The 55,716-nt window shown below is 73.1% G+C and carries 52 protein-coding genes and 3 pseudogenes (1 of these 55 only partly in view); 26 read left to right on the forward strand and 29 right to left on the reverse strand.

Annotated elements, in window-relative coordinates; genetic code table 11:
* Window positions 1-21: 21 nt before the first annotated feature.
* Window positions 22-342 (reverse strand): hypothetical protein, encoded by a 321-nt coding sequence (locus tag V9U70_RS20390; RefSeq protein ID WP_336677228.1) that lies wholly within the window; start codon window positions 340-342, stop codon window positions 22-24.
* 108 nt (window positions 343-450) lie between these two features.
* On the opposite strand from V9U70_RS20390, the gene V9U70_RS20395 reads away from it, so the two are divergent.
* Window positions 451-903 (forward strand): hypothetical protein, encoded by a 453-nt coding sequence (locus V9U70_RS20395; protein WP_336677230.1) that lies wholly within the window; start codon window positions 451-453, stop codon window positions 901-903.
* A gap of 236 nt (window positions 904-1,139) precedes the next feature.
* Window positions 1,140-2,411, forward strand: a complete 1,272-nt coding sequence (locus V9U70_RS20400) for a L,D-transpeptidase (protein WP_336677232.1) — start codon at window positions 1,140-1,142, stop codon at window positions 2,409-2,411.
* 165 nt (window positions 2,412-2,576) lie between these two features.
* Here the strand turns inward: V9U70_RS20400 and V9U70_RS20405 are convergent, their stop codons facing one another.
* The gene (locus V9U70_RS20405; protein WP_336677531.1) at window positions 2,577-3,029 is read right to left on the reverse strand and encodes an RDD family protein; all 453 of its coding nucleotides are present in this window, start codon (window positions 3,027-3,029) and stop codon (window positions 2,577-2,579) included.
* 982 nt (window positions 3,030-4,011) lie between these two features.
* On the opposite strand from V9U70_RS20405, the gene gdhA reads away from it, so the two are divergent.
* Both gdhA and V9U70_RS20415 read left to right on the forward strand, forming a co-directional pair.
* The gene (gene gdhA / locus V9U70_RS20410) at window positions 4,012-5,388 is read left to right on the forward strand and encodes an NADP-specific glutamate dehydrogenase (RefSeq protein WP_336677234.1); all 1,377 of its coding nucleotides are present in this window, start codon (window positions 4,012-4,014) and stop codon (window positions 5,386-5,388) included.
* A gap of 206 nt (window positions 5,389-5,594) precedes the next feature.
* A complete protein-coding gene (locus V9U70_RS20415) occupies window positions 5,595-5,993 on the forward strand; it encodes a helix-turn-helix domain-containing protein (RefSeq protein ID WP_336677235.1) in 399 nt (132 codons plus the stop codon).
* Window positions 5,994-6,166: 173 nt separating this feature from the next.
* On the opposite strand, the pseudogene V9U70_RS20420 reads toward V9U70_RS20415, so the two are convergent.
* The 3 genes and pseudogenes from V9U70_RS20420 to V9U70_RS20430 all read right to left on the reverse strand — a co-directional run bounded on the left by V9U70_RS20420 (window position 6,167) and on the right by V9U70_RS20430 (window position 8,772).
* Window positions 6,167-7,076: pseudogene (locus tag V9U70_RS20420) on the reverse strand (alpha/beta fold hydrolase).
* 32 nt (window positions 7,077-7,108) lie between these two features.
* Window positions 7,109-7,774, reverse strand: a complete 666-nt coding sequence (gene msrA, locus V9U70_RS20425; RefSeq protein WP_336677237.1) for a peptide-methionine (S)-S-oxide reductase MsrA — start codon at window positions 7,772-7,774, stop codon at window positions 7,109-7,111.
* Between the two features lie 98 nt (window positions 7,775-7,872).
* Window positions 7,873-8,772, reverse strand: a complete 900-nt coding sequence (locus tag V9U70_RS20430; RefSeq protein ID WP_336677239.1) for a LysR family transcriptional regulator — start codon at window positions 8,770-8,772, stop codon at window positions 7,873-7,875.
* A 124-nt stretch (window positions 8,773-8,896) separates the two neighbouring features.
* Between V9U70_RS20430 and V9U70_RS20435 the strand changes: the two genes are divergently transcribed.
* Window positions 8,897-10,102: an MFS transporter gene (locus V9U70_RS20435; protein ID WP_336677241.1), complete on the forward strand. Its 1,206-nt coding sequence runs from the start codon at window positions 8,897-8,899 to the stop codon at window positions 10,100-10,102.
* Between the two features lie 199 nt (window positions 10,103-10,301).
* Here the strand turns inward: V9U70_RS20435 and V9U70_RS20440 are convergent, their stop codons facing one another.
* Window positions 10,302-11,405 (reverse strand): hypothetical protein, encoded by a 1,104-nt coding sequence (locus tag V9U70_RS20440; RefSeq protein ID WP_336677242.1) that lies wholly within the window; start codon window positions 11,403-11,405, stop codon window positions 10,302-10,304.
* A gap of 67 nt (window positions 11,406-11,472) precedes the next feature.
* On the opposite strand from V9U70_RS20440, the gene V9U70_RS20445 reads away from it, so the two are divergent.
* On the forward strand, window positions 11,473-12,618 hold the full coding sequence (locus V9U70_RS20445) for a cystathionine gamma-synthase (protein WP_336677244.1): 1,146 nt from the start codon (window positions 11,473-11,475) through the stop codon (window positions 12,616-12,618).
* A gap of 51 nt (window positions 12,619-12,669) precedes the next feature.
* On the opposite strand, the gene V9U70_RS20450 is transcribed toward V9U70_RS20445, so the two are convergent.
* The 3 genes from V9U70_RS20450 to V9U70_RS20460 all read right to left on the reverse strand — a co-directional run bounded on the left by V9U70_RS20450 (window position 12,670) and on the right by V9U70_RS20460 (window position 14,001).
* Window positions 12,670-12,924, reverse strand: coding sequence for a hypothetical protein (locus V9U70_RS20450; protein ID WP_336677246.1), 255 nt, complete (start codon window positions 12,922-12,924; stop codon window positions 12,670-12,672).
* Entirely contained in the window at window positions 12,921-13,394 is a 474-nt protein-coding gene (locus V9U70_RS20455; protein WP_336677247.1) for a SigE family RNA polymerase sigma factor, read from the reverse strand. The genes V9U70_RS20450 and V9U70_RS20455 overlap by 4 nt, the downstream gene beginning before the upstream one ends.
* A 76-nt stretch (window positions 13,395-13,470) precedes the next feature.
* Window positions 13,471-14,001: a MarR family winged helix-turn-helix transcriptional regulator gene (locus V9U70_RS20460; protein ID WP_336677249.1), complete on the reverse strand. Its 531-nt coding sequence runs from the start codon at window positions 13,999-14,001 to the stop codon at window positions 13,471-13,473.
* Between the two features lie 157 nt (window positions 14,002-14,158).
* Between V9U70_RS20460 and ilvA the strand changes: the two genes are divergently transcribed.
* From ilvA to V9U70_RS20475, 3 genes are all read left to right on the forward strand, one after another.
* On the forward strand, window positions 14,159-15,388 hold the full coding sequence (gene ilvA, locus V9U70_RS20465) for a threonine ammonia-lyase (protein ID WP_336677251.1): 1,230 nt from the start codon (window positions 14,159-14,161) through the stop codon (window positions 15,386-15,388).
* 141 nt (window positions 15,389-15,529) lie between these two features.
* Window positions 15,530-16,552: an ATP-binding cassette domain-containing protein gene (locus tag V9U70_RS20470; RefSeq protein WP_336677252.1), complete on the forward strand. Its 1,023-nt coding sequence runs from the start codon at window positions 15,530-15,532 to the stop codon at window positions 16,550-16,552.
* A complete protein-coding gene (locus V9U70_RS20475) occupies window positions 16,549-17,406 on the forward strand; it encodes an ABC transporter permease (RefSeq protein WP_336677253.1) in 858 nt (285 codons plus the stop codon). The genes V9U70_RS20470 and V9U70_RS20475 overlap by 4 nt, the downstream gene beginning before the upstream one ends.
* Before the next feature lie 64 nt (window positions 17,407-17,470).
* Here V9U70_RS20475 and greA read toward each other — a convergent pair whose 3' ends face one another.
* Window positions 17,471-17,968, reverse strand: a complete 498-nt coding sequence (gene greA, locus V9U70_RS20480) for a transcription elongation factor GreA (protein ID WP_336677254.1) — start codon at window positions 17,966-17,968, stop codon at window positions 17,471-17,473.
* A gap of 183 nt (window positions 17,969-18,151) precedes the next feature.
* Window positions 18,152-18,592, reverse strand: a complete 441-nt coding sequence (locus V9U70_RS20485; RefSeq protein WP_336677255.1) for a DUF4307 domain-containing protein — start codon at window positions 18,590-18,592, stop codon at window positions 18,152-18,154.
* 147 nt (window positions 18,593-18,739) lie between these two features.
* Here V9U70_RS20485 and mca point away from each other — a divergent pair, with 147 nt between their 5' ends.
* The 3 genes and pseudogenes from mca to V9U70_RS20500 all read left to right on the forward strand — a co-directional run.
* A complete protein-coding gene (mca, locus tag V9U70_RS20490) occupies window positions 18,740-19,621 on the forward strand; it encodes a mycothiol conjugate amidase Mca (RefSeq protein WP_336677256.1) in 882 nt (293 codons plus the stop codon).
* Window position 19,622: 1 nt separating this feature from the next.
* Window positions 19,623-19,859 carry a hypothetical protein gene (locus V9U70_RS20495; RefSeq protein ID WP_336677257.1) on the forward strand — a complete coding sequence of 79 codons (237 nt, stop codon included), beginning with the start codon at window positions 19,623-19,625 and terminating at the stop codon, window positions 19,857-19,859.
* Window positions 19,860-20,077: 218 nt separating this feature from the next.
* Window positions 20,078-20,369: pseudogene (locus V9U70_RS20500) on the forward strand (VOC family protein); the annotation flags it as partial.
* Between the two features lie 235 nt (window positions 20,370-20,604).
* Here V9U70_RS20500 and V9U70_RS20505 read toward each other — a convergent pair.
* The 5 genes from V9U70_RS20505 to V9U70_RS20525 all read right to left on the reverse strand — a co-directional run bounded on the left by V9U70_RS20505 (window position 20,605) and on the right by V9U70_RS20525 (window position 23,906).
* Window positions 20,605-21,303, reverse strand: a complete 699-nt coding sequence (locus V9U70_RS20505; protein ID WP_336677258.1) for a hypothetical protein — start codon at window positions 21,301-21,303, stop codon at window positions 20,605-20,607.
* Window positions 21,304-21,505: 202 nt separating this feature from the next.
* A complete protein-coding gene (locus V9U70_RS20510) occupies window positions 21,506-22,075 on the reverse strand; it encodes a hypothetical protein (RefSeq protein ID WP_336677259.1) in 570 nt (189 codons plus the stop codon).
* 45 nt (window positions 22,076-22,120) lie between these two features.
* On the reverse strand, window positions 22,121-22,705 hold the full coding sequence (locus tag V9U70_RS20515) for a hypothetical protein (RefSeq protein WP_336677260.1): 585 nt from the start codon (window positions 22,703-22,705) through the stop codon (window positions 22,121-22,123).
* Between the two features lie 96 nt (window positions 22,706-22,801).
* Complete coding sequence (locus V9U70_RS20520; protein WP_336677262.1) at window positions 22,802-23,395, reverse strand: hypothetical protein; 594 nt, start codon at window positions 23,393-23,395, stop codon at window positions 22,802-22,804.
* A complete protein-coding gene (locus V9U70_RS20525; RefSeq protein ID WP_336677264.1) occupies window positions 23,388-23,906 on the reverse strand; it encodes a SigE family RNA polymerase sigma factor in 519 nt (172 codons plus the stop codon). Before V9U70_RS20525 ends, V9U70_RS20520 begins: the two co-directional genes overlap by 8 nt.
* A gap of 324 nt (window positions 23,907-24,230) precedes the next feature.
* On the opposite strand from V9U70_RS20525, the gene V9U70_RS20530 reads away from it, so the two are divergent.
* Complete coding sequence (locus V9U70_RS20530; RefSeq protein ID WP_336677266.1) at window positions 24,231-26,249, forward strand: thioredoxin domain-containing protein; 2,019 nt, start codon at window positions 24,231-24,233, stop codon at window positions 26,247-26,249.
* Between the two features lie 76 nt (window positions 26,250-26,325).
* On the opposite strand, the gene trhA is transcribed toward V9U70_RS20530, so the two are convergent.
* Complete coding sequence (gene trhA, locus V9U70_RS20535) at window positions 26,326-27,018, reverse strand: PAQR family membrane homeostasis protein TrhA (protein WP_336677268.1); 693 nt, start codon at window positions 27,016-27,018, stop codon at window positions 26,326-26,328.
* Between the two features lie 215 nt (window positions 27,019-27,233).
* Here trhA and V9U70_RS20540 point away from each other — a divergent pair, with 215 nt between their 5' ends.
* A complete protein-coding gene (locus tag V9U70_RS20540) occupies window positions 27,234-29,066 on the forward strand; it encodes a phosphoenolpyruvate carboxykinase (GTP) (RefSeq protein ID WP_336677270.1) in 1,833 nt (610 codons plus the stop codon).
* Between the two features lie 196 nt (window positions 29,067-29,262).
* Here V9U70_RS20540 and V9U70_RS20545 read toward each other — a convergent pair whose 3' ends face one another.
* From V9U70_RS20545 to V9U70_RS20580, 8 genes and pseudogenes are all read right to left on the reverse strand, one after another.
* Window positions 29,263-29,889 carry a hypothetical protein gene (locus V9U70_RS20545; protein WP_336677272.1) on the reverse strand — a complete coding sequence of 209 codons (627 nt, stop codon included), beginning with the start codon at window positions 29,887-29,889 and terminating at the stop codon, window positions 29,263-29,265.
* The gene (locus tag V9U70_RS20550) at window positions 29,876-31,618 is read right to left on the reverse strand and encodes a vWA domain-containing protein (RefSeq protein WP_336677274.1); all 1,743 of its coding nucleotides are present in this window, start codon (window positions 31,616-31,618) and stop codon (window positions 29,876-29,878) included. The genes V9U70_RS20545 and V9U70_RS20550 overlap by 14 nt, the downstream gene beginning before the upstream one ends.
* Window positions 31,615-32,820 (reverse strand): toxic anion resistance protein, encoded by a 1,206-nt coding sequence (locus V9U70_RS20555; protein ID WP_336677275.1) that lies wholly within the window; start codon window positions 32,818-32,820, stop codon window positions 31,615-31,617. The genes V9U70_RS20550 and V9U70_RS20555 overlap by 4 nt, the downstream gene beginning before the upstream one ends.
* A 114-nt stretch (window positions 32,821-32,934) precedes the next feature.
* Window positions 32,935-34,062 (reverse strand): hypothetical protein, encoded by a 1,128-nt coding sequence (locus V9U70_RS20560; protein WP_336677277.1) that lies wholly within the window; start codon window positions 34,060-34,062, stop codon window positions 32,935-32,937.
* Between the two features lie 132 nt (window positions 34,063-34,194).
* Window positions 34,195-34,602, reverse strand: a complete 408-nt coding sequence (locus V9U70_RS20565; RefSeq protein ID WP_336677278.1) for an SCO4983 family protein — start codon at window positions 34,600-34,602, stop codon at window positions 34,195-34,197.
* A gap of 81 nt (window positions 34,603-34,683) precedes the next feature.
* Window positions 34,684-35,895 (reverse strand): pyridoxal phosphate-dependent aminotransferase, encoded by a 1,212-nt coding sequence (locus V9U70_RS20570; protein ID WP_336677280.1) that lies wholly within the window; start codon window positions 35,893-35,895, stop codon window positions 34,684-34,686.
* Window positions 35,896-36,250: 355 nt separating this feature from the next.
* A complete protein-coding gene (locus V9U70_RS20575; RefSeq protein WP_336677282.1) occupies window positions 36,251-37,063 on the reverse strand; it encodes an arylamine N-acetyltransferase family protein in 813 nt (270 codons plus the stop codon).
* A 142-nt stretch (window positions 37,064-37,205) separates the two neighbouring features.
* Window positions 37,206-38,018 (reverse strand): annotated as a pseudogene (locus tag V9U70_RS20580) (NAD(P)-binding domain-containing protein).
* A 97-nt stretch (window positions 38,019-38,115) separates the two neighbouring features.
* Here V9U70_RS20580 and V9U70_RS20585 point away from each other — a divergent pair.
* Both V9U70_RS20585 and V9U70_RS20590 read left to right on the forward strand, forming a co-directional pair.
* Window positions 38,116-38,490, forward strand: a complete 375-nt coding sequence (locus V9U70_RS20585; protein ID WP_336677284.1) for a winged helix-turn-helix transcriptional regulator — start codon at window positions 38,116-38,118, stop codon at window positions 38,488-38,490.
* A gap of 80 nt (window positions 38,491-38,570) precedes the next feature.
* Window positions 38,571-39,452, forward strand: a complete 882-nt coding sequence (locus V9U70_RS20590) for a S1 family peptidase (RefSeq protein ID WP_336677285.1) — start codon at window positions 38,571-38,573, stop codon at window positions 39,450-39,452.
* A gap of 58 nt (window positions 39,453-39,510) precedes the next feature.
* On the opposite strand, the gene V9U70_RS20595 is transcribed toward V9U70_RS20590, so the two are convergent.
* Window positions 39,511-40,329, reverse strand: coding sequence for a TetR/AcrR family transcriptional regulator (locus V9U70_RS20595; RefSeq protein WP_336677287.1), 819 nt, complete (start codon window positions 40,327-40,329; stop codon window positions 39,511-39,513).
* A gap of 84 nt (window positions 40,330-40,413) precedes the next feature.
* Between V9U70_RS20595 and V9U70_RS20600 the strand changes: the two genes are divergently transcribed.
* Window positions 40,414-41,259: a siderophore-interacting protein gene (locus tag V9U70_RS20600; protein ID WP_336677289.1), complete on the forward strand. Its 846-nt coding sequence runs from the start codon at window positions 40,414-40,416 to the stop codon at window positions 41,257-41,259.
* A 31-nt stretch (window positions 41,260-41,290) separates the two neighbouring features.
* Here the strand turns inward: V9U70_RS20600 and V9U70_RS20605 are convergent, their stop codons facing one another.
* Window positions 41,291-42,916, reverse strand: coding sequence for an N-acyl-D-amino-acid deacylase family protein (locus tag V9U70_RS20605; RefSeq protein WP_336677290.1), 1,626 nt, complete (start codon window positions 42,914-42,916; stop codon window positions 41,291-41,293).
* Window positions 42,917-42,962: 46 nt separating this feature from the next.
* Window positions 42,963-44,300 (reverse strand): alanine racemase, encoded by a 1,338-nt coding sequence (locus V9U70_RS20610; RefSeq protein ID WP_336677292.1) that lies wholly within the window; start codon window positions 44,298-44,300, stop codon window positions 42,963-42,965.
* A 165-nt stretch (window positions 44,301-44,465) separates the two neighbouring features.
* Between V9U70_RS20610 and V9U70_RS20615 the strand changes: the two genes are divergently transcribed.
* From V9U70_RS20615 to V9U70_RS20635, 5 genes are all read left to right on the forward strand, one after another.
* Complete coding sequence (locus tag V9U70_RS20615; RefSeq protein ID WP_336677294.1) at window positions 44,466-45,587, forward strand: sugar kinase; 1,122 nt, start codon at window positions 44,466-44,468, stop codon at window positions 45,585-45,587.
* Complete coding sequence (locus V9U70_RS20620; RefSeq protein WP_336677296.1) at window positions 45,584-46,342, forward strand: IclR family transcriptional regulator; 759 nt, start codon at window positions 45,584-45,586, stop codon at window positions 46,340-46,342. Before V9U70_RS20615 ends, V9U70_RS20620 begins: the two co-directional genes overlap by 4 nt.
* 6 nt (window positions 46,343-46,348) lie before the next feature.
* Window positions 46,349-46,759 (forward strand): RidA family protein, encoded by a 411-nt coding sequence (locus tag V9U70_RS20625; RefSeq protein WP_336677297.1) that lies wholly within the window; start codon window positions 46,349-46,351, stop codon window positions 46,757-46,759.
* Window positions 46,760-47,036: 277 nt separating this feature from the next.
* Entirely contained in the window at window positions 47,037-48,512 is a 1,476-nt protein-coding gene (locus tag V9U70_RS20630; protein ID WP_336677298.1) for a GntP family permease, read from the forward strand.
* A 112-nt stretch (window positions 48,513-48,624) separates the two neighbouring features.
* The gene (locus V9U70_RS20635; protein ID WP_336677299.1) at window positions 48,625-49,920 is read left to right on the forward strand and encodes an Nramp family divalent metal transporter; all 1,296 of its coding nucleotides are present in this window, start codon (window positions 48,625-48,627) and stop codon (window positions 49,918-49,920) included.
* Window positions 49,921-49,998: 78 nt separating this feature from the next.
* On the opposite strand, the gene V9U70_RS20640 is transcribed toward V9U70_RS20635, so the two are convergent.
* Window positions 49,999-51,732: a chitinase gene (locus V9U70_RS20640; protein ID WP_336677300.1), complete on the reverse strand. Its 1,734-nt coding sequence runs from the start codon at window positions 51,730-51,732 to the stop codon at window positions 49,999-50,001.
* Between the two features lie 697 nt (window positions 51,733-52,429).
* Here V9U70_RS20640 and V9U70_RS20645 point away from each other — a divergent pair.
* The 4 genes from V9U70_RS20645 to V9U70_RS20660 form a co-directional block, all read left to right on the forward strand.
* Window positions 52,430-53,296, forward strand: a complete 867-nt coding sequence (locus V9U70_RS20645; protein ID WP_336677302.1) for a hypothetical protein — start codon at window positions 52,430-52,432, stop codon at window positions 53,294-53,296.
* 163 nt (window positions 53,297-53,459) lie between these two features.
* Window positions 53,460-54,167 carry a Flp pilus assembly protein CpaB gene (gene cpaB, locus V9U70_RS20650; protein WP_336677304.1) on the forward strand — a complete coding sequence of 236 codons (708 nt, stop codon included), beginning with the start codon at window positions 53,460-53,462 and terminating at the stop codon, window positions 54,165-54,167.
* Window positions 54,168-54,174: 7 nt separating this feature from the next.
* Window positions 54,175-55,485, forward strand: coding sequence for a CpaE/TadZ family protein (locus V9U70_RS20655; RefSeq protein WP_336677305.1), 1,311 nt, complete (start codon window positions 54,175-54,177; stop codon window positions 55,483-55,485).
* A 3-nt stretch (window positions 55,486-55,488) separates the two neighbouring features.
* Window positions 55,489-55,716 carry the 5' portion of a TadE family protein gene (locus V9U70_RS20660; protein WP_336677307.1) on the forward strand. It continues 192 nt past the right edge of the window, so only the first 228 of its 420 coding nucleotides appear in the window; the start codon lies at window positions 55,489-55,491; the stop codon falls past the right edge of the window.

Here is a 55,716-nt window from a genome sequence, read left to right on the forward strand (position 1 = left end):
CAGCCCTCCCGCAAGCCCGGGTCAGAACGCCAGGTGGGCTGCGGAGCGACGCGCGGAGTAGGCGACGAAGCCCGCGCCGAGGCCCAGCAGCGCCGTGCCGCCGATGAGATACGGGGTGGTCTCGGGGCCCGGCCCGGTGTCGGCGAGGCGGGCGCCGGAGGCGTCGTCCGCCGCCCCGGCTTCCTCCGGGGCGGCCCGGCCGGCCACGACGGCCGACGCGTCCTGCCCCGCGCCCTCGACGGTCGCGTTGGCCGACGGGACGAACCAGAGCGCGGCCAGCAGGGCGCCCGCGGCGGTGGCGGTCAGCAGTGTGCGACGAGGTGTTCGACAAGCGACGGACACAGATTCGATCCCCTTGCGACAAGCATGAGTTAGCCCCGTGGGCCGATGCTAAGCAAAGCAGCGGGTCGGAGGAAAGTCGTGGCGCCGACGGGCCTTACGCTCCGGCCTATGAGCACAGAAGAGACATCCAGGTTTGTTCGACTTCGCGTGGAGATGGTGCTGGAGATCACCGACCCCGCCGTCCTGACCGGCACCGCCCTGGAGAGCATCGCCGCCGAGTACGGAGAGCCCGTCGGCGAGACCGCCGGGGGCGACGCCGCGGAGGAGCGCCTGCTCGCAGAGGACACCGTCCGGGCGGACGCCGCGGAGGCGCTCGCCTCGCTGGTCGACCCCTTCGACCTGGTCAGTGAGGTGCCCGGGGTGGAGCTGGCCCAGGCCTCCTGGAGCAGCGAGAGCATCGAGTACGACCCCGACGCGGAGGGCTGGGACGGCGACGCGGACGACGAGGAGGATGGCTTGTTCCTGCCGCTGGACGAGGGCGACGAGGAGGGGTACGCCGACGCGGTCGCGCACAATGGGAAGGACGACAGCGAGGGCGATGGTCCCGCACAGCGGGTCTGACGTGTGAGAACACCGGCCCCGGCCCCGCTCGTCTGCGGCCCGGGGCCGCTGCCTGCGATGGCGGGGCACGGTGCCCGGCGGAGGGAACCACCGCCGCCGCGGCCGCGTCAGTGAGTGGTGTTCCCCACATCTTCCGTGGATGTGGAACGGAGCACCAGTTCCGGGTGTTCTTGGAACATTGGCGGGGAAAAGGCCGCCTGGCGGTCTCGCCCGGGGTTTTTGGGGAATCGGCGACGATGGAGAAGCGTGTGATGACGGACAGCAAGCGGCGCAGGGGCCTCACGGCCGTGTCCGCACTGCTCGGCGGCGTGCTGGTGCTTTCGGCCTGTACCGACGACGGCGACAAGGGCGAGAAGACGGGCGCCGGGAGTTCGGAGTCCTCACGGGCGCAGGAAGTGGACAAGGCGGCAGCCGAGGACGCGTCCGAGGCCCAGATAACGATCCAGCCGAAGAACGGTTCGACCAACGCGAGCATCAACAACGCGGCTCAGGTCTCCGTGGACAAGGGCAAGCTGACCGAGGTCCTGATGACCACGGCGGCGGGAGACCCGGTCGAGGGCACGCTCGCGGCCGACGGGTCCAGCTGGAAGCCCGCGGGCCAGCTGGAGCGTTCCACCACGTACAAGATCAACGCCACGGCGACCGACGCGAAGGGCCGCGAGGCCCACGAGAACGGTTCCTTCACCACCGTCTCGCCCGACAACAGCTTCATCGGGAACTTCACCCCGGAGGACGGCTCCACGGTCGGCGTCGGGATGCCCGTCTCGATCAACTTCAACAAGCCGATCACGGACCGGAAGGCCGTGCAGGACGGCATCACCGTGACGTCCAGCAGCGGCCAGGAGGTCGTCGGCCACTGGTTCGACAACCAGCGTCTGGACCTGCGCCCCGAGAACTACTGGCAGGGCGGCTCCACCGTCACGCTGAAGCTCGCACTGGACGGCGTGGAGGGCGCGGACGGCGTCTACGGCGTCCAGCAGAAGACCGTGTCGTTCAAGGTCGGCCGCAGCCAGGTCTCGACCGTGGACGTGAAGACGAAGACGATGACCGTCACCCGGGACGGCAAGACGCTCAAGACCATCCCGATCTCCGCCGGCTCGCCGGAGAACCCCACGTACAACGGTCAGATGGTGATCTCCGAGAAGCACAAGGAGACCCGGATGAACGGCGCCACCGTCGGATTCACCGACGACGACGGCAAGGGCGAGTACGACATCAAGGACGTGCCGCACGCCATGCGCCTGTCCACCTCCGGCACCTTCATCCACGGCAACTACTGGGGCAAGGGCATCTTCGGCAAGGCCAACACCAGCCACGGCTGCGTGGGCCTCGCCGACGTGAAGGGCGCGAACGACGCCGACCAGCCGGGCGCCTGGTTCTACGACAACTCGATGATCGGCGACGTGGTGATCGTCAAGAACTCCCCGGACAAGACCATCACCCCGGACAACGGCCTCAACGGCTGGAACATGGACTGGGCGCAGTGGAAGGCCGGCTCCGCCGCCTGACCCCGCCCCGGCGCGCCTTGTCTCCGCGCCACCCCGTCCCCGCCCGAAGGCGGCGGACCCGGAAGTCCCCGGGGCCGCCGCCTTCGGCGCGTCACGTGCCGCGCCCGCGTGCGCCAGGCGCGTCGGCGGGGGCGCGGAGCTACGGAGGACGCGGGGGGCCGGACCTCAGCCGGTGCGGCCCGCCGCGGCGGCGGCGCGGTGGCACCGCATGTCGCTGCGGCGGACCTGGCGCACCCCCGCGAGGTCCTCGTGCGGCTTCGCGGGACAGCTCGCGGACCGCTCCGGGGGTCGAGCGGCCCCCGGCCGCCCGAGCAGGCGCCAGGGCTGGAGGGGCAGCCAGAGCAGCCCGTACAGCCATCGCACCACCAGGCGGCGGAATCCCGGCCGGCCCGCGTCGGGGAGCCGGACCACCCGCACGCCCATGATCAGCTTTCCGGCGCTCGCCCGGAAGGCCATCGTCAGGAGCACCTGGTTGGCGAAGGACAGCACGAGCACCTGACCGGCCAGCAGCGCCACCGCCCGCCCCGCCCCGGCGGAGCCCAGTCCGGGCGGCGTCAGCAGTCCCACGGCCAGCAGGCAGAGGTAGCAGTCGAGGCCCACGGCCAGATACCGCCGCAGATCCCCCGGCGCGCGGGGGAGCCCCGGGGCGCCGGGGGGCGGGCGCCCCCAGCGCCCCGGGCGCGCGGCAGGCGCCAGCGCACGGGCGTACGCGGAAGAGGGAGGCGGTGCGGGGCCGTACGGGCGGGGCCGCACGGCCCCGCCCGCCGCACGTCGCGCCGCGTGCGACGCCCGTGATGCATCAGGGGGCTGCCCGGTGCGACGCCCCCGCGGCTTCGTCATGGGGAGCATCATGACCGAACGTCAGGTGAGCTGTCCTTGTTCCTGGCGGGTAACTCCGTTTCCCGGACGTTGTTCTCCGGGCCCCCTACAGTTGCGCGGACGTACAGGTGCGCGGACGTCCGCACGCGAGCGGAAGGACGGCTGAGGCAGCGCCGGTCACGGGGCGGCCCCGTCAGGGAGCGCCCGCCCCCACCCGTCCCGCCCGCTCCCGCTCGTCCCGCGTGGCGCGCCCGCCGCCGGCCTCTTTCCCGGCGCGCGATCGGCGCGGTGCCCGCCGCCGTCCTGAGCCTCGTCGCGGGCGTCGCCCGCGCCGGCTTCCGGGCCCGGGCCCGGGCCGCTGCGGCACCCGAACGGGGAGGCCGCTGCGGCGCCCGGGCGGGGCGGCAGGGACGCGCTGCTGGTGCGACACGCAGGGGCGAGGGCTGTGACCTTCGCCACGTCACGGTGAGGAGAGTGCGGCGGGGGCAGTGCTCCGCGGCCGGTGGGGGCGGCGGTCCGGGGCCCGTCGACCGCCCCCGCAGGTCCTCCGGGCGCTGATCAAATCGACTGATCATGGTCAATATATGGATGGTCCTCGAAGATCATCGGATCGCGCTGGACAATCGGTCCGTACCAAGGTCCCGCGCATCGCCCGTCCGGCGGCGGCCGCGGTCTCGCCCGAGGGGGAGTCCACGGGCCCCGACGGGGGAGGCGGGCCCGTGGCGCTCCCCGGGACGGGGACGCCGACGCGCACGAGCCGACCACGGAAGGTCCTGATCAGATGCCGGTCACCCCCGACCCCGCCCGCACGCACGACTCCCATCGGGTCATCGAACCGCTCTACGCCGAGATCCTGCGACGCAACCAGGGCGAGCAGGAGTTCCACCAGGCGGTCCGCGAGGTCCTGGAGACGCTCGGCCCGGTGCTGACGCAGCGCCCCGAGTTCGTCGACGCCCGCATCATCGAGCGGATCTGCGAGCCCGAGCGGCAGCTGATCTTCCGGGTGCCGTGGGCGGACGACTCCGGCGACATCCACGTCAACCGAGGCTTCCGGGTGGAGTTCTCCAGCTCGCTCGGCCCCTACAAGGGCGGGCTGCGCTTCCACCCCTCGGTCAACCTCGGCATCGTGAAGTTCCTCGGTTTCGAGCAGATCTTCAAGAACGCCCTCACCGGCATGCCCATCGGCGGCGGCAAGGGCGGCGCGGACTTCGACCCCAAGGGCCGGTCCGACGCCGAGATCATGCGGTTCTGCCAGTCATTCATGACCGAACTCCACCGTCACCTGGGGGAGTACACCGACGTCCCCGCCGGGGACATCGGCGTGGGCGGCCGGGAGATCGGCTACCTCTTCGGCCAGTACAAGCGGATCACCAACCGGTACGAGTCCGGAGTCCTCACCGGCAAGGGCCTCGGCTGGGGCGGCGCCCAGGCCCGTACGGAGGCGACCGGATACGGCTGCGTCCTGTTCACCGCCGAGATGCTGCGCAGCCGGGGCGAGTCGCTGGACGGCCAGCGGGTCGCGGTGTCCGGCTCCGGAAACGTGGCCATCTACGCGACCGAGAAGGCCCAGCAGCTCGGGGCGACCGTGGTGACCTGCTCGGACTCCAGCGGTTACGTGATCGACGAGAAGGGCATCGACCTCGCCCTCCTCAAGGAGATCAAGGAGGAGGACCGCGGCCGGGTCTCGGAGTACGCCGAACGCCGCGGCGCGCACGCCCGGTTCGTCCCCGGCACCGGAGTGTGGTCCGTCCCCGTGGACGTGGCCCTGCCCTGCGCCACGCAGAACGAACTCCACGCGGACGACGCGCTGGAGCTCGTGCGCAACGGAGTGAAGGCCGTCGCGGAGGGCGCCAACATGCCCACCACCCCGGAGGCGGTCCGGGTGCTCCAGGAGGCCGGCGTCGCCTTCGCCCCCGGCAAGGCGGCCAACGCGGGCGGGGTGGCGACGAGCGCGCTGGAGATGCAGCAGAACGCGTCCCGGGACTCCTGGACCTTCGCGCACACCGAGGAGCGGCTGGCCGAGATCATGCGTCACATCCACGACTCCTGCTACACGACCGCCGAGCGCTACGGCAGCCCCGGCAACTACGTGGTGGGCGCGAACATCGCGGGCTTCGAGCTGGTGGCGGACGCGATGCTGGCGCAGGGCCTGATCTGACGGGGAGGGAAGGGGGCCGGAGGGGCACGCCCCTCCGGCCCGTCGGCCGAGGCTCGCCCTCTTTCCCCTCTTCCCCCTCCGGCCCCCGTCCGCGCTGCTCGTTGTGCCGGGCAGCGCTTGTCACGGAACTTCGCCGACAGCAGATCAGCCCGGAGCGCAACGGATGGCCCGTGCGGAGGCGGAGCGGCGCTCCTAGGCTGGGGTGCGTGACCATCCGAGCGGGGACCCAGACCGACGTGCTTGTACTGCGCCCGCTCCGGGCGGCGCCACCACCACCCCCGGAGCCGCTCTGGCGCGACCTCGTCGGGGATGTGCTGCGCCGCGAACGCCGGGCGCAGGGAAGGACCTTGAAGGACGTCGCGGAGGCAGCCCGGATCTCCATGGCCTACCTCTCCGAGGTGGAGCGCGGCCGAAAGGAAGCCTCCTCCGAAGTGCTGGCGGCCGCCGCCCGCGCGCTCGGCCTGAGCCTCGCCGACGTTCTCGCTCTGGCGGGGGAGCGGCTGGTCCGACTCGCCGGGGCGCGGTCCCGCTCGCTCGGCGCCGCCGCCGGCCGTCGCGCAGAGGTCTCGGCGGGCCCCCTGGGAAGCGTGCGACTGGCCGCTTGACCTGGGGCGCCTGGCCCGTGGCCCCGCTGCGGGTGCCCCGCAGGCCGGGCCCGGCCTGTTCGTACGGGGTGGGGCAGGGAACGCCGCGCAGGGGGTCCGGCGGCTGTCGCGGGCCGACCGTCAGGGCGTGGCCGGCCCCTCGGCCGTCGCTGACCGGCCGGCCCCTCGGCCCGTCACGGGGCGGCCGGTCCCCGCCGTCCGGCTCGGGCGCGGTCCGCGAGTGCCCGTACCTCGGCGGCGACCGCGGTGTGCCGCTCGCGCGCCGATGTCGTGGCCGACGCCCGGCTGGAGGGCCAGGCGGGCGCCGCTGACCGCCGCCGCGGTCGCCCGGCCGGCGGAGGGCTTGAGCAGCGGGTCGTCCGTGCCGTGCAGGACGAGGGCGGGGACGCGCAGGTCGGCCAGGGGCGGACCGTGCCAGCCCGCGCCGATCTGGCGGGGCTGGGCGTCCGGGTCGGCGATGCCGGTGTCCACGTCGGCGGTGACCCGCTCCAGGGCCCCGCCTCGTCGAACGGGTAGCCCGGGGACGCGCACAGCCGCGCCACCGCGATCCCCGCCGCGATCCGCGCCTCCCGGTCCCGGGCGGGCTTGATCCGGGCGAACCTCGAGCGTGCCGAGGCGCAGACGGCGCAACGCGCCCAGCCCCGCGACATCGCTGGACAACGCGGCGGAGGAGGTCAGGGTGCGCACCCGGTCCGGGTGGCGCAGCGCCACTCGCTGGGCGACGACGCCGCCCAGCGAGTGCCCGAAGAGGCGCGCCGACTGCCAGCCGAGCGCGTCGAGGACGGCGACGGCGTCGTCGGCCGTGTCCTCGACGGTGTAGGCCGCGCCACGGCGGGCGGCCAGGGCGGTGAACGGGTTGCCGCCCGCTGTGGTCCTCGGCAACCGGGTGGACTCGCCCGCGTCCCGCTGGTCGTAGCGAGCGACGGCGAACCCGGCGTCGGCCCAGGCCGCCCACCTCCCCCGGATCGCCGCCGAGGGCGGCCACCCCCATCTGGTGGCCGCCCTCGCGACGGCGGGCGAGCCCCCGTCGGCGGACCCGGCCGAGCGGGACGCCCTGTTCGAACGACTGCTGCGCCGGCTGATTCCGGCGATGCTCGGGTGAGGGGCCGCCGACGTCAGCTTCCGGCCGGAGCCACCCCGATGGGGCAGGACACGCCCGTGCCGCCGATCCCGCAGTAGCCGCCCGGGTTCTTGTCCAGATACTGCTGGTGGTACGCCTCCGCGGGCCAGAACGGGCGTCCCTCGACGGGAAGGATCTCCGTGGTGATCGTGGAGTGGCCCGAGGCCGTCAGCACCTTCTGGTAGGCCTCGCGGGAGGCCTCGGCGGCCGCGGCCTGCGCCGGGGAGTGGGTGTAGACGGCGGAGCGGTACTGAGTGCCCACGTCGTTGCCCTGGCGGAAGCCCTGCGTCGGGTTGTGCGACTCCCAGAAGAGCTTCAGCAGGTCCTCGTAGGAGACGACGGCCGGGTCGAAGACGACGCGAACGGCCTCCGTGTGGCCGGTCATGCCCGAGCAGGCCTCGTCGTACGTGGGGTTGGGCGTGTAGCCGCCCTGATAGCCGACCAGTGTCGTCCAGACGCCCTCGGTCTGCCAGAACTTCCGCTCCGCGCCCCAGAAGCAGCCCAGGGCGAAGTCCGCCACTTCCAGGCCCTCCGGATACGGTCCGGCCAGCGGGTTGCCCAGGACCGTGTGGCGGGAGGGCACGGTGAATGCGGGGTCGGGGCGGCCGCGCAGGGCCTGCTCCGGGGCGGGGAGCTCGGGGGTGCGGCGGTTCAGGAACATGCGGGGGCTCCTCCGGGGTGTCGGTCTTCGGCACGTACAACAACGGAGCGGCCACCGGGATTCCGGGTGGGGCCGGAGCGGGCTCCCGCCCCGGCCGTTCACTCGGCGGCGTCGGCGACGGCCGCCAGGGCCTGGGAGAAGGCGCGGGTCCGGGCGGTTTCGTGGTGGCGGTGCCACACGAGAGCGAGAAAGGAGTCCTGGAGACCGGTCAGGGGGACGAAGACGACGGCTCTGCGGCCGTAGTAGTCCGCGGTGGGGTGGCACAGGACCATCGCACCGCGGTCCGCCTGGACCAGGGCGAGGCCCTCCTGGAGGGTGCTCACGGCGGGGCCGGCCGGGATGGGGCGTCCCTGGGGGGTGACGACCGGGGCCTGTGCGTGGCGCCAGTACGCCGGGGCCGCGCCGTGGACGCCGATGAGCGAGCAGGCGGCCAGGTCCTCGGCGTCGAGTACGTCGCGCTTCGCGAAGGGGTGCCGGGCGGCCACGGCGAGGGACTGCGGCTGCTTGGAGAAGACCTGCCCCAGCACCAGGTCGCTCTCCCGGACCGGCATCAGCACCACCGCCGTGTCCACCTCCCGCCGGTGCACCGGGCCGAAGGGATCGGAGAAAGGTATCTCCACGATCTCCGTCGCGCACTCCGGGTACCGGTTCTGGAACAGCGCGATGGCGTTCATGACCTGGTCGTTGGCCGCGCCCTGGAAACCGATGCGGAGCAGCCCGCCGACGCCCCGCGCCACGTCCCGGACCTCGTCGATCGTCTCCACGATCGCGTCGAAGGCAGGGCGCAGCCCCGCGAGGAGCTGCTCGCCGAGCGGGGTCAGCCGGACCCGTCGGCTGGTGCGCTCGACGAGCCGGGCCCCGATCTTGCTTTCCAGGGACCGCAGCAGCTGGCTGATGCGGCTCTGCGAGACGTACAGGCGTTCCCCCGCTCGTCCGAAGTGGCGTTCCTCGGCCAACGCGAGAAAGGCCTCCAGCTCGCGGGTGTCCGGACTGCTCACAGCTCTTCCTCCCCCACCGCGGCGTCGGTCGCTCGCGGACGGCCAATCTATCGATGAGCCCAGCTCATAGAAGGATGAGAAGTTCGCTGTTGTTCCCCCGGCCCGCTATCTGTTGGCTGGAGGCATGACGCAGGTTGAGGAATCCACAGGCACACCGCCCCCCGGGCAGAGATCGCCGCTCAGCGGCTGGCTGGGCGTGGTGGCTCTGGCGCTGGGCACGTTCACGGTGGTCACGTCCGAAATGCTGCCCGTCGGACTGCTGACCCCGATGGGCGAGTCGCTCAGGGTCTCCGAAGGGGTGGCGGGGCTCACGCTGACGATCACCGGTCTGGTCGCGGCGGTGTCGTCCCCGGTGCTCGTCTCGATGCTGGGCGAGGTCGACCGACGGATGGCGCTCTGCGCGCTGGTCGCTGTGCTGGTGGTCGGCAACCTGGGCGCGGCCTGGGCGCCGAACTTCGGGGTCATGGTCGTGGCCCGCATCCTGGTCGGCATCGGCATGGGTGGCGTCTGGGCCATCGCGGCCGGTCTCGCGGTGCGACTGGTGCCGGCGAAGTCGGTAGGCCCCGCCACCTCGCTCGTCTTCAGCGGCATCGCCGTCGCCTCCGTCCTCGGTGTCCCGGCCGGAACGTACATCGGCGCGGCAGCCGGCTGGCGCGCCGCGTTCTTCGCGGCCGCAGGTCTCGGGCTGGTGGTCCTGGTCGCGGCGGCGGTCCTGCTGCCGCGACTGCCTGCGGAGCGCACGATTCCGCTGGGGGGCGTGATGTCCTTGTTCGGCAACGCCCAAGTCCGTACGGGCCTCATCGTCGTCGGCTTCGTGGTCACGGGTCACTTCGCCGCGTACACCTACGTCAGGCCGGTGCTGGAGGACGTCTCCGGCGTCGGCGCCGCGATGATCGGCACCCTGCTCCTGGTGTACGGGGTGGCCGGGGTGGCCGGGAACTTCCTGGCCGGAGCCGGGGCGGCCCGCTCGCCGCGCAAGACGCTGCTGGTGATCAGCTCGGTGCTGGCGGCCACCATGATCGCCCTGCCCTGGCTGGGCGGGTCCCTCGCCCTCGCAGGCGTACTGATGGCGGTCTGGGGCGTCAGCTACGGCGGCGTCTCGGTCAGCACGCAGACCTGGATTCTGCTCGCCTCCCCGGACGCCCGCGAGGCGGCCTCCTCGCTGTTCGTCGGGGTGTTCAACGGAGCCATCGCGCTGGGCGCGCTGATCGGCGGACTCGCGGCGGACGGCATCGGCATCACGGCGGTGATGTGGGTGGGCGGAGCGCTCGCCGTGAGCGCGCTGGTGACCACGACGGTCGGCCGGGCCCCCGCCGCAGTCCGAGCCTGACACCGTGCCGACGCGGGGGCGTCGCGCCCCCGCGTGCGCAGGCGCCCGGGAGCCCCCGGACGCCTGCACACGGGCGTGCGGTCGGAGTGACGAGCCTCCCGCCCTGCTGAAGCGGCTCGTCTCGACGGACCCCTCCGCCTTCCGCACGGGCCGCGGCGCGCGCCCCTCCTGAGCCGGCTCAGGCCCGGTGGGCCCACCCTCAGTGCGGCAGCGTCGCCGGGCTGCCGCCGTTCGCCTCGTAGCCCGCGACCGCCAGGGCCCGGTAGACCGTGTACTGGGCGGCCGGGTCCGGGTCCTGGGTCCACGGCAGCGCGCCCACGTGGCCGTCCACGAGGACGAGTTGGTGCATCGCCTCCGACCAGCGCTCCATGTGGACCAGGAACAGCACCAGCAGGTGCCGTACATGGGCGAGCATCGGGTCGTCCGGGCGGGCCGCGTGCACCGCGAACATCGCGCCCTCGACCGCCCGGGTCACCACCTGGCCCCGGTAGAAGCCCTGCACCAGGTTGACCTCCGGCAGGTGCTCGTACACCGCGAACAGCGGGAGTGCCGCGAGCAGCGAACCCCGCGGGGCGCGGGCCGCGGCCGCCGTGGCGAAACGGTCGGCCTCCGCCCGGGAGCCGTGCCACTTCTCGCAGTGGAAGTGCAGCGCCGCGATGTGCGCGCCCATGTGCGCCGGAGCCCGGTCGATGATCTTCGCCCACACCTGGTCGAACTGCTCGGGGGTGTAGCCGAGCCCCCGTGCCACCGCCAGCTCCACGATGTAGGGCACCGGGTCGCCGGGCGCGAGGAGGGCCGCCTCGCCGCACACCGTGCGGGCCTCCTCCAGAATGATCCGGAAGTCGTCGCTGCCGGCCGACGAGGACCGCCACGCCTGCTGCACCAGGAACTCCGCGTGCACCGCCGCTCCGCCCGCGTCCTTCGGGGCCTCCGCGCGCCACTTCCGCAGCCACGCCCCGCCGACCCCGGGCCGCTGCGCCAGCTCCAGGGAGGCCGCGCCCGCGAACGCCTGGACCCGCTGCCAGCGCGCCTCGCCCTCCTTCGGCGTGCCGGCCAGCAGCTGCGCCGCCGCCCGCCACTCCTGGGTCGCCTGCACGACGTCCAGCACGTCCAGAAGGTCCTGGTCCGGCCCCGGCATCCGGACGTCGAGCTCCTCCTGGCGGACGAAGCCGTAGGTGTCCGGGTCGGCGGCGTCCGGCGAACCGGGGGCCACCTGGCGGATGCCGCCGCGGCGGCGCATGACCCAGGGACCGATCACCGCGGCGAGCAGGCACATCGCGAGCAGGAACCACAGAATCTCCATGGGTCCATTGTCACCGGAGCGGCCAGTGGCCGGTGAGCGCCCTCGTGACGAACTACCCTCGGGTCCCATGAGCGACCAGCACAGCTTCGAGACCCTCGCGATCCACGCGGGAAACACCGCCGACCCCCTCACCGGCGCGGTGGTCCCGCCCATCTACCAGGTGTCCACGTACAAGCAGGACGGCGTGGGCGGGCTGCGCGGCGGCTACGAGTACAGCCGCAGCGCCAACCCGACGCGCACCGCCCTGGAGGAGAACCTGGCGGCCCTGGAAGGCGGCCGCCGCGGTCTCGCCTTCGCCTCCGGCCTCGCCGCAGAGGACTGCCTCCTGCGTACGCTGCTGACCCCCGGCGACCACGTGGTCATCCCGAACGACGCCTACGGCGGCACGTTCCGGCTGTTCGCGAAGGTCGCCACGCGCTGGGGCGTGGAGTTCTCGGTCGCCGACACCTCGGACGTGGCGGCGGTACGGGCCGCGCTCACCCCGCGCACCAAGGTGGTCTGGGTGGAGACCCCGTCCAACCCGCTGCTCGGCATCACCGACATCGCCGCCGTCGCCCAGGTCGCCCGGGAGGCCGGTGCGCGCCTCGTCGTCGACAACACCTTCGCCTCCCCCTACCTCCAGCAGCCCCTCGCCCTGGGCGCCGACGTCGTCGTGCACTCGACCACCAAGTACATGGGCGGCCACTCCGACGTCGTCGGCGGCGCGCTCGTCGTGGGCGACCCCGAGCTCGGCGAGGAACTGGCCTTCCACCAGAACGCCATGGGCGCGGTCGCCGGCCCCTTCGACGCCTGGCTCGTGCTGCGCGGCATCAAGACGCTGGCCGTCCGCATGGACCGGCACACCGAGAACGCCACCAAGGTCGCCGACCTGCTGACCCGGCACCCCAAGGTCTCCCAGGTCCTCTACCCGGGCCTGCCGGAGCACCCCGGGCACGAGGTCGCCGCCAAGCAGATGACGGCGTTCGGCGGGATGGTGTCCTTCCGGGTCGCGGACGGCGAGGAAGCGGCGGTCGAGGTCTGCAACCGGGCGAAGCTCTTCACGCTCGGCGAGTCCCTCGGCGGCGTCGAGTCCCTCCTGGAGCACCCCGGCCGGATGACCCACGCCTCCGCCGCGGGCTCCCCGCTGGAGGTCCCCGCCGACCTGGTCCGCCTCTCCGTCGGCATCGAGAACGGCGACGACCTGGTCGCCGATCTCACCCAGGCCCTCGGCTGACCCCCGCGACGGTGCGGGCCCGCACCCCGGACGGGGCGCGGGCCCGGAGCCTCACCAGCCTTCCAGCGGCGGCGTCACCCGGGCGGGCTCCACGTCCCACGGCTGCTCGATCCCGGCCCAGACGAGGAACACGGCGAGCGCCGCGCCCAGCAGCGCCCCCGCCGTCCGGCGCACCGCCCGGCGCAGCCGCAGGGTGCGCCCGCCCCGCCGCACGGCCCGCGCCGCCAGGTCCGGCGGCGGGACGGGGCGCCGGCCGTCCAGCATCCGGCGGACGCGTTCCGCCCGCGGGTCCCGGTCGGCGCTCACGGCGCCACCCGGGTCGCCGGCCCCGGGCCGGGTGAGCGCAGTGCGGTGAGCGACCGGGCGCAGACCGCGCGGACCCGGTCGGCGGGCAGAGCCAGCAGTGCCGCCGTCTGCTCCTCGCCGACCTCCTCGTGCACACGCAGGACCAGCACGAGCCGCTCCCACGGGGTGAGCCGCTCCAGCACACCGCCGCGCGGGCGCCGGTGCCGCCGGGCCCGCCGGGCGAACCCGAGGACCAGTTCGCGGCGCGCCAGGTCGTAGGGGTCGCCGCCGTGCAGCCGGTCCCAGCCGGCGTAGGTGCGGGCCAGCGCCGCGTCCAGCAGCCGTTCGGCCCGCACGTTGGCGCCCGGCGGCCCGGGCGGTTCGGCGGTGAGCAGGGTCGCGGTGTGCAGCAGCCGTCCGCCCGCGCCCGCCACGAAGGCCTCGAACTCCCGGGCGCGGAGCCCATCCCGGTGGGTCGACCGCTCATCCATGGACCACATCCGAGCCCCGGCGCACCACCGGGGTCAAGAGGCCGGACACGACCGGCCCGGGACAGCGCCCCGGGCGTCAGTCCGACTGCGGAGGCTGGTGCGCGGCCTGCCGGGCGGCGAGCGAGGCGTTGAACCGGGTGAGCAGCGTGCAGAAGGTGTCCCGCTCCTCCTGCGACCAGTCCTCGGTGACCTGGGACATCAGCTCCCGCCGGGAGGCGCGGACCTCGTCCAGCCGGGCCTGTCCGCGCGGTGAGAGCTGGAGCACCACGGCCCGGCCGTCCTCGGGGTGGGAGGTGCGCTTGACCAGACCGGTGTCGACGAGCGGCGCGACCTGCCGTGTCACGGTCGAGGAGTCGATGCCCATGCCGGCCGCCAGCGCCTTGACGCCCATCGGGCCCTCCCGGTCCAGCCGGTTCAGCAGCAGGTACGCCGCCCGGTCCATCGAGTTGCGGACCTGGCCGACCCCGCCGAGACGGGTCTGCTCGGCTCGGCGGGCGAACACCGCCACCTGGTGCTGGAGCGTGTCCAGCAGGCGGTCGGCGGCCGGGAGTTCGGGGACGGGGCCCCCGGAAGGAGACGCAGCAGTCGTCATGTCCTGAGGGGGCATGGCCGGGGGCTCTCTTCATACGGTGTCGGATGGGTGGGGGACAGAGTACGCGGCCCCGGGGCGGCGCGTGCCGGCACCGTACAAACCTGCGGGCACCCCCGCAGCCCGCCCGGAGACCCGTCTGCCGGGTGCGGCCGGAGCTGCAAGACTTGCGGGCATGACCTTCCGTGCGACCGCCCCGCATCCGCCCCTGATCCTCGACGACGTCCGGGGCGCGCAGAAGATGCTGTCCGGGGTGGCCAGAGTGACCGCCCTGGAGGGCAGCCGGCACCTGACCGAACTGGTCGGGGCACCGGTCCACCTCAAGTGCGAGAACCTCCAGCGCACCGGCTCCTTCAAACTGCGCGGCGCGTACGTCCGGATCTCCGGTCTCACCCCGGTCGAGCGGGCGGCCGGGGTGGTCGCCGCCAGCGCCGGGAACCACGCGCAGGGCGTGGCCCTCGCCTCGTCCCTGCTCGGCGTGCGGTCCACCGTCTTCATGCCCGTCGGCGCACCGCTGCCCAAGGTCGCCGCGACGCGGGAGTACGGGGCAGAGGTCCGGCTGCACGGCCAGGTCGTCGACGAGACGCTCGCCGCCGCCCAGCGGCACGCGGAGGAGACCGGCGCGGTCTTCATCCACCCCTTCGACCACCCCGACATCATCGCGGGCCAGGGCACCGTCGGGCTGGAGATCCTGGAGCAGTGCCCGGAGGTGAGGACCATCGTCGTCGGCATCGGCGGCGGCGGCCTCGCCGCGGGCCTGGCCGTCGCGGTGAAGGCGCTGCGCCCCGACGTCCGGATCGTCGGCGTCCAGGCAGAGGGCTCCGCCGCCTACCCGCCGTCCCTGGCCGCCGGCCACCCCGTCTCCCTCGACTCCCCGGCCACGATGGCCGACGGGATCAAGGTGGGCCGCCCCGGCGACGTGCCGTTCGCGCTCGTCGAGGAGCTGGTCGACGAGGTCCGCACGGTCACGGAGGACGAGTTGTCCAGCGCCCTGCTGCTCTGCCTGGAGCGGGCCAAGCTGGTCGTGGAACCGGCCGGGGCCAGCCCGGTCGCCGCGCTGCTGAGCGACCCGGAGGCCTTCCGCGGGCCCGTGGTGGCCCTGCTCTCCGGCGGCAACGTGGACCCCCTGCTGATGCAGCGCATCCTGCGGCACGGGATGTCCGCGGCGGGCCGCTACCTGAGCCTGCGGCTGCGGCTCACCGACCGCCCGGGGGCGCTCGCCGCCCTGCTGGCCGCCCTGAGCGTCGCCGACGCGAACGTCCTCGACATCAGCCATGTGCGTACCGACCCGCGCCTGGGGCTGACCGAGGTGGAGGTCGACCTGCACCTGGAGACGAAGGGCCCGCAGCACTGCGCGGACGTCGAGGAGGCACTGCGCGCGGCGGGGTACCGGGTGATGGGCTGACGGCTCCGCGGCGGCCGGGCCGCCGGGCGCCGACTGGCGGAAATGCATCGTTCGCCGGGCGGACGGGGCCCGGCAAACCTAGGATCTGCACAGGAAGCCGCCACCGGCGACACCATCCGCGAGCTACGGGGGAGTCCTGCTATGCCAGGTGCGATCCACGCCGAAGGTCTCGTGAAGACCTTCGGCGACGTACGAGCCCTGGACGGCGTCGACCTCGACGTGCCCGAGGGCACGGTCCTGGGGCTGCTCGGCCCCAACGGCGCGGGCAAGACCACCGCCGTACGGGTGCTGACCACGCTGCTGCGCCCCGACAGCGGCCGGGCCGTCGTGGCCGGCGTCGACGTGCTGAAGAAGCCCAACGACGTACGCCGCTCGATCGGCCTCTCCGGACAGTTCGCCGCGGTCGACGAGTACCTGACCGGCCGGGAGAACCTCCGGATGGTCGGGCAGCTCTACCAGATGAGCGCACGGGACGCGAAAGCGCGCGCGGGCGTCCTGCTGGAGCGGTTCAACCTCGCCGACGCCGCCGACCGCCCCGCCAAGACGTACTCCGGCGGGATGCGCCGGCGGCTCGACCTCGCGGCCGCCCTCGTCGTCTCGCCGCCCGTGATGTTCATGGACGAGCCGACGACCGGCCTCGACCCGCGCAACCGGCAGCAGCTCTGGGACGTCATCGAGGACCTGGTGGCGGGCGGCACCACCCTGCTGCTGACCACGCAGTATCTGGAGGAGGCCGATCACCTCGCCCACGACATCTGCGTCATCGACCACGGCAAGGTCATCGCCCGCGGCACCTCCGACCAGCTCAAGGCCCGCACCGGCGGCGAGCGCGTCGAGGTCGTCGTGCACCGCCCGGACGAGATCGACCCGGCCCGGTCCGTGCTGACCACGCTCGGCAAGGGCGAGGTCGCCGTCGCGCAGCTCTCACGGAAGCTGACCGTTCCGGTGAGCGGCGGAGCCAAGCTGCTGGCCGAGATCATCCGCGAGCTGGACGGCCGCGGTGTGGAGATCGACGACATCGCCCTGCGCCGCCCCACCCTGGACGACGTCTTCCTCTCCCTCACCGGCCACGCCGCCGAGACCCCCGACGACGCGGAGGGCGGCCCGGGCGACGCCCGGAAGGAACGTGCGCGAGGCCCCCGGAGCAAGGAGGACACCCCGTGAGCGCGACCACAGAGGACGCCCGCACCCTGGCGCCCCGCCCCTCCGGAGGCATCACGCAGTCCGTCAAGGACTCACTCGTCATCGCCCGGCGGAACCTGATCAGGATGTCCAGGATTCCCGAGATGGTGATCTTCGGGCTGGTCCAGCCGATCATGTTCGTGGTGCTGTTCACGTACGTCTTCGGCGGCTCGATCCGGGTCGGGGGTTCCATCTCGCCGCAGGACTACCGCGAGTTCCTGATGGCGGGCATCTTCGCCCAGACGGTCACCTTCGCGACCGCCGGGGCCGGGGCGGGCATCGCCGACGACATGCACAAGGGGCTGATCGACCGCTTCCGGTCCCTGCCGATGGCCCGGGGAGCCGTCCTCACCGGGCGTACGCTCGCCGACCTCGTGCAGACCACCCTCACCCTCATCGTGCTCGCCGGCGTCGCCCTGATCGTCGGCTGGCGCGTCCACGAGAACATCGGCAAGGTGCTGCTCGGCTTCCTGCTGCTGCTCCTGCTCGGATACGCGTTCTCCTGGATCGGCGCGCTGATCGGCCTCACCGTGCGCACCCCGGAGGCGGCCACCTCCGGCGGGCTCATCTGGCTGTTCCCCCTGACGTTCATCTCGAACGCCTTCGTGGACGCCAACCAGATGCCGACGTTCCTGCGCCACATCGCCGAGTGGAACCCGTTCAGCGCCACCGTGCAGGCCTGCCGCGAACTCTTCGGCAACCTGCCGCCCGGGTTCGTCACCCCGGACGCCTGGCCGATGCGGCACCCGATCCTGGCCTCTGTGCTGTGGTCGGTGATCATCCTGGTGGTCTTCCGGACCCTCGCGGTCCGCAAGTACCGCTCGGCGGCCGCCTGAGACCGGTCACCCGCCCACGACCGGAGCCCCGGCCCCGAGGGGGCCGGGGCTNGGGCGGGCCGGGTCAGCCGGTGTACGGCTTGGCGGCCAGAATCCTGACCGTGGCGGTCTTGCCGTTCGGCAGCTCGTACTCCGCGTCCTCGCCCGTCCGCTTGCCGTTCAGACCGATGCCGAGCGGCGACTGCGGGGAGTACGTCTCGATCTCCGTGCTGGCGTACTCGCGGGAGGCGAGCAGGAAGGTCATGGTGTCGTCCTCGTCGCCGTCGAAGGCGATCGTGACGACCATGCCGGGCTCGACCACGCCGTCGTCGGCCGGCGCCTCGCCGACCTTCGCGTGCTCCAGGAGCTGGGTCAGCTGGCGCACCCGCAGCTCCATCTTGCCCTGCTCCTCCTTGGCCGCGTGGTACCCGCCGTTCTCCCGGAGGTCACCCTCCTCACGGGCCGCCGCGATCTTGACGGCGATCTCCGTGCGCGCGGGACCAGACAGGTACTCCAGCTCGGCCTTGAGCTGGTTGTACGCCTCCTGCGTGAGCCAGGTGACGTTTTCGCTGGTCTGAGTCACAGGTGCTCCTCGTCGGTGCTGGGAATACAAAGGATCGCCCTACCCAGAAGCATGTGCTTCCTCGGGTGGGCGAAACCACGAGCCTAACAATTCCCCAGGAAAAGGGGGAGAAGGTAAAACACCACACGCCCGAGGAACCCGCTGCGACGGGCATCGTCGCAGGTCAGGAGCGCGCGGCAGGAATCAGTTCGCCGTGCCGCCGTCGGCGGTGCACCCCATCGGCTCCACCGCGGTGGCCCGGGAGCGCGTCACCACGGCCACGATCTCGTCGATCCGGTCCTCGGCCCGGTCGAAGCGGACCTCCTTGCGGCCCACCTCCGAGCCGTCCTCGCTGAGCGCCCGCACCACGCAGTAGCCGCGGGCCTCGCGGTCCTTGCGGACTTCGAGGTGCACCTCTGCCCTCGCGTCGGAGACGACCTTGAACTTGATCATCTCGGCGCTGATGCCCTGGCCGCCCACGTAGTCGAAGCCGATCCAGCCGATCACGGCGATCAGGGCGACGCCCAGCACCGCGCCGACGGCCTTCAGCCTGCGGTCCGCCCGCTGATCCGCGGTCCGGCCGTACCGGCCTTCGGGCGTGGTCCCGCCAACCGCCGTCATGATCGTTCCCTCCGGGTCGGGCATCGAGGAATTTTCCAGCCCCCCGGTCAGTCACTATAGAAGTCGCCTGCCCGTCACCCGACCGCGCCCCACGCCGACGTCGTGCGGGCCGGCGCCTCTTTCCCGACGACCAGAGCGACCCATGAGCGACCGATGACTGAGGATCGAGCTTTGACTGAGCAGCTGCGACTGATGGCCGTTCACGCCCACCCCGACGACGAGTCGAGCAAGGGCGCGGCCACCATGGCCAAGTACGTGTCCGAGGGGGTGGACGTGCTGGTCGTGACCTGCACGGGGGGCGAGCGCGGGTCCATCCTCAACCCGAAGCTCCAGGGTGACGCGTACATCGAGAAGAACATCCACGAGGTACGCAAGAAGGAGATGGACGAGGCCCGGGAGATCCTGGGCGTCCAGCAGGAGTGGCTCGGCTTCGTCGACTCCGGGCTGCCCGAGGGCGACCCGCTGCCGCCGCTGCCCGACGGCTGCTTCGCGCTGGAGGACCCCGAGCTGGCGGCGGGGCGCCTGGTGGCGAAGATCCGTGCGTTCCGGCCGCAGGTCATCACCACGTACGACGAGAACGGCGGCTACCCGCACCCCGACCACATCATGACGCACACGATCTCGATGATCGCGTTCGACGGTGCGGCCGATGCGGAGAAGTTCCCGGAGGACGAGTTCGGCCCGGTGTGGGAGGCGAAGAAGCTCTACTACAACCAGGGCTTCAACCGGCCGCGCACCGTCGCGCTGCACGAGGCGCTCCTGGCCCGCGGTCTGGAGTCCCCGTACGGCGAGTGGCTGGAGCGGTGGAAGGAGTTCGAACGCGTCGAGCGCACGCTGACCACGCACGTCCCCTGCGCCGACTTCTTCGAGATCCGTGACAAGGCGCTGATCGCGCACGCCACGCAGATCGACCCCGAGGGCGGCTGGTTCCGGGTCCCGATGGACGTCCAGCGGGAGGTCTGGCCGACCGAGGAGTACGAGCTGGCGAAGTCTCTGGTCGATACCTCCCTCCCCGAGAGCGACCTCTTCGCGGGCATCCGCGACAATGCCTGATATGTACGCGACCCAGGCACTGACGCACCTCGTCCCGCTCGCCGCCGACGAGCTCGACAAGAACAAGGTGACCCCCGGCGTCCTCGGCTTCCTCGTCTTCGCGGCCCTCGCCGTCGGCGTGTGGATGCTCATGAAGTCGATGAACCGCCACATGGGCAGGGTGAACTTCGAGGAGGCCCCTCACCCGGACGGGGCGGCCGCCGAGCCGGAGGCCTCCGGGGCCTCCGCCCGGAAGTAGGGACCCGACGGCACGGCGTCCGGCGTACGGCCGACCGGCCCGTACGCCGGACGCCTTGCCGTCATGCCCGCCTGCGGCCCGCGTACGCGACGCCGGGCCCGTTTCGACGGGCACGGCGTCGGGGCCGCGCGCCGGGGCCCGGCGCGCGAGGGGCGGTCCGTCACGCGGCGGCCTTTCACGCTCTCGACGTCGGCGCTACGGCGATCTAGGCCCTCCCCCTGGACTTCGCCACCGTCGAGCTCGACGCCCGGCCCATCCTGCACTACGCGTTCCAGGTGCCGGAGCAGGAGTTGGACCTGATCCTCGACCGGCTGCTGAAGGCCGGGGTGACCGTCTACGCGGACCCGGGGGGCCCGGCAGCCGGGGCGGTTCAACCGCAACGACGGCGGCCGGGGCGTGCACTTCCTCGGCCCTTCCGGGCGCGCCATGGAAGTGATCACCCGCCCCTACGGCAGCGATCCGGCGTCCGAACTGAACGGCGTGACGGAAGCGGTCGTGCCGGGAGCGTGAGCACGAGAGAGCGGTAGGCGGTGGGGCTCCACGAGGCGCCCCGCCGCTTCGTCGGTCCGTCCGCGGGTCCTCTCCCGGCAGCACGACGACGGGCCGCCTCCCCGTCGCCCTCCCTGCTCCCGTGCGCGACAGCCCCGCAGCCGGGTGGCCGCCGGCCCGGCGGGGTCCGCAGCGCTGTGGCCGCGTCCCTCTCGGCGCCAGGGGCTCGGCCCGTACGGCGGCGGTGGGAACCCCGTCAGGGCCGGTACAGCGACTTCAGGCTGGTCACCCGGCCCGCTCCGTCGAAGACCAGGTCGTAGCCGATGCCGTCGAAGAGGGCGGGGTCCAGCTGGTTCAGCAGGGTGACGAACCGGGCCGGGGAGTGCGGCAGCAGCTCGGCGCGGCTGACCCCTGCCACCTCGTCCCGCACCGGGACGGCCAGCAGGACCTGGGCGTCGTCGGCCACGGGCACCGTGGTGAACGGGCCGGTGCCCGGGGTGATCTCCCAGGTGTCGAACCGGGTGTTGATCTTCTTCTGGGCGGGGCGCACCGACAGACGGGTCCGCCCCTCGCTGGTCCAGGCCTTGCCGATGGTCACGAACTGCCCGGTTCCGGCGAAGGGGGCCCGGTCGGCCGAGGCCCACGTGCCCTTCGCCGCCCCACTGCCGCCGGACCGGGCGCCCGGCTGCGGGGAGGGCGACGCCTTCTTCGTGGTCTCGGCGGGGGCTGCGGACCTCTCGCCGCCCTCGGGCCGGGCGTCCGCCCTGTCGGCGGACGCGGAGGGCGACGTCGCCTTCGCGCCCGCGGTGGGGGCCATGCGATCCGCGGGCTGCTGGCTGCATCCGGTCAGGGCGACGGCGGCGAGGGCGACAGCGGTGAGCCAGTGCCCGGTGGTCCGACGGCGTGCGGTCTGCGTCATCAACTGCTCCTGCATATAGGCGTGTTGGGGTTTCATGGTCTCTACGCTTCACACCGCCCTCCGGGTTGCATCCCGCTCGGATGTGTTCTGGGGAATTCCCTGAGCGCACCGAACGGTGGTGTCGCCGCGTCCTCCACGCGACGACGCAGGCCCGGACCGGTCGAGGAGGCCGCAGGGGGCGCCGCCCCCGGCCCTGCCTCCGCGCCCGGACGACACCGGGCGGCTGACGTCGACCACGTCACTCGGAGGCCAGCCAGAACGCCTCTCTCAGCGACTGCACGCGCCCCTCCCCGTCGTAGTCGACGGCGAACACCCAGCGCGGCCCGCCACGCAACCGGCTCACCAGTTCGCCCAGCCGCATGTCCCCCGGCGCCCCGCCGACCACGTGCCTCACTTCCACCGGGGTCGCCGCCGGCGCCTTCACCTCACGCACCACGCCGGTGTGCGGCTGTTCCACGGTGACCCGGACCGTGTCCCCCTCCAGCAGCACCGCGTCGTACACGTAGCCGATCTCGCTGGCGTACTCCTCGCCCGGGGCCGGCGCCGGGGGCGCCGGCCCCGGGGTGCTCGGTGCTGTCGGCTTCGCGGCGACCTGGTCCGGCTCCGGCCCGAGCCGGACCAGGGACAGGGCTCCCACGGCCAGAACGGCGGTCAGCGCCACGCCGCCCGACACCAGGGCCGCCCGCTTGCGCCGCCGCCGCTGGTCGCCGCGTGCCCGGATACGGTCCGCGGCCGTCGGCACGGCCGACTGCCGCGCCGAGGCGGCGAGCGTGGCGAGGCGGTCGCCCAGGGGGGTCGCCTCACCCATGCCCCGCCTCCGTCGCGGCCCCCGGGCGGCCCGGACGTGTGGGGCTCACGGCTTGTACTGCGACTGGAGCCTGGCCACCCGGCCCTCTCCGTCGAAGCTCAGGTCGTACCCGATGCCTGCGGAGAGCCCGGAGTCCAGCTGCTTCAGCAGGGCGACGAACTCGGTGTGGGAGGACGGCACAGGCTCGCCCTTGCCGGCGTCGGACGGGCCCTCGCCGCGGACCGGGCTCGTCAGCAGCACCCGAGCGTCCTCGGCCAGAGTCACCGTGGTGAAGGCTCCCGTACCGGGGACGACCTCCCACGTGTCGAACTGAGGTCTGGCCTTCTTCTGGGCGGGGCGCACCGACAGGTGGGTCAGCCCGCCCTCGGTCCAGGCCCGGTCGATCGTGACGAACCGCTTGGCGCCGGCCCACGCGGCCTTGCCCGGCGAAGTCGGCGCGTCCTGCGACCCCCCACCGCCGCCGGACAAAGCGGCCGTCCCGCCGCCGGACGAGGGGGCGCCCGTCGCCGCGACCGCGGCGGAGTCATCGGCGGGCTCCTGGCCCTTCCCGCCGCATCCGGTCAGGACGAGCGTGCCGCAGGCGACGGCGGCGAGCAGGCGCAGGGTCGTCCGGCGGGGTGAGACAGACATGCAACGTGCTCCCTGGGAACGGAGGTGGTCGGGTTACACGGTGTCTACGCCTCACCCCGCCCCCCGGGTTGCGTCCCGGCCGGACTTCTTCCGGTCTCACCCGACGGTCAGCCAGACCGCTTCCCGCAGCGACTGCACGCGCCCCTCGCCGTCGTAGTCGAGGGCGAACACCCACCGCGGCCCGCCGCTCAGCCGGTCCACCAGCTCCCCCAACCGCACATCCCCGGGCTCTCCCGCGGCCGCCTGCTCCGCCTCGACCGGGGTCTGCGGCGGCAGGGTCAGCTGGTGCACCACTCCGGTGGGAACGGCTGTACCCCCCTCGGCGCGAAGCTGCTCGACGGTGACCTGGACCATGCCGTCCACCACCGTCGCGCCGTACACATAGCCGATCTCGCTGGCGTACTCCTCGCCCGGGGACGGCGCCGGGGGCACGAAGGGGGCGGTGCTCCACGAGGGCGTCGGCTTCGCGGCGGTCGGCGCCGGCTCCTCGCCGGTCCGGACCAGGGACAGGCCTCCCACGGCGACCGCGGCCGCCAGCAGCACGCCGCCCGATACCCGGGCCGCCCGCTTGCGCCGCCGGCGCCGGTCACCGCGCACCCGGATCTGCTCCGCGGCCAGCGGCACGGCGAACCGCTGCCCCGAGGCGGCAAGGTCGGCCAGGTGATCGTCCAAGCCGGTCCCGTCACCCATGCTCCACCTCCGGAACTCGCCCCGCCCGCCGGTCCAGCTCAGTATCGGCCAGAATCCTCGCCAGCGCGGCCCGCCCCCGGCTCAGCTGGGCCTTGACCGTACCGACGGGGCAGTCGACCTCTGCGGCCACCTGCTTCACCTCCAGATCACACAGGTGGTGGAGCACGATGACCCGCCGCTGCGCCGCGGGGATCTGCCGCAGCGCCTGCACCAGCAGCACATGGTGGGTGTCCGGCGGAGGCACGTTCGGGGGCGGGCCCTGGCGCCGCGCGAAGGAGAGCGCGGTACGCACGCGCCGCCACCGGCTGACCGCCAACCGCCAGGCCACGGTGCGCACCCACGCCTCGGGCGCACCGTCCGCGTCCAGCCGGGCCCGGTACTCCCAGGCCCGGACGAAGGCTTCCTGCACCACGTCCTGCGCCTCGGCGCGGTCGCCGGTCATGGCGTACAGCTGGCCGATGAGCCGCCCCACGCTCCCGGCATAAAAGGCGTCGAACGCCTGCTCGTCCATCCCCGCCTGCAGTTCCTGGTGGCCGCACGTCTGGTCAATCGTGCGAACAGTGTCACCCGGCAGGCATATGACGCAAGGATTCCGGCAGTTCACCGGGAGCGCCTCCGCACCGCAGGCTCGCCGGCCGAGCGGCACCGGGGAAGCGCGGTGGCGGACGCACCGGTACCGCTGCCGGTCGGCTGTCCCGGGGGGAACGTCCTGCAGGCGGACGTCGAAGTCCGTGTCGGCGTTCCAGTCCGGGCCCGCGGCGGAGTCCAGGGCCAGGTGAGGCTGGCTCGTCAGTGTTTCGCCGGTCGCGGCAGGCGCTGTGAGAGGCTGGGTCGTATGAACCGGTTGGCTGGTGTGACCTCGCCTTATCTGCTTCAGCACGCTGACAATCCGGTCGACTGGTGGCCGTGGGGACCGGAGGCGTTCGAGGAGGCGAAACGGCGCGAAGTCCCCGTTCTGCTGTCGGTCGGCTATTCCGCCTGCCACTGGTGCCACGTGATGGCGCACGAGTCGTTCGAGGACGAGGCCGTGGCCGCCTTCCTCAACGAGCACTTCGTCCCGGTGAAGGTCGACCGCGAGGAGCGGCCCGACGTCGACGCCGTCTACATGGAGGCCGTCCAGGCGGCCACCGGGCACGGCGGCTGGCCGATGACCGTCTTCCTCACCCCGGACGCAGAGCCCTTCTACTTCGGGACCTACTTCCCGCCCGCCCCCCGGCACGGCTCCCCCTCCTTCCGGCAGGTCCTCGAAGGGGTGCGGGCCGCGTGGACCGATCGCCGCGGGGAGGTCGCAGAGGTGGCCGGGCGGATCGTCGCCGACCTCGCCGGCCGTTCACTGGCCCACGGCGGCGACGGCGTCCCCGGTGAGCAGGAGACCGCGCAGGCGCTCCTCGGGCTGACCCGTGAGTACGACGAGCAGTACGGCGGTTTCGGCGGGGCCCCCAAGTTCCCGCCCTCCATGGCGATCGAGTTCCTGCTGCGCCACTACGCCCGCACCGGGGCCGAGGGCGCGCTCCAGATGGCCGCCGACACCTGTTCCGCGATGGCCCGGGGCGGGATCTACGACCAGCTCGGCGGCGGCTTCGCGCGTTACTCCGTGGACCGGGAGTGGATCGTCCCGCACTTCGAGAAGATGCTGTACGACAACGCCCTGCTGTGCCGGGTGTACGCCCACCTGTGGCGTACCACCGGGTCGGAGGAGGCTCGCCGGATCGCCCTGGAGACCGCCGATTTCATGGTGCGTGAGCTGCGCACCGCCGAGGGCGGCTTCGCCTCCGCGCTGGACGCGGACAGCGAGGACGCCGACGGCCGGCACGTCGAGGGGGCCTACTACGTGTGGACGCCCGCGCAGCTGCGCGAGGTGCTGGGCGAGGAGGACGCGGTCTTCGCCGCCGTGCACTTCGGCGTCACGGAGGAGGGCACCTTCGAGGAGGGCTCCTCCGTGCTGCGGCTCCCGGGCGAGGCGCGCCCCGTGGACGCCGGGCGCGCCGCGGACGTACGGGCCAGGCTGCTGGCGGCACGCGAGGAGCGGCCGCGACCGGGCCGGGACGACAAGGTGGTGGCCGCCTGGAACGGGCTGGCGATCGCCGCGCTCGCGGAGACGGGGGCGTACTTCGACCGGCCCGACCTCGTCGAGCGGGCCACCGAGGCCGCTGACCTGCTGGTCCGGGTGCATCTGGGTGAGGTGGCGCGGCTGGCGCGGACGTCCAGGGACGGGCGCGCCGGCGACAACGCCGGGGTGCTGGAGGACTACGGCGACGTCGCCGAGGGGTTCCTCGCGCTGGCGGCCGTGACCGGCGAGGGCGTGTGGCTGGAGTTCGCCGGATTCCTGCTGGACATCGTGCTGGAGCAGTTCACCGGGGAGGGCGGCCAGCTCTACGACACCGCGCACGACGCGGAGCGGCTGATCCGCCGCCCCCAGGACCCCACGGACGGCGCCACCCCGGCCGGGTGGACGGCCGCCGCGGGCGCGCTGCTCTCCTACGCGGCGTACACCGGCTCGGAGGCGCACCGCGCCGCGGCCGAGGGGGCGCTCGGCGTGGTGAAGGCGCTGGGCCCGCGCGCCTCCCGGTTCATCGGCTGGGGACTCGCGGTGGCCGAAGCGCTGCTGGACGGCCCCCGTGAGGTGGCCGTCGCCGGTCCGGTCGGCGGTGAGCTGCACCGTACGGCGCTGCTGGGCCGGGCTCCGGGCGCGGTGGTCGCGGTGGGCGAGGGGCCGCAGGCAGGGGCCGAGTTCCCGCTGCTGGGCGACCGGCCGCTGGTGGGCGGGGAGCCGACGGCGTACGTCTGCCGCCACTTCGTGTGCGAAGCGCCGACGACGGACGCGGCCGAGCTGGCGGAGAAGCTGGACGGCTGAGCGGGCGCACGCCGGGCGCTGGACGGGTGAGGGGCCGGNGGTCGGTCGACCGGCCCCTCACCCGTCCCCGCACCGCCTATCCGTGCTCGTAGGCGACCAGGAAGATGCCGACGTAGTGCGCGATGAAGGCCGCCAGCGTCAGCGAGTGGAAGACCTCGTGGAAGCCGAACCAGCGCGGTGACGGGTTCGGCTTCTTGATCCCGTAGATCACGCCGCCCGCGCTGTAGAGCAGCCCGCCGACCACGACGAGGACCAGGACCGCGACCCCGCCGGTCCGCAGGAAGTCGGGCAGGAAGAAGACCGCCGCCCACCCCATCGCGATGTAGCAGGGGGTGTAGAGCCAGCGAGGCGCGCCGACCCAGAACACCCGGAAGGCGATGCCCGCCGCCGCGGCCGCCCAGATGGCCCACAGCAGGGGCCGTGCGGTCGACTCCGGGAGCAGGAGCAGCGTCAGCGGGGTGTAGGTGCCCGCGATGATCAGGAAGATGTTGGCGTGGTCCAGGCGGCGGAGCACCGCCTCTCCGCGCGGCCCCCAGGTGCCGCGGTGGTAGACCGCGCTGACCCCGAACAGCAGGCAGGCGGAGAGCGTGTACACCGCGCAGGCGATCCGGCCCACGGTGCTGTCGGTCAGGGCGACCAGGACCGCCCCGGCGATCACCACCGCGGGGAACATCCCGGCGTGCAGCCAGCCGCGCATCCGGGGTTTGACGGGGACGGGGTCGAGCGCGACGGGGCCCTTGGTCGTGGTGACGGCGGCGGCTTCAGTCATGTTCGCATGCTACCTACGCGGCCGTAGGTAGCGGATATGGGGCGCAAACGAGTGGCGATGCTCACGTGTGAGGCCCCCTGGACAGATGGGCGGAAGGGCCGGATGATCAAATGAGTGCAGTCGGCACCGGATGAGCGCCAGGGGAATTCGAAGGCATCCGGGTCGCAGCCCCCACGGGGCCTTCAGACAACTGACACCCTCAACTAGGAGCGATCGTGGCGCGCGACATCGCGGCTCCCCTCACTGTCCCCACCCATCACCGGGAGCTGGTCTCCTGGGTCGACGAGATCGCAGCCGTCACGGAGCCGGACCGGGTGGTCTGGTGCGACGGCTCCGAGACCGAGTACGAGCGCCTGTGCGGGGAGCTCGTCGCCAAGGGCACGTTCACCAAGCTCGACGAGGCCAAGCGGCCGAACTCCTACTACGCCGCCTCCGACCCCACCGACGTCGCCCGCGTCGAGGACCGTACGTTCATCTGCTCCAAGGAGGAGAAGGACGCCGGGCCAACCAACCACTGGAAGGACCCCGCCGAGATGCGGGCGGTCTTCACCGGTGAGCAGGGTGTCTTCCGCGGCTCCATGCGCGGCCGCACCATGTACGTCGTGCCCTTCTGCATGGGCCCCGTCGGCTCACCGCTCTCCGCGATCGGCGTCGAGATCACCGACTCCGCCTACGTCGCCGTCTCCATGCGCACCATGACCCGCATGGGCCAGGCCGTCCTGGACGAGCTGGGCGAGGACGGCTTCTTCGTCAAGGCCGTCCACACCCTCGGCGCCCCGCTGGCCGAGGGCGAGGAGGACGTCCCGTGGCCGTGCAACTCCACCAAGTACATCTCGCACTTCCCCGAGGACCGCGAGATCTGGTCCTACGGCTCCGGCTACGGCGGCAACGCCCTGCTCGGCAAGAAGTGCTACGCACTGCGCATCGCCTCCGTCATGGCCCGTGACGAGGGCTGGCTCGCCGAGCACATGCTCATCCTGAAGCTGACGCCGCCGCCCGGCGAGTCGGCGACCCCCAAGTACATCGCGGCCGCGTTCCCGAGCGCCTGCGGCAAGACGAACCTCGCCATGCTGGAGCCCACGATCCCCGGCTGGACCGTGGAGACCGTCGGCGACGACATCGCCTGGATGCGGTTCGGGGAGGACGGCCGCCTCTACGCCATCAACCCCGAGGCCGGATTCTTCGGCGTCGCGCCCGGCACCGGCGAGCACACCAACGCCAACGCCATGAAGACCATGTGGGGCAACTCCGTCTTCACCAACGTCGCCCTCACCGACGACGGCGACGTCTGGTGGGAGGGCATGACCGAGGAGGCGCCCGCCCACCTCACGGACTGGAAGGGCAACGACTGGACCCCCGAGTCCACCACGCCCGCCGCCCACCCGAACGCCCGCTTCACCGTCCCGGCCGGACAGTGCCCGATCATCGCGCCGGAGTGGGAGGACCCCAGGGGCGTGCCGATCTCAGCCATCCTCTTCGGCGGCCGCAGGGCCTCCGCCGTCCCGCTGGTCACCGAGTCCTTCGACTGGCAGCACGGCGTCTTCCTGGGAGCCAACGTCGCCTCCGAGAAGACCGCCGCCGCCGAGGGCAAGGTCGGCGAGCTGCGCCGCGACCCGTTCGCCATGCTGCCGTTCTGCGGCTACAACATGGGCGACTACATGAAGCACTGGGTGAAGGTCGGGGCCGGCAGGGACGCCTCCAAGCTCCCGAAGATCTACTACGTGAACTGGTTCCGCAAGAACGAGGCCGGGAAGTTCGTCTGGCCCGGCTTCGGCGAGAACAGCCGCGTCCTGAAGTGGATCGTGGAGCGCCTGGAGGGCAAGGGCGAGGGCGTCGAGACCCCGATCGGCATCCTGCCGGCCAAGGGCGCGCTCGACACCGAGGGGCTGGACCTCTCCGAGGCCGACCTCGACTTCCTGCTCACGGTCGACAAGAAGGTCTGGCGCGAGGAGGCCGCCCTGATCCCCGAGCACCTCAACACCTTCGGCGACCACACGCCCAAGGAGCTGTGGGACGAGTACCACGCGCTCGTCGAGCGCCTGGGCTGATCCCCCCGGGGCCGGCGCGGCTCCGCGCCGGCCCGCCCCAGCTCCGCGGCCGGGTCCATCGGACATCCGCCCTGACCTGTGGGGCCGACGACCCGCCGCGGCCCGGCCCCCGGAACCCCCTCACGGTTCCGGGGGCCGCTCATGCCGCGGGCCTGCGCACCCGTCGCCGCGCCGGGCGGCGGCACGGCCGCACGTCCTACGGAGCGCCCCCGCCCCGGTCCTCCAGGTATTTCGTATGGGAACGCTGACGCAGCTCCTCCGCCTCGCGCACCCCTTCCACCAGCGCCCGCGCCTCCGCGTGCAGCAGCGACAGCTGCCGCTCCAGCTCCTCCTCCGGCGCCCGCCCGCCCGGCGCGAGCCGCGTCCACCACCGGGTCCGCAGATACGCGTCGACGGACTCCGGGACGTCCCGGCGCACCGCCCTCGCCAGCACATGCGCCCCCTCCGGATCGTCCGCCAGCGCCTCTGAGGCCCGGCCGGGGGCCAGCAGCCCCTCCAACAGCCCGGTCAGCCCGGCGAGCCGCTCCGTCGCGTCGGGCGGCAGGTCCACCCCGTCCAGATACGCCCGCAGCGTCCCGAGGTCGGCCCGCAGCTCGTCCAGCCGGCACGACGGCTCGTCGAACGCCGGTGCGGGTGTTCGCCGCGGCGGGGCGAGCAGCGCGCCCGCCCCGTACAGTCCGCCGACGACGACCGGCCAGTACGGGCCCGCCACCCCGGTGAACGTACCGGCCAGCCCGCCCAGGGCGAAGACGCTGCCGGTGAGGTTGCGGGCCGACTCCACGTAGACCAGGAGCCGGCCCGCCACCGGCCTACTGGTAGCCACGGATCTCCTCGAACGCCCCGTCCAGCGAGCCGGGGCCGTGCTCCTTCGACCCGTCGAAGAGCCGGCCGCCGGTCAGTGCGGCGATGGCGGCCAGCTCCGAGCGGTCGGAGTCGCCGAAGACGACCGGGAAGACCGGGGTGGCCCGCCGGGACCCGGGCAGGGCCCGGTAGAACGACGAGAAGTCCGCCGCCGACCGGCCCGCCGTGTTCTCGCCGTCCGTCATCAGCACGATGGAGGTGAACGAGGACGCGGTGTCCGGGCCCAGGTGGTCGTAGGCCGCGGCGAGCGACGAGTAGATCGCGGTGTCCCCCTCGGCCGTCAGCGCGGCGGTGTCCGCCCGGATCGCCGCCGGGCCCGCCTTCGGGTCGGCCGGGTCGACCGTGTGCGTGCGCACCCGCTTGACGGTGGAGCCGAACGGCAGCAGCGTGACCTCCTCGCGTTGACGGAATTCCCCGGTCAGCCCGGTCAGTGCGGATTTCAGCCGGGCCAGCCGCCGCCCCTTCATCGAACCCGAGGTGTCCAGGACGTACACGGTCCGCGAAGGACGCCGCAGCCGGTGCTCGTACGCGGACAGCAGTCCGTCCGCGACCGATCGCGAGCCGGGGAAGGGCAGTTCGCGACGCTGCTCGGGGGAGAGCGGTTCGGCGGGGCGGGCCGACACGACCACCGGGCGGCGCAGGGTGCGCGCCGTGATCTCCCGTTGCGCCGCCGCCGTCCGGAAGTGCGCGGCCAGTGTCCCCACCGCGTCCCGTGCGGCGGGCGTGGCCCCGGTGAGCGCGCTGAGCGGGTAGTCGGCGGTCACCACCCCGTCCCGGGGGCGGATCACCGTCAGCCCGGCGCCGCTGTCCCGGTTCAGCGACAGCAGCACCGACTCGTAGTTGATCAGCGCGTCCACACCGGAGCGCCGGGCGTAGGCGTCGGCCAGCCACCCGGAGGAACCCGAGGTGAGGCGCTGCCCCGCGAAGAACTCCTTCAGCCGGGGCCCGGCGCCGCGGACATCGGCGTCCGTGAGCGCCGCCTGTGCGCCGGAGAGCCCGGAGGCCACCGAGATCAGCGCGGAGAAACCGGAGTTGGAGCGCTTCGGGTCGGTCATCCCGTACGTCAGCTTCCCGGCCGTGACCGCCTGGTGGACCTGCGCCCAGCTGACCCGCTCCGGGTCCCAGCCGAGCCGCCGCACCGCCGCGTTCCGCACCCCGAGTGCGACCGGGGAGGCCATCAGCGGGGTCTCGGAGGCGATTTTGCGTGCGGCCTCCGGGTGCAGTCGGAGGTAGTCGTTGGACGAGAGCCACACCGCGTCGAACGCCCCGTCCGCCGCCCCGGACTCCAGCCGCTCGACCGCCTCCAGCGTGCCCGTCCAGGTGGGCCGCACGGTGATCCCGGTCGCCTTGCGGGCCGCCTCCAACAGAGGCTTCATATCGCTGAGTTCGCTGGAGGCCAGCACCCGTAGCGTGCCGGTGCGCGGACGCCCGTCGTCGGCGTCCCGGCGGCCTCCGCCCCTTTCCTCCTCGCCGTCCCGACCGCAGGCGGCGAGCGGGACGAGCAGCCCGGTGACGAGCAGGGAGACGAGAAGGCGCCGGACGCGGCGACGGGCGGGCGGGCTGCCCGCCGGCCGGTCGGCCGGCGGGGGGCCGACGGGTGTCGGCGAGTCGAGGCGGGCCAGGAAGCCGAGCCGGGCAGGGAGGCCGAAGCGGACCGGGAGGCCGGGGCGGGCCTGCGGGCGTGTCGTCATGAGCGGTCTCCGTCCGGGGTCGGGCCGAGGGCTCGGCTGCGCTCCAACCGGGCGCTCGCCCCGGCGAGTTCGGCGGTGAGCGACTCCACGGTGGCGGCCATCGTCCCGGTCGCCCGCGCCTTGTACGTGTCGATGGCGTCCAGCGTCGCGTAGATCTGCCCGAACGCCGTCCGCAGCGTCTCGACACCGACCGCCGGTTCGGCCGCGATGCGCTGGATCTCCCCGTTCTGGGCGGCCAGCATCTCCGCGTTGCCCAGGATCAGCTCTTCCGTCGTCGACCGCAGCACCCGCACCTGCTCGGTGACCTTGCGCTGGCTCTCCAGCGCCGAGGACAGCATCACGGCGATCCGCAGCGCGGAGACGGTGGTGGTGGCCGCCCGGTCGACACCCTTGATGAGTTCGTCGTTGTCGCGCCGCACCACGTCCATCGCCAGATAGCCCTGTCCGCAGAGGGCGATCTGGGTCAGCAGGTCCTGGTGCTTCTGCCGTACGGGAAAGAGGACGTCCGCCCGCAGCGCGTCCGCCCGGGCCGGATCGCCCGCCGCCTCGGCCTCCGCGACCAGCCGCTCCACGACGCCGTCCAGGGCGTCGGTGAGCACCGCGTACTCCTGGAGCTTGCCCATGGACTCCCAGAGCCGGGTGCGTTCGGTGTGCAGCGCCACGTTGTCGCGGCGCAGTTCGTCCTGGGCGCCGCGGAGCGAGCCGACGATCCGGTCGAGGGCGCCCCGGGCGGACGCGTACTTCGCGACGTGGTCGCGCAGCCGGTTCCCGCCGGGCAGCCGGGACAGCAGCCGCCGGGCCCCGCGCCCCGGCGCGTCCCGCGGGTCGAGGTCCTCCACCGTGCGGCGCAGCTCGGCCAGTGAGGCCCCGACGCGGGCCTGGGCGCCGCCCCCGCCGGAGGCCAGCGAGCGGACGGTGCGGTCCAGCATCCGGTTGGACTGCTGGGCGGCCCCGCGGATCTCGCCCTGCCCGAGCGCGGTGATCTCGCCGACGCGGGCGCCGAATGCGGGGGAGCGGGGGTCGAGACCGGCCAGGGAGGCGACGTACTCCTCGGCGCGCCGGGCCATGTCGGCGCGCACGGCGTCCTCGACCGGGACCAGTCCGGCGGCCTGTTCGGCGCGGACGGGGGCGACGGGGCCGGGCGGGGTGAGCACGAGCGGGGCGGTCGGCGGGTCGAACGGCCGCGGTGCGTCCTGGGGCATGGCGGAGGTCTCCTGGGAGGCGGGTGCGGTGCGGTGCGGGAGAGGCGTCGGGGCTGGCGGGGCGCAGGGCCCGGGGCGGGCCTGCGTAGGGGCGTTCGGTGGTGTCCCCTGCCCTCAGCCGCGGGCCCGTACGGCCATCGAGCGCAGCACCTCCGCCGTGGGCACGGGAGCCTGGCGCACTCCGGTGAGCCGCTGGTCGATGTAGTCGGCGTGGTCGGCGGTGGCGGTCACGAACTCGGCCGCCGCGCCCTGGGGCCGGAAGCCGTGCCGCACCGCGAGCTGCCGCAGCTCGGGGTCGGTGGAGAGCAGCTCGCCGAGTTCCCGGCCGCGGTCGGTCAGCGGTACGAGGGTGTGGTCGCTGGAGACCGTGGTGTCCGGGTAGAGGACCACGAGGTCACCGATCTCCTGCGGCCGGCTCCGCAGCAACAGCGAGGCCACCTGGGACTCGTAGACCAGGACGAGGGGGTTGCCGACCCCGCTGACGAAGTCCCGGAACGGTGCGTCGCTGCCGGTCTGCTGGGCGCCCTGCACCTGGATGAGTTTGCGCATCAGCGGCGCGGTGCGGTCGACGGCCGCCGCGTCCGTGGCCACCCGGCCGCCGTCGGCCACGTAGGAGGCGGCGGCGAGGTAGAGGGCGCCCGAGTTGGAGGCGACGGGGTCGGTGCTCGTGATGAACATCGTGCCGCTCAACTCGGCATGCCCGTCCGCCTCTTCTAGCTGCTGCCAGGTCCGGTCGTCCTCGGCCGCCGCCAGATACGGGCCCATCAGCAGCGTTCCCCGCGTGGTGAACGCCGAGCCGCCGCCGGTGTCCAGCCGGGCCAGCCCGTTGGCGGCGAGGACCTCGGCGGCGTTGCGGTGCGCGACGACGACGAGCGGCGAGTAGAACGGCCGCAGCGGGCCGCCCCGGGACTCGAAGCCGCGGCGCAGTTCGTCGGCCGGGGCCTTCGAGCCGGGGAACGCGAAGTCGTACCCCTTCAGGGGGAGCCGGTCCATGGTCCAGGAGCCGGAGGTCTCCGTCCGGACGGTGAACCCGTGAGCCGCGAGGGCCTCCACGGTGTCGGGGTCGCCGAAGAACTCGGCCTTCTCCGACCCGATGACCCCGCGCACGGTCTTCGCCGCGGCGCCGCCGACCGGGCTGCCGCGGCCTGCCGCGACGGCAGCGGCCACGCCGCCGATCAACAGGACCGCCAGGACGATTCCCACGATGCGTCTCACTCGAACAGCGTGCTCGCGGAAACCCACATTCCGGTCGGCGCCGGGTGGACGGCAGATGAAGGGGCCATCCCAGTACGCAACGGCCCAGGGCCGGACGGGACGCCGGCCGGGGGCGTGGCACCCGGCCCGCACGCCTTTGCGGCACGCGGGCCGGGGCCGTCAGTGGGCGCCGACCAGCTCTCCCGTGGAGGCGGCGCCGGCGTCGGCGGCGAGCGCCGCGGTGTGGGCGTCCATCCGCTCGGCGGAGAGGATGGCGGCGGTCGTGTCGGCACGCGACGCGGCCACCACCAGCGAGCGCCCCGCGAGGGCGTGGGCGCGGCGGTGGAGGTCGGCCGGTGCGGCGTCGGTCCGCCCGGCGTGCCGGGCGGGCGGCGCGCCGCGCAGCCGCGCCACCTGCTCGGCGATGCGGTCGCCCGCCGCGCCGAGGCCCAGCTCGTCCGTGACCGCGAGCAGGGCGGCCAGGTGTCCGGCGAGCTGGATGTCCAGCTCCTCCCCGCGGCTGCGGTGCGGAAAGTCCGCGTCGTCGACGGGCGTGTGGACCGATGTGCTGCGGATCGGCTCGTACATGGATGGCCTCCCGGTGGTGCGTGGGACCAGCCTACATTGGATTCAGTCTAAAGTTACGCACGATCCTGGAGAGTGGTCGCCCTACGGCTGTCCGTAACCGTCCAGGAATGTACCGATCCGTGTCATGGCGTCGGTCAGGTCCTCGGCCGTCGGAAGCGTGACGATCCTGAAGTGGTCGGGCTCGGGCCAGTTGAAGCCGGTGCCCTGGACGACCATGATCCGCTCGGCCCGCAGCAGGTCGAGAACCATCTGCCGGTCGTCCTTGATCGGGTAGACCTTGGGGTCGAGCCGGGGGAACAGGTACAGCGCCCCCTTGGGCTTCACGCAGGTCACCCCCGGAATCGAGGTGAGCAGGTCGTACGCCACGTCCCGCTGTTCCAGGATGCGGCCGCCGGGCAGCACCAGGTCCTCGATCGACTGCCGGCCGCCGAGCGCGGTGGCCACGGCGTGCTGCGCGGGCATGTTCGCGCACAGCCGCATGTTGGCGAGGATCGTCAGTCCCTCGATGTACGAGGTGGCGTGCGCCTTCGGGCCGCAGACGGCCATCCACCCGGAGCGGTAGCCGGCCACCCGGTAGTTCTTCGACAGCCCGTTGAACGTCAGCACCATCAGGTCGGGGGCGAGCGCCGCCGTGGGGGTGTGCGTCGCGCCGTCGTAGAGAATCCGGTCGTAGATCTCGTCGGAGCACACGATCAGGTTGTGCCGCCGGGCGATCTCGGTGAGCCCGCGCAGCATCGCGTCGTCGTACACCGCCCCGGTGGGGTTGTTCGGGTTGATGATCACCAGGGCCTTGGTCCGGTCGGTGACCTTCCGCTCGATGTCGGCGAGGTCCGGCATCCAGTCGGCCTGCTCGTCGCACCGGTAGTGCACGGCCGTCCCGCCCGCCAGGGAGACGGAGGCGGTCCAGAGCGGATAGTCGGGGGCCGGTACGAGCACCTCGTCGCCGTCGTCCAGCAGCGCCTGCATCGACATCTGGATCAGCTCGGAGACGCCGTTGCCCAGGTAGACGTCCTCGACGTCGAGCTCGATCCCCTTGGTCTGGTAATGCTGGGTCACCGCGCGCCGCGCGGTGAGCAGGCCCTTCGCGTCGCCGTAGCCGTGCGCCCCCGCGACGTTGCGCAGGATGTCTTCCAGGATCTCCGGCGGGCACTCGAACCCGAACGCGGCGGGGTTGCCCGTGTTCAGCTTGAGGATGCGCTGACCGGCCGCTTCCAGCCGCATCGCCTCCTCCAGCACGGGGCCCCGGATCTCGTAGCAGACGTTGGCGAGCTTCGTGGACTGGTTGACCTGCATGTCCGCGAGCTTACGGCCGCGTTTCGCCGGGGGCGCGGGGATTGCTCCGAGCCCGCCGTGTCCGGGGGGCAGGACCGCGCCCCGCCGTCTTCCATCGCCATGGCCGCCGCCGCTCCGGGCCGTGAAATCGCCCGGTCGCGACGGCGTCCCGGCTTGGATTGGGGCGTGGCCCGCCGGTGGGGGTGAGATGCGCCACGCGGGTCCCGTCCGGGTCCCGCCGGGGGCGAGCCGAGCGCGCCCCGGGTGCGGGCCCGTCTTCCGCGCGGGCACGCACCGGCGTGCTTCCGCCCCGCGCGTGCGCCCGTCTCCGCGTGCCGCCCGGCGCACCGGGCCGCCCCACCGGGGCCCGGCGCGCTCATTCGGGCAGCCGGGCGCCTTCCGGGAGCCGGATGCCGAAGTCGTCCGCCAGGACGCGCAGCGCCTCCGCGCCGTCCTTCAGCTGCCGTTCCACGATCGTCCCGTCGTCCGCGGTCTCCACCAGGTCGAGTCCCGACAGCGCCAGGTGGGAGTCGGCCCGGGTGAGCTGCGCGTACACCGCCTGGCTGAACGGCGAGTGCGGGTTCGTCGCGATGTGCCAGTTGATCACCTCGTAGTCCGGGGCCTCGAACGGCTCCAGGGTGAAGGCGTACTGCGGCTCCCAGGAGCCCCCCTTCTCCGCGTGCAGCTCCCACAGCGGCAAGGGGCCGTCGTGCGGCGCGTGGACGAGGCGGTGGTGGCGGGGGGCGTCGAACAGCTCCGCGCCCTCCACCAGCTCGATCGGCTCCAGCAGGGCCCCGACCGTGCCGAAGCCGACGTCCGCCAGATACGCCTGCCGCTCCCCGGGCACGTCCACCCGCATCAGCATGTGCGTCCGGGGGCGGATGTCCCCGGGGGCCGCGCCGAGCACCACCCGGGCCGTCAGCGGCGTCACGGAGAAGCCGATCTGCTTCAGGGCGGCCGAGAAGAGGGTGTTGTGCTCGTAGCAGTACCCGCCGCGCCCGCCGCGGACGAGCTTCGCCTCCAGGTCGGCGAGCGCCAGCGAGGGCGCGGAACCGAGCAGGGCCTCCAGGTTCTCGAACGGGATGCCCGTCAGATGGGCGCGGTGCAGCGAGCGCAGCACGTCCGTCGTGGGGCGGAGCTCTCCGGTCCAGCCGATGCGGGCGACGTAGGCGTCGAGGTCGAGTGTCATGCACCGACCGTACGCACACGGGGTGCGGGAAGGCCTCCGACCGCGGTCCGATCTGCCCGGACGGGCGGACGGGGACTTCGGACCGAGGACCTGACGCGCCGGAACCCCCTCCCCGGCGACCCGCGCCGCCCGCGCCGAGGCCTCAGGCCGCGGGGGCCCCGTTCACCGCGCTCGCGGAGGCGGTCAGCAGGGCCGTGTCGACGCCCTGCTCCCGAGCTGTCCGGATCAGCGCGGCGTCCCCGGACCCCGCCACGGCGGGGCTGGTCGCGTCCTCCGGAGCCGGGGCGCCCCCGAACAGGGCGGCGGAGTGCGGGGCCATCGCCGAGAGCCACTCCACCAGCAGGGCGCCGAACTCCTCCCGGTTCGCGTCCGCGTCCCGCACCAGGGCGAACGCGTGCCGGGCCCCGGCGAACATGGCGGTCATCGCGCTGAGCAGCGCCACGTCGTTCAGCGCGGCCAGACCGGGGTCCGTGCCGACGTGCCGGGGCGGCGGGCGCGGCCAGCACCTCGCGGCGGGCGTCGAAGAGGTCGCGCGAGCCGCTGTAGAGGACGTAGGCGCCGGGCCCCGGCGCGTCGATCATCGCCGGTACGGCCATGATCCCGCCGTCCAGGAAGCGGGCGCCGCGCTCCTGCGCCCAGGCGGCACGGCGGCGTGCCTCGGCCGGGGTGGAGGTGGTGAGGTCGACCAGGTCCTCGCCGGCCAGGTCGGCGTCGGCCAGCGCCTCGCGGACCGAGGCGCCGTCCAGGAGGCAGGCGACGACGAGCGGGCTCGCCGCCACCGCCGCCGCCTCCGCGGCGGNGCCCGCGGCGGCGAGTCGGGAGCTCCGGCCGGGGCTGCGGTTCCAGACGGTCAGGGGGTGGCCGGCCGCGAGCCGGCGGCGGGCGCGAGGGCGGCGCCCATGGCGCCGAGGCCGAGCAGGGTCACAGGGGCGGGTGCGGCGCTGTTGTCGGACATGCCGATTAGGCTGCTGGAAGGCGCCGGGGGCGACGAGCACGCACTGTCGAGTGGGTGGTCACCTCGCGGTCAGTGTCCGGTTGGGGAGGGGTGGGCGATGCGGATCGTGCGGAGGCCGGGGGCTTTCGTCTGTGGGATCGACGCGGCGATGGACGTCATCGGCGGCAAGTGGAAGGTGCTCATCCTGTGGGCGCTGAGCGAGCGGACGTGCCGCTTCGGTGAGCTGCGCCGGGCCGTGCCCGGAGTGACGGAGAAGGTGCTCAGCTCCCATCTCAGGGAGCTGGAGGAGGACGGCATCGTGCACCGCGAGGTGTATGCCGAGGTGCCGCCGCGCGTGGAGTATTCGCTCACCCCGCTCGGCCACTCGCTGAACGAGGCGCTGGGCCCCCTGGGGGAGTGGGGGCGCCGCCACATCTTCCGCGGCGCCGAGGAGGGGGAGGCGGCGGGCACGGCCGGAACGGCCCCCTTGTGACGCCCTGAAATCCGGGTCACCATGCGCATGCCAAGACCGGAAGATCTCCGGCTCCTGGCATCACTGGAGGGGACCCCCACATGAACAAGCCTCTCGTCGGCGCGTTTCTCGCCGCCCTGCTGCTGGGAGCGGGGGCCGCGCCCGCCACGGCGGCCGGACCCGCCGGGCACGCGGCCGAAGCCGCGCCGCAGGCGGAGAAGGCCGCGACGCAGTCGCCGCCCACCACGCGGGCCGTGTCCTTCGCCGGAACGGTCGCTCTCAGCAACTGCTCGGGCTCCGTGGTCCGTTCGCCGCTCTCCGCGCCCACCGACCCCGCGCTCGTGCTCTCCAACGGGCACTGCCTGGAAACCGGCTTCCCGGGTCCGGGCGAAGTGGTCGTCAACCGGCCGTCCACGCGGGCGTTCACCCTGCTCAACGCATCCGGCCGGGGCGTCGGCACCCTGCGTGCGAACAAGATCGCGTACGGCACCATGACCGACACCGACCTGTCGCTCTACGAACTCACCAGCAGCTACCGGCAGATCGAGGACCGGTACGGCATCCGGGCGCTGGAGCTGGACACCGCCCGCCCGGTCGCGGGCACCGCGATCACCGTCGCGTCGGGCTACTGGAAGCGCACCTACAGCTGCTCCGTCGACGGCTTCGCCCACCGGCTCAAGGAGGGCCGGTGGACCTGGAAGGACTCCGTCCGCTACACCCCGGAGTGCCGCACGATCGGCGGCACGTCCGGCTCCCCGGTGATCGACGACGCCACCGGCAAGGTGGTCGCCGTCAACAACACCGGCAACGAGAGCGGCCAGCGGTGCACGGACAACAACCCGTGCGAGGTCGACGAAAACGGCCGGGTGACCGTCCGCGAGGGCATCAACTACGCCCAGCAGACCTACACCATGGTCCCGTGCATCGGGGCCGGCAGCGCCATCGACCTGAACCGCGAGGGCTGCGCGCTGCCCAAGCCGTAGCGGCGCCCGCCGGTGAGGGCGCGCCGGGCGGGCCCGGGGACGGGGCCGCCCGGCGCGCTCATCCGGCCTCCCGCGCCGCCACCGCCGCCTCGATTCCGTCCAGCAGCACCCCGAGGCCCACCCGGAACGTCTCGCGCGCCTCCCGCTCCGGAAACGGCACCGGGTCCGCGTCACCTCCGGGCCCCGGATACGGGTCCACCGGGCCCTCGGCCTCCAGCCGGCTCACCGCGGGGAAGCGCTCCGCGAAATCAGGGACCAGCTCCGTCAGGGCCGCGGAGCGCACCGCCCACCACTCCTCGTCGGAGCTGCCGGTCGCCGCCGCGGCCAGCCGGGCGTCGGCGACCGCCTGTGCCGCGCCCCGTACGAACGGGAAGAGGGTCCCCACCAGTCGCCGCAGGGTCCCCGCCGCCAGCCCGGTCGCCCGCAACAGCGCCACCAGCGTGTCCAGGCCCGCGTACTCGTGCGGGCCCAGCACCGGCCGCGCCTGCGAGACCTGGAGCACCCAGGGGTGACGCACGTAGAACTCCAGGACCTCGTGCGCCCAAGTGGTGAGCGCCTCCCGCCAGTCGTCCGACTCCGGATAGTGCCTGGGGAGTTCGGCGTGCACGGAGTCGTGCATCAGGTCCAGCAGCTCGCTCTTGCCGGGAACGTGGGTGTAGAGCGCCATCGCCGTGTGCCCGAGCCGGTCGCCGACCGCGCGCATCGACAGGGCGGCCATCCCCTTCTCGTCCGCGAGTTCCACGGCCGCCGCCACGATCGCGTCCACGCTCAGCCGGGCCCGGGGCCCCGGGCCGCCGCGCGGCGGCGGTGAGGCGTCCGCGCGCCACAGGAGGGTCAGGGAGCGGCGAGGGTCGCCCTGGCCGGCGAAGACCACCACATGCGACTCCTTACTGTGTAAAGTAATCCCGGCGAGTTGATTCCTTACGTCGTAAACTATCAGTGGGAGAGAGGTCGGGCTGCCATGGGCCAGGCGCTGCCGGTCACCTGGGTGCGGGTCACGGACGTCGAGCGGGTCACTCCGCGGACGGCTCGGATCGGCTTCACCGCCGACGAGTTGCCCGGCCTGCTGGAGGACCGGCCCGACCAGCAGATGAAGCTGTGCCTGCCACGCGCCGGGCAGGACGCGCCCCGGCTGCCGGAACCGGAGGCCGACGACGCCTACGGCATGCGCTGGTACGAGGCCTTTCTCGCGATCCCGGAGCCGGAGCGGCCCTGGATGCGCAGCTTCACCGTCCGCTCCTACGACCGGGTGCGCAACGTGATGGCCGTCGACTTCGTGCTGCACGGCGACGACGGCCCCGCCTCCCGCTGGGGCGCCGCCGCCCGGCCCGGCGACGTGCTCGGCATGGTCGGGCCCTCGTCGCTCTACGCCCGCCCGCTGCCCGCCGCCCGGCGGCTGCTCCTCGCCGGGGACGAGACGGCGCTCCCGGCGATCGCCACGCTGCTGGAGGCGCTTCCGGCCGGGACCGGGACCGTGGTGTACGCCGAGGTCGCGGGCGCGGAGGAGGAGCCGCCGCTGCCACCGGCCGCCGGAGGGGCCGAGGCGCACTGGGTCCACCGCGACCGGGGCGGTTCGCTGGTGGAGGCGGTGCGGGCCGCCGGGCCGCCCCTCGACGCGGTGGACGCGGCCTGGGTGGCGGGCGAGGCCTCGGCCGTCCGGGCGCTGCGCCGCCATCTGGTCGAGGACCGTGGACTGCCCAGGGCGTCCGTCGAGTTCAGCGGATACTGGCGGCGCGCGCTCACCCAGGACGACGCCCCGACCGAGGAGGACCTGGCGTGGGCGGCGGAACGGACGGACCGGGCCTGAGCCGCCCGCCCGCCGCCGGGGAGATCCGCGGTCAGGCGGCCGCCGTCCCCGCGCCCCGGACCGCCCGGCCCGCCAGCACCGATGTCCGCCTGCCGTCCTCGACGACGAAGAGGCCGTCGATCAGCACGTGCGGAATGCCCACCGGCAGGGTGCGCGGCTCCTCGAACGTGGAGCCCGCCGCCACCGTCCCGGGGTCGAACAGCACCAGGTCGGCGCGGTAGCCCTCGCGCACCAGGCCCCGGTCCGCCAGCCGCAGCCGGGCGGCCGGGCGGGAGGTCAGGTGGGCGACGCACTCCTCCAGGCTGAGGATGCCCAGCTCCCGGGAGTACCTGCCGAGATAGTGCGGGAACGTGCCGTATGCCCGGGGGTGCGGCTTGGAGCCCTGGAGGATGCCGTCGCTGCCCCCGGTGTGCACCGGATGGCGCATGATCTGCCGGACGTTCTCCTCGTGTCCCACGTGCTGGAGAATCGTCGTGCCGAGCCGGTCCTCGATGAGCAGCCGTCGCGCGGTCGTCCAGGGCTCCTCACCCCGCAGCGCCGCAGACTCGGCCACCGTGCGGCCCACGTGGCCGTCCAGGTGGGGGGCGCCGACACCGGAGATCTCGATGGTGTCCCACTCGATCGGCACCCCGTGGCAGCCGTCCGAGCCCAGCGCCTCCAGATGGCGCCGGATTCTCTCGGCGCTCTCCTCGTCCGCCAGCCGCGCCAGGGTCGGCTCCGGCCCGCCCTCGCTCGCCCAGCTCGGCAGCATCGCGACGAGCGTCGTGCAGCCGGGGGTGTACGGGTAGGTGTCGAGCGAGATGTCGGCCCCGGCGGCGAGCGCGGCGTCGAGGAGGGCCAGCAGCTCCGGGGCCCTGCCCTTGTTCACCCCGAAGTTCATGGTGGCGTGGGCGAGGTGGAGGGCGCAGCCCGCGCTCCGGGTGAGCCGCACCATCTCCTCGTACGCCTCCAGCGCGCCCGCCCCGTAACTGCGGTGGTGCGGGCAGTAGTAGCCGCCGTGGCGGGCCACCACCCGGCAGAGCTCCGTGAGTTCGGCGTCGTCCGCGTACATGCCGGGTGTGTAGGTGAGCCCGGAGGACAGGCCGACGGCTCCCTCGCGCATGCCCTGGTCCACCAGCTCCTTCATCCGGGCCAGCTCGGCGTCGGTGGCGGGGCGGTCGTCCCAGCCCACCGCGTACATCCGGACCGTGCCCTGCGGGATCAGGTAGGCGGCGTTGACGGCGATGCCCCGGCCGCCGAAGTTGCGGTCGAGGCGGTCCAGGTAGCCGCCGACGGTGCGCCAGTCGAAGTCGATGTCGTCGCCGTCGCCGTTCCAGCCGGCGATGGAGCGCCGGACCTCGGTGAGCGTACGGTCGTCGGCCGGGGCGTACGACAGGCCGTCCTGGCCCAGGACTTCGAGGGTGACGCCCTGCGCCGCCTTCGCGCTGTGGTCCGGGTCCCGCAGCAGCGCCAGGTCGCTGTGGGCGTGCATGTCGATGAAGCCGGGGGCCAGCGCGAGCCCGTCCGCGTCCACGGTGCGGGCGGCGGTGGGCCGGGGGCCGGGGGCGCCCTCGGGGTGGATCTCCGCTATGCGGCCGCCGTGGAGTGCCACGTCGGCGCGGTAGGAGGGCTCGCCGGTGCCGTCGACGACGAGGGCGTCGCGCAGGACCAGGTCCATGGGGGTCACCTTTCACGGGGCGTAGGCGGTACGGGGCGGACCGGGCTCAGAAGAACGTGCGGACGTAGTCGGTGACCGTGCCGTCCGCCTCGACCAGCGGAATGAGCTGCCACTTGTCGAAGCTGGTGCACGGGTGCGAGAGCCCCATCCCGACCCAGTCGCCCACCTCCAGCTCCGCCCCCGGCCCGGTGCGCACCCAGGTGTGCTGGTCGGACAGGCCGGTGACCGTGATCCCGGCAGCCGGCCGCACCGAGCCGTCCCGGCCGGAGCGGACTGCCTGCGCCTCGGGGAGGTCGAGGTCGTACGCCGCGTCCCGCTTGCCCGCGTTGAGGAACGCCTGCTCGCCGGTCGGGCGCGAGACGACCTGGGCCCAGAGGCGGAACGCGGGCTCCAGCGCACCCTCCTCCGGGACGCGGTTGAAGGGGGTGAGGTGCTTGTAGTGCCCGTCGTCGTGCGAGACGTACGCGCCGGAGCGCAGCAGCTTGAGCACGGGGCGGCTCAGTCCGGGAATCTCCGCGAAGACGTCCGCGACCGCGTCGAACCAGGCACTGCCCCCCGCGCTGACGATGATCTCGTCGGCCGGGGCGAAGCGCCCGGCGCGGTCGAACGCGGCCGTCAGCGCGACGAGGCGGCGCAGCCACTCCCGCACCCGCTGGGGGGAGGCGTCCGGGACCTCGCCCTCGTACCCGGCGACGCCCACCAGGCGCAGGGTCCCGGCCGCCGCCACCGCGTCGGCCACCGCCGCGCAGTCGGCCTCGGTGCGCGCCCCGGTGCGCGCCCCCTCGCCCGCGCCCAGCTCCACGACCACGTCGACCGGGCGGGAGGCGCCCGCCGCGCTCAGGGCCGCCTCCATCAGCTCGACGCCGCGCACGGAGTCGACGTAGCAGACGAAACGGAAGCCGGGGTCGGCGGCCATCTCGCCAGCCAGCCAGCGCAGGGCCACCGCGTCGACCAGCTCGTTGGCGAGGAAGATCCGGCCGATGCCGTACGCCCGGTAGACCCGCGCCTGGTGCGGCACGGCGGCCGTGATGCCCCACGCGCCGTGCTTCAGCTGGTCGACGAAGAGCCTCGGGGCCATGGACGTCTTGCCGTGCGGGGCGAACGCGAGGCCGTGGCGTTCGGCGTACGTCTCCAGCAGGGCGAGGTTGTGCGCGACCGACCCGGCGGACAGGGCGAGGACGGGGGTGGTGAACCCGCCGGTGAACAGGTTGCGGCGCTCGGCGGCCAGGGCCCCGACGGTCAGGCCCGCCGCGTCGGGCGGCAGGGCCTTGAAGCGGTGGTCGACGCGTTCGTCGGCGAGAGAGGACGCCAGGGACGCGGGGGACACGCCGGGGGCGGAAGAGGCGGGGGCGGCGGTCTGACCGGTGGGGCGTTCGGCTGCCAAGGGAAGCTCCTCGAAGTATGTTGCAACATATGCAACACCCATTGCGTATATCGCTCAACGCTGTCTAACATCCGAGCCGACGCCCGGTCAATGGCGGTCCCGGAGCCGCAGGACCCCGGGCCCGCGAACCCCAAGGCCCGCACGCCGATCAGCGAGGAGCCCTCCGTGTCCGGACCCGCAGCAGGGACGGCCAGCGCCGCCACGACCACCGACGTCGTCTGCCTCGGTGAGTCCATGGTGGCGTTCCTGCCCTCGCAGCCCGGCCGCCTCGCCGACGTGCCCTCCTTCGGGCGAGGGGTCGGCGGCGCCGAGTCCAACGTCGCCTGCGCGCTGGCCGCGGCCGGGCACCGGGCCGCCTGGGTCGGCCGGGTCGGCACGGACGGCTTCGGGGACCACCTCGTGGAGACGATCACCGGATACGGGGTCGACACCTCCGCCGTCCGCCGCGATCCCGCCCGCCCCACGGGCGTCTACTTCCGCACGGCCGCGGACCGGGGGACCGGCGCCCACGAGGTGGCCTACTACCGGGCCGGGTCCGCCGCCTCCGCGATGTCGCCGGACACCGTCCCGTACGACGCCCTCTTCGCCGGCCGTGTCCTGCACCTGTCCGGGATCACGGCCGCGCTCTCCGCCGGCTGCCTGGAGCTGCTGCGGGAGCTGACGGCCCCTCGGCCGGGCCGCCCGCTGGTCTCGTTCGACGTGAACCACCGGCCGCGTCTGTGGCGGGGCGCCGACGCCTCCGTGCTGCTGGACCTGGCCCGCCGCTGCGACCTCGTGTTCGTCGGCGAGGACGAGGCGAAGGAGGCATGGGGGATCGGCGGCGCGGCGGCGATCCGGGCGGCGCTGCCGGAGCCGTCGGTGCTGGTGGTGAAGCGGGGGAGCGCGGGCGTGACGGTGTTCGCGCGCCCCGCCGAAGGCCCCGCGCCTGCTGCTGCCGCTGCCGCTCACACGCCCGCCGACGGCCCCGGCGCCACCGCGGCCCCCGACGTCGTCACCGCCGTGCCCGCCCTTCGCGTCGACGTGGTCGCCGCCGTCGGGGCGGGGGACGCGTTCGCCGCCGGGTTCCTCTCCGCCACCCTGCGCGGACTCCCGGTGCGCGACCGGGCCAGGCACGGGCACCTGATGGCCGCCGCCGCCCTCACCGTCCCCGGGGACCTCACCGTCCCGCCCGCCCGCGGCCATGCCGACCGCCTCGCCGCCCTCGACGACGAGGCCTGGGAGAGACTTCGACTCGGCCCCGGCTGGACCGCAGCCGACCGGGCACCCGAGGAGGTACGTACGCCATGAGTCAGACCGTCGACCGGGCACTGAGCATCCTGCCGCTGCTCGCCCAGGGCCCCGCCGACCTCGGACAGGTCGCCGAACGGCTCGGCGTCCACAAGTCCACGGCGCTGCGCCTGCTCCGCACGCTCCACGAGCACGGCCTCGTCTACCGCCAGCGGGACCAGCGCTACCGACTCGGCGCCCGGCTCTTCGCCCTCGCCCAGGAGGCCGTCGAGAACCTCGACGTACGCGAGATCGCCCACTCCCACCTGGTCGCCCTCAACGACCGGTGCGGGCACACCGTGCACCTCGCGGTCTACGAGGAGCAGGAGGTCCTGTACATCGACAAGGTCGAGAGCCGCTACCCGGTGCGGATGTACTCGCGGATCGGCAAACCCGTCGCGATCACCGTCGCGGCCGTGGCGAAGCTGCTCCTGGCCGACCTCACCGAGCCCGAGCGGCGCGCCGTCGCCGAGAAGCTCGACTACCCCCTGTACACGCCCCGTTCGACGCCGAACGCCGCCGCGTTCCTCAAGGAGCTCGCCGTCGTCCGCGAACAGGGCTGGGCCACCGACCTCGGTGGCCACGAGGAGTCCATCAACTGCATCGGCGCCCCCATCCGCGGCGCGGACGGGCGGGTCATCGCGGCCATGTCGGTCTCCGCGCCCAACGTGGTCGTCACCGCGGAAGAACTCCTCACCCTGCTCCCGCTGGTCCGGCGCACCGCCGAGACCATCAGCCGGGAGTACTCCGGCGCCAACCGACCCAGGAAAGCCTGATCAGCCATGACCGAGAAGACCGCCCTCACCCCCTCCACCCACACCACGCCGCCCGCCCGGTTCTCGCACGGCGTGAAGAAGGGGAACATCCTCCAGGTCGCCGGCCAGGTCGGCTTCCTCCCCGCCGTGGAGGGCCAGGCCCCCACCCCGGCCGGCCCCACCCTGCGCGAGCAGACCCTCCAGACCTTCGCCAACGTCAAGGCGATCCTGGAGGAGGGCGGCGCGAGCTGGGACGACGTGATGATGATGCGCGTCTACCTCACGGACGTGGACCACTTCGCCGAGATGAACGAGATCTACAACGCGTACTTCGCGGAGCAGAACCTCAAGGAGGCCCCCGCCGCCCGCACGACGGTCTACGTCGGCCTGCCCAAGGGCCTGCTCATCGAGATCGACGCCCTCGCGGTGCTGAGCTGACCGCTCCGCCCGCCCGCGGCACCGCTCGGGCCCACCGCCGGGCGGCGCGCCCCGCACCCGACCCGCCGGCCCGCCCCGCGCCCGGCTGAGCGCGCCACTCGGCGCACCGCCCAGCGCACCGCTCCCCCCGTCGCCCGGCGCGGCGCCCCGTCCCCCGGGGCGCCGTGCCGCGCTCCGCCCTGCCCTGCGGCAGGGCCCGGCCCGCTCCTGGACCTCAGCTGCCAGGCCGCCCGGCACGCCGGACCCCCTCAACTCCCCCGCCGCACCGGAGCCCCCCTTGTTGCTCGCCGCCACCCCGCCGCCGGCCGAGACGCCGCCGCACACCGGAGGACTGCTCCTGCTGATCGACGGCACCGCGGGTCTGCTGACCGTCGCCGCCCTCGGCATCGCCCTCCTCCTCTTCCTGATCATCAGGGTCAGGCTCCAGCCGTTCGTCGCCCTGCTCGCGGTCTCCACAGCCGTCGGCCTCGGCGCCGGGCTCTCGGTCACCGAACTCTTCGGCACCGTGCAGAGATCCGCCGTCGTCTCGGTCGTCGAATCCGGCATGGGCGGCATCCTCGGCCATGTCGCGATCATCATCGGGCTGGGCACCATGCTCGGTGCGATCCTCGAGGTCTCCGGCGGGGCGGAAGTGGTGAGCGCCCGGCTGCTGAACCTCTTCGGTGAGCGACGCGCTCCGCTCGCCATGGGCCTGACCGGCCTCGTCTTCGGCATCCCCGTCTTCTTCGACGTCGGCATCTTCGTCCTGGCGCCCATCGTCTACGCCGCCGCGAAACGCTCCGGAAAATCGATCCTGCTCTACGCGATGCCCCTGCTGGCGGGCCTGTCGATGACCCACGCCTTCCTGCCTCCGCACCCCGGCCCGGTGGCCGCCGCCGGGCTCTTCAACGTCTCGCTCGGCTGGGTCATCCTGATGGGCGTCGTCGTCGGCCTCCCCTCCGTCCTCGCCGCCTGGGCGTACGCCGCCTGGATCGGCAAGCGGATCTTCGTCGAGGTCCCGCAGGACATGGTGGAGGCCGCCGCGGAGGCCAGAGCGGCCGTCGTCGCCGAACAGCGGGCCGCAGGCGTCGCCCCGAACGAGAAGCCGGTGTCTCTCGTCACGGTCCTCGCGATCATCGGCACCCCGCTGCTCCTGATCCTCGCCGCGACGTTCTCCTCGATCACGATGGCCCCCTCCACGCCGCGCTCGGTGGTGGAGTTCTTCGGCCACCCGTTCGTCGCGCTGACGATCGCCCTCCTCCTGGCGTACTACCTGCTGGGCATCCGCCGCGGCTGGTCCCGCTCGTCCCTGGAATCCGTCTCCACCTCCTCGCTCAAGCCCGTCGGCAACATCCTGCTGGTGGTCGGCGCCGGCGGTGTCTTCGGCGCGGTCCTCAAGGGCAGCGGCATCGCGGACGCCCTCGCCGACACCTTCCACGACGTCGGACTCCCGGTCATCCTCCTGGCCTGGCTCATCTCGGTCGTGCTGCGGGTCGCCCAGGGATCGGCCACCGTCGCGATCGTCACCACAGCCGGGATCGTGGTCCCGCTGGTCGAGGGCCAGGACCTCTCCCAGGCCCACCTCGCGCTGATCATCATGGCGATCTCCGCCGGATCGATCTTCGCCTCGCACGTGAACGACGGCGGTTTCTGGATGGTGTCGAAGTACTTCGGCATCTCCGAGCGCGACACCCTGAAGTCGTGGACCGTCCTGGAGACCGTGCTCTCGGTCGCGGGCTTCGTCGTCGCGGCGCTGCTCAGCCTGCTGATCTAGGGGGTGTCCGGCCTGGGGCGGCCCGCCCGGGGCCGCCCCAGCGGCGCTCCCCGCCCCCGACCGCGCGTGCGCCCCCTTGTGCCGGACGGCCGATTGCGCTTCCTTGACCGGCATGGCGAAGACGAGCGCAACCACAGGGGCAGGGGAGCAGGCCTCCCGCCCACGCAAGTCCAGCTGGAAGCACATCGGCCCCGGGATCGTCGTCGCGGCGACCGGGGTCGGCGCCGGAGACCTGGTCGCGACGCTGATCGCGGGCAGCAAGTTCGGCTACACCCTGATGTGGGCGGCGGTGATCGGCTGCGTCGTCAAGATCTCGCTCGCGGAGGCGGCCGGCCGCTGGCACCTGGCGACCGGCCGCACGCTCTTCGACGGCTGGCGCAGCCTCGGCCCCTGGACCACGGTCTACTTCGCGGTCTACGTGGTCATCTGGGGCTTCGTCTACGGGGCGACGGCCATGTCCTCCAGCGCCCTGCCCATCGTGGCGCTCTTCCCCGACGGGCCGGGGCTGAAGTTCTGGGCGATCGTCACCGGCCTGATCGGGCTGGCCTTTGTCTGGTTCAACCGCTACGCCGTCTTCGAGAAGGTCATGACGGTCCTGGTCGGCGTCATGTTCGTGGTGGTCGTCTACGTGGCCGTCCGCGTCGTGCCCGACGTCGGCGCCTCCTTCGCCGGGCTGGCGCCCGCCCTCCCGGACGGCTCCCTGCTGTACACGCTGGGGCTGATCGGCGGCGTCGGCGGCACGATCACCATGGCGGCGTACGGCTACTGGGTCAACGCCAAGGGGTGGGGCGACTCCTCCTGGATGAAGGTGATGCGGCTCGACAACCGGGTCGCCTACCTCACCACCGGCGTCTTCGTCGTGGCGATGCTCGTCGTCGGCGCGGAACTGCTGCACTCCTCGCAGGTCGCCCTCACGTCGGGCGACCGGGGGCTGCTCGACCTCGGTGCGGTGCTGGAGGACCGGTTCGGCGCGAGCACCGCGAAGCTGTTCCTGATCGGCTTCCTCGCCACGTCGTTCTCGTCGCTGATCGGCGTCTGGCACGGGGTGAGCCTGATGTTCGCCGACTTCGTGGAACGCTTCCGGGCCCCGGCCGCGACGGCCGGGACCCATCCGGCGGGCGTGGACCGGCGGCAGCGGTCGCTGCCGTTCCGCGCCTACCTCCTCTGGTTGACCTTCCCCCCGATGACCCTGCTCTGGCTGGACGAGCCCTTCGGGCTGGTCGTCGTCTACGGAGTGCTCGGCGCCTTCTTCATGCCGTTCCTCGCGCTGACCCTGCTCTGGCTGCTCAACTCCTCCCGTACGCCCGGTGAGTGGCGCAACGGCCGGATCAGCAACGGGATGCTGGCGCTGGCCGGGCTGCTGTTCGTCGTGCTCTGCGTCCAGCAGGTGCGCGAACTGCTCTGGTGACGCCGCGCCCCGCGGGGCCGGAACGCGGCAGCGCCGCCGGGGGAGCGGCGGCGCTGCGGGTCGGTGGCGCGGGAGGGGTTACGGCAGGTTGCGGACGTGCGGGCCGACCGCCTTCGACCAGGCGAACCCGGCCGTCGCGTCCCAGTTCGTCGACCAGGTCATCGCGCCGCGCAGCGACGGGTAGGTCTTGGCCGGCTTGAAGGAGCCGCAGTTGACGCCCCTGGTCAGGCAGTCCAGGGCCGCGTTCACGATCGACGGGGAGACGTAGCCGCTGCCCGCGCCGCGGGTGGAGGCCGGGACGCCGATGCCGACCTGGGACGGGTCGAGGCCGCCCTCCAGCTGGATGCAGGCGAGCGCGGTGAGGAAGTCCACCGAGCCCTGGGAGTAGACCTTGCCGTCGCAGCCCAGCATCGAACCGCTGTTGTAGTACTGCATGTTGACGACGGTCAGGATGTCCTTGACGTTCAGCGCCGTCTTGAAGTACTCACCCGACGTCGACTGCATGTCCAGCGTCTGCGGGGCCATGGTGAGGACGAGCCCGGGGCCCGTCTTCGCCGACAGCTGGCGCAGCGCCTTCGTCATGTAGGTGGCGTTCAGGCCGTTCTCCAGGTCGATGTCGACCCCGTTGAAGCCGTAGTCCTGCATCAGCGCGTACACCGAGTCGGCGAAGGCGGTGGCGGAGGCGTCGTTGTTCACCCGGACAGAGCCCAGCTCGCCGCCGACCGAGATGATGACGTTCTTGCCGGCCGCCTGCTTGGCCTTGATGTCCGCACGGAACTGCGCGTCTGTGTAGCCGTTCAGCCCGGCGGTGTCCAGGTTGAAGGTGACCGCGCCCGGCGTCGGCGTGGCGTCCGCGAAGGAGACCGCGATGATGTCGTAGTCGGCCGGGACGTCGCTGAGCTTCTGGACCGCCGCGCCGTTGTTGAAGTTCTGCCAGTAGCCGGTCACCGCGTGCTTGGGCACGGCGGGCCCGGGCCCGGGGCCGGGCCCGTTCTCCTTGGCCGTACGCGCGTTGACGGCGGCCGACTTGACCGACTCGCCCGCCGCGTTGGTGGCGCTCACGGAGAACTGGTAGGCGGTGTCGGCGGACAGCCCCGTGACGGTCGCCGAGGTGCCGGTCGACGTGGTCGCCTTCACGCCGTCCCGGTACACGGTGTACCCGGTGGCGTTGGACACCGCGTTCCAGGACAGGGCCACCGAGGTCGTCGTCGTGGCGCCCGCCGCGAGACCGGCGGGTGCCGCAGGAATGGACGGGCCGGGGTCCTCGCCGCCGCCCCCGCCGTCGGGACCGGTCACCGCGATGTCGTCGGCGAAGTAGGCGGCCTGCCCGTACCAGCCGTGGGTGTAGACGGTCACCGACGTGGTGTTCGGGCCGGTCCTGAAGCTGGTGTTCAGCTTGGTCCAGGCGGTGGAGCCCGGCGTCCAGGTGGAGACGTCGGTCGTGCCGGTGCCGGTCACGCCGAGGTAGGCGTAACCGCCCTGCACCCAGGAGCTCAGCGCGTACGTCGCGTCAGGCTTCACGGCGACGGTCTGCGTGCACTTCGCGTTGTCCTGGCCGGCCGGGGTGGCCTTCAGCGCCGATGTGCCGCTGCGCACGGGGGAGGAGACGGCCGCGCCACTGCCCCCGGAACAGGTCCAGTCGGCGAGCCCGGACTCGAAGCCCGCGTTCTTGGCGTTGTTGACGTCGGCGGCCTGTGCGGTGCCGGCGAGTCCGGTCACGGTCAGGGCGCCGGCCGCGACGACGGCCATGGCGCCGCTGAGCACGGGCCGGGAGTGACGCCTGCGGCTTCTGCTGCCTACGGAGCGTTCCACTGGTGCCTCCGGGGGGAGTGGGTGTTGCGTGGCGGGATCGTACGGACGTGTCGGCGTGCCGGACGGAGGTGGGGGCGGTACGGGCGGTGCGGGGGCCGCGAGTCGGAGCTGCGAGGTCGGGGTGTCGGACCGGGGGGTGGCGGTCATCGCCTGGCGGCTAAGCTGGTCCAGACCAATCGAGTTGTCAAGACCTCTGGCAGCGATTGGTCCTCGGAGAGGGCCGGCGGCCCGCTCGGCGGGCGGCCCCGCTCCGGGCGCCGACGGCTGCCCGCGCCTGGGGTCCGCCGGGGTCCCGGACGGCGTGCTCCGCGCCGGGAATCCACTCCACGGCCCCCCGCGCGAGTGATCTTGCGGAAGCCCTCCGGACGGTGACGGCGCCGGCGCGAGAGGCGATGCCCCGGTGCCCGGCCGCCCGGGCTGACCTGCGCCGACGAAGAGCTGACCGGAACGCGGACGCCGGGTTCGGTAACGCTCCGCAGCGACAAGCGGATGGACCGGAATCGATTCATCCCATTTGGCGCCCGGACCGTGTGCGAACGGTGTTCGCATACCGCCGCACTGGTCTCCGATAACTGTTCTCTGCCTGCTGCGACGTGGCTAAAGTGCTGAGACAGGAGCACGGAGCAGGAGCGTTTGCGGCCGACGTCCGCCGTCGACCGGAGCCGAAACGGGGAAGAGCGTGCCGACCGCCATAGCAGTGACGAGTGCAGATCTGGTGCTGCCGCCCACCGATCAGCAGACACCGACCGCGGCCCTGCTCCAGGCCCCGGAGGCGCAGACCCTGGAGCTGGCGATCGGCGACATGCACCTGCTGCTCGAACAGCACGGGTATGTGATCGCCCTCTACCCGTCGGGCATCCGCCCCGAGCACGAACGCCGCCTCCACTCCATCCGCTCGGTCCTGGAGAGCGACCGCATCGCCCTGGTCAGGGTGGACCTGCCGCCTCTCGGCGTCGCCGTACTCGTGCGTCAGCTGCGCCAGTTGTCCATCTGCGACTTCAGCCCCGGGGTGGTCGCCTCCGCCGCCCGGCTGCTCTCCCACTACATCTACGCGGGCGCCCTGCTGAACTCGGTGGCCCGGCTCGACCGGGTGCCCGTCAGTCTCAGGACCCACGCCAAGTCCTGGGTCCCCGGCTCCCAGTTCGCCGTCCTCGCCGGTCCAAAACCGCACCTCGTGAAGGTGGGCCCGAGCGCCGGGCCGCCGCCCGGCCCCGATTTCGGCACGCACCTCCTGGTGGCCCGGGGGGCCCACCAGTCCGACTGGGTGCACGAGACCCTCGCACCCGCCTGGCAGGTCCAGGCCCTGCACGAGACCGCGATCCCGTCCGACTCGCCCCGCTGGTGGGGCACGGGAAGGCTGGTGGAGTTCGCGGCCCACATCCCCGACCTCTCCCTCCTCTACCAGCTCGTCTCCTCCGTGCGCCGGGAGGCGTGCCACTGGTGCACCATGGAACTCATCGGCGACCGCTGTGCGTTCTGCTCCGCACCGCTCGCGGCGCCGGAGAACCGCATGCCTTCGGCCGGTGTCCTCCACCACGAGGACGGCCTGCCATCCGGCCCCTGACGCCGCGCGAGGGCGCACCCCGCCGGGAGCGGTGCGGGCGCCGCCCGCGCCCGCACCCGTACCGCCTCCGCACCGCGACGCCGCCGCGCCGGCCCCGACCCGCAGCAGCACCGCCCACCCGTCCGCCGCCCACGCACCCGATTCGAACGAGGTTGTCCGGACCATGAACTCCCGCCAGCGCCGCGGCGTGATACTCCTGCTCCTGTCGGTCCTGTGCGCCTTCGCCGCCTTCGCCGGCGTGCTCTCGGTGATCAGCGACGTCAACTCGAAGGTCGGCCCCGAGGTGTCCGCGTACCAGCTGAAGACCGACGTGGCCCCGTACACGGCCCTGAAGAGCAGCCAGTTCGAGAAGATCACGATGCCGGAACGCTGGCTCTCCAGGAACGCCGTGACCGATCTGCGGGAGATCGACTCGAAGATCGCGGTCACCGAGCTGCGCCAAGGGTCCCTTCTCCAGTCGGACATGATGGTGCGCAAACCGGAACTGCGGGCGGGGGAGCAGGAGATCGCCATCATGATCGACGCCTCCACCGGCGTCGCGGGCAAGATCACCCCGGGGGCCACGGTCAACGTGTACGCCACGTTCGCCGGCGAGCAGCAGGGCGACCCCTCCCAGTCCAAGGTCATCGTCGCCAACGCCAGGGTGCTGGACGTCGGCAAGCTCACCGCACTGAACCCCAGTGCGAGCGACCGGCGCAGCCAGGCCACGGAGGCCGTGCCGATCACCTTCGCGCTCAACACGCTCGACACCCAGCGCATCGCCTACGCCGAGTCCTTCGCGGAGCACGTACGCCTGGCCCTCGTCGCCCCGGGCAGCGACGGCGCCATCCGCCCGGGGGACCGCACCTACACGCTCGACAAGGACAAGTGAGGATGGGATGACCACCAGAATCCTCCCCGCCGTCGGCGACCTCGACGCGGCCCGCTCCGTCACCACTCTGCTCAGCCAGCTGCCCGACGCCGACCCCGCGACGCCCGTCGGGGACTCCACCCAGCTGATCGACGCCCTGGCCCGCCTCGCGGGCGAGGCGCTGGACGAGCTGCCGGAGGTCGTGGTGGTCCACGAGCGGATCGGGCCGGTGCCCGCCCTGGAGCTGATCCGGGAGGTGTCCCTGCGGTTCCCCTCCGTCGGCGTCGTCATGATCACCGCGGACGCCAGCCCCAGCCTCTTCGCCGACGCCATGGACTCCGGAGCGCGCGGCCTGGTCACCCTGCCGCTGAGCTACGAGGAACTGGCCAACCGGGTCCAGGCGGCCGCCCAGTGGTCGGCCGGGGTGCGCCGCCACCTCTCCGCCGGCAACGAGGTCCTCACCGGCCCCGGCGGCACGGTGGTCACGGTCACCGGCGCCAAGGGCGGCGTCGGGGCGACCGTCACGGCCATCCAACTGGCCCTCGCGGCCCAGGCGTCCGGCAACGCCGTCGCCCTGGTCGACATGGACCTCCAGACCGGCGACATCGCCTCGTACCTCGATGTGCAGTTCCGCCGCTCCCTCGCCGACCTCGCGCAGATCACCGACATCTCGCCCCGGGTGCTGGCCGACGCGGTGTTCTCCCATTCCACCGGGCTCGCCCTGCTGCTCGCCCCCGGCGAGGGCGAGCGGGGTGAGGAGGTCAGCGACCGCTCGGCCCGCCAGATCGTCAGCGCCCTGCGCTCCCGCTACGAGATCGTCGTCATCGACTGCGGCGGCCAGATGAACGGCGCCAACGCGGCGGCCGTCGAGATGGCCGACGTGGCCCTGCTGGTGACGACCCCCGACGTGGTCGCGGTGCGCGGCGCGAAACGCGTCGTACGGATGTGGGAACGGCTCCAGATCCGCAAGGCGGAGGAGACGGTCACCCTCGTCAACCGCTTCACCCGCAACACCGAGATCCAACCGGCCCTGATCCAGAAGATCACCGGCACCCGGGTGGCCTCGGCCTCGGTCCCCGCGAACTTCAAGGAGCTCCAGGCGTCCATCGACTCGGGACGCCTGCACGAACTGGACGCCAAGAGCACCGTCAAGCAGGCCCTGTGGGGGCTCGCCGGGGAGCTGGGCATCGTCAAGGAGAGCGCCGCGGTGAAGAAGACCGGCGGCGTCCTGGCCAAGAGGAGCAGCGCAACCGCCCGACACGACCGCGGCCCGGTCGGACGCCCGCGCCGCCGGCGCGGCGGCGGCCACGGGCCCGGAGAACCCGAGGGGACACGTTGAGCGATGGCCACCACGAGAACAGGGCGCAGCGGCATACGGGGGCGGGTCACCGCCCTGCGTGACCGCCCGGACCGAGGGCAGAGTGCGATCGAGTTCCTGGGCATGACGCCCTTCATCATCCTGATCATGCTCGTGATGTGGGAGTGCGCCCTCATCGGCTACACGTTCAGCCTCGCGGGCAACGCGGCGGACGTGGGCGCGCGCAAGGGCAGCGGCGCCGAGCACGGGGCC

Origin of the sequence: Streptomyces pratensis (assembly GCF_037137275.1) — a bacterium.
GTDB lineage: Bacteria > Actinomycetota > Actinomycetes > Streptomycetales > Streptomycetaceae > Streptomyces > Streptomyces pratensis_B.

What these genes read in the sequence shown, in the direction of transcription:
- V9U70_RS20395 (WP_336677230.1), top strand. Translation starts at nt 451, where the DNA reads ATGAGCACAGAAGAGACATCCAGGTTTGTTCGACTTCGCGTGGAGATG.
- V9U70_RS20400 (WP_336677232.1), top strand. Translation starts at nt 1,140, where the DNA reads ATGGAGAAGCGTGTGATGACGGACAGCAAGCGGCGCAGGGGCCTCACG.
- gdhA (WP_336677234.1), top strand. Translation starts at nt 4,012, where the DNA reads ATGCCGGTCACCCCCGACCCCGCCCGCACGCACGACTCCCATCGGGTC.
- msrA (WP_336677237.1), bottom strand. Translation starts at nt 7,774, where the DNA reads ATGTTCCTGAACCGCCGCACCCCCGAGCTCCCCGCCCCGGAGCAGGCC.
- V9U70_RS20435 (WP_336677241.1), top strand. Translation starts at nt 8,897, where the DNA reads ATGACGCAGGTTGAGGAATCCACAGGCACACCGCCCCCCGGGCAGAGA.
- V9U70_RS20440 (WP_336677242.1), bottom strand. Translation starts at nt 11,405, where the DNA reads ATGGAGATTCTGTGGTTCCTGCTCGCGATGTGCCTGCTCGCCGCGGTG.
- V9U70_RS20445 (WP_336677244.1), top strand. Translation starts at nt 11,473, where the DNA reads ATGAGCGACCAGCACAGCTTCGAGACCCTCGCGATCCACGCGGGAAAC.
- V9U70_RS20455 (WP_336677247.1), bottom strand. Translation starts at nt 13,394, where the DNA reads ATGGATGAGCGGTCGACCCACCGGGATGGGCTCCGCGCCCGGGAGTTC.
- V9U70_RS20460 (WP_336677249.1), bottom strand. Translation starts at nt 14,001, where the DNA reads ATGCCCCCTCAGGACATGACGACTGCTGCGTCTCCTTCCGGGGGCCCC.
- ilvA (WP_336677251.1), top strand. Translation starts at nt 14,159, where the DNA reads ATGACCTTCCGTGCGACCGCCCCGCATCCGCCCCTGATCCTCGACGAC.
- V9U70_RS20470 (WP_336677252.1), top strand. Translation starts at nt 15,530, where the DNA reads ATGCCAGGTGCGATCCACGCCGAAGGTCTCGTGAAGACCTTCGGCGAC.
- V9U70_RS20485 (WP_336677255.1), bottom strand. Translation starts at nt 18,592, where the DNA reads ATGCCCGACCCGGAGGGAACGATCATGACGGCGGTTGGCGGGACCACG.
- V9U70_RS20495 (WP_336677257.1), top strand. Translation starts at nt 19,623, where the DNA reads ATGTACGCGACCCAGGCACTGACGCACCTCGTCCCGCTCGCCGCCGAC.
- V9U70_RS20505 (WP_336677258.1), bottom strand. Translation starts at nt 21,303, where the DNA reads ATGAAACCCCAACACGCCTATATGCAGGAGCAGTTGATGACGCAGACC.
- V9U70_RS20510 (WP_336677259.1), bottom strand. Translation starts at nt 22,075, where the DNA reads ATGGGTGAGGCGACCCCCCTGGGCGACCGCCTCGCCACGCTCGCCGCC.
- V9U70_RS20515 (WP_336677260.1), bottom strand. Translation starts at nt 22,705, where the DNA reads ATGTCTGTCTCACCCCGCCGGACGACCCTGCGCCTGCTCGCCGCCGTC.
- V9U70_RS20520 (WP_336677262.1), bottom strand. Translation starts at nt 23,395, where the DNA reads ATGGGTGACGGGACCGGCTTGGACGATCACCTGGCCGACCTTGCCGCC.
- V9U70_RS20525 (WP_336677264.1), bottom strand. Translation starts at nt 23,906, where the DNA reads ATGGACGAGCAGGCGTTCGACGCCTTTTATGCCGGGAGCGTGGGGCGG.
- V9U70_RS20530 (WP_336677266.1), top strand. Translation starts at nt 24,231, where the DNA reads ATGAACCGGTTGGCTGGTGTGACCTCGCCTTATCTGCTTCAGCACGCT.
- trhA (WP_336677268.1), bottom strand. Translation starts at nt 27,018, where the DNA reads ATGACTGAAGCCGCCGCCGTCACCACGACCAAGGGCCCCGTCGCGCTC.
- V9U70_RS20550 (WP_336677274.1), bottom strand. Translation starts at nt 31,618, where the DNA reads ATGACGACACGCCCGCAGGCCCGCCCCGGCCTCCCGGTCCGCTTCGGC.
- V9U70_RS20555 (WP_336677275.1), bottom strand. Translation starts at nt 32,820, where the DNA reads ATGCCCCAGGACGCACCGCGGCCGTTCGACCCGCCGACCGCCCCGCTC.
- V9U70_RS20565 (WP_336677278.1), bottom strand. Translation starts at nt 34,602, where the DNA reads ATGTACGAGCCGATCCGCAGCACATCGGTCCACACGCCCGTCGACGAC.
- V9U70_RS20570 (WP_336677280.1), bottom strand. Translation starts at nt 35,895, where the DNA reads ATGCAGGTCAACCAGTCCACGAAGCTCGCCAACGTCTGCTACGAGATC.
- V9U70_RS20575 (WP_336677282.1), bottom strand. Translation starts at nt 37,063, where the DNA reads ATGACACTCGACCTCGACGCCTACGTCGCCCGCATCGGCTGGACCGGA.
- V9U70_RS20585 (WP_336677284.1), top strand. Translation starts at nt 38,116, where the DNA reads ATGCGGATCGTGCGGAGGCCGGGGGCTTTCGTCTGTGGGATCGACGCG.
- V9U70_RS20590 (WP_336677285.1), top strand. Translation starts at nt 38,571, where the DNA reads ATGAACAAGCCTCTCGTCGGCGCGTTTCTCGCCGCCCTGCTGCTGGGA.
- V9U70_RS20600 (WP_336677289.1), top strand. Translation starts at nt 40,414, where the DNA reads ATGGGCCAGGCGCTGCCGGTCACCTGGGTGCGGGTCACGGACGTCGAG.
- V9U70_RS20605 (WP_336677290.1), bottom strand. Translation starts at nt 42,916, where the DNA reads ATGGACCTGGTCCTGCGCGACGCCCTCGTCGTCGACGGCACCGGCGAG.
- V9U70_RS20620 (WP_336677296.1), top strand. Translation starts at nt 45,584, where the DNA reads ATGAGTCAGACCGTCGACCGGGCACTGAGCATCCTGCCGCTGCTCGCC.
- V9U70_RS20625 (WP_336677297.1), top strand. Translation starts at nt 46,349, where the DNA reads ATGACCGAGAAGACCGCCCTCACCCCCTCCACCCACACCACGCCGCCC.
- V9U70_RS20635 (WP_336677299.1), top strand. Translation starts at nt 48,625, where the DNA reads ATGGCGAAGACGAGCGCAACCACAGGGGCAGGGGAGCAGGCCTCCCGC.
- cpaB (WP_336677304.1), top strand. Translation starts at nt 53,460, where the DNA reads ATGAACTCCCGCCAGCGCCGCGGCGTGATACTCCTGCTCCTGTCGGTC.
- V9U70_RS20655 (WP_336677305.1), top strand. Translation starts at nt 54,175, where the DNA reads ATGACCACCAGAATCCTCCCCGCCGTCGGCGACCTCGACGCGGCCCGC.